The organism is Sphaerimonospora mesophila (assembly GCF_001417795.1).
Taxonomy (GTDB): Bacteria; Actinomycetota; Actinomycetes; order Streptosporangiales; family Streptosporangiaceae; genus Sphaerimonospora; species Sphaerimonospora mesophila.
In genome coordinates this window covers 57672-114446 of record NZ_BCBX01000046.1, presented here as the reverse complement: position 1 = coordinate 114446, position 56775 = coordinate 57672, and the positions used below count along the sequence as shown (strand labels likewise).

Sequence of the window (56775 nt, the reverse complement as noted above, 5' to 3'; positions counted from 1 at the left end):
ACGTGCTCGCCGCGCGCGGATGCCGGGCGGTCGTGTGGGACGAGGCGTTCGTCAGCGGGATGCTCAGGCAGGACACGGTGGTGATGCCGTGGCGCGGCCCCGATGTGGGACGGCGAGCGGCGGCGGCCGGCCACGAGGTCGTCGCGACGCCGGTGTTCCCCCTGTACTTCGACTACGCGGAGGCGGCCTCGCCGGAGGAACCCCTGGCCATCGGTGAGACGATCACGCTGGCCGACGTGGCGGCCTTCACGCCCGTGCCGGCCGAGTGGTCGGGCGCGGAGCGGGACCGGGTGATCGGCATGCAGTTCCAGCTCTGGAGCGAGCGCATTCCCGACGGGCGGACGCTCGACTATCGGGCCTGGCCGCGTGGCTGCGCGGCGGCCGAGATCGCCTGGACCGGCACGCCCGCGGCGGACTGCTTCACCCGCCGTCTCGACGCCCATCTCGTCCGGATGGACGCCTTCGGGGTGGAATATCGCCCGCCGGCGGGACCACGGCCCTGGCAGCGGGGCGGCACCGGGTGGCGGCGTCACCGCCCCGGTGTCATCGACGTGCACGAGGTGATGCGGCGCCTGTACGACCTGACCCAGTCGGCGGACTCCACCCGTCCCAGCATGTGACACTGCAAGATCACGAAGGGTGACCGGCCTGGCCAGCCGGGCCGGGCGCCAGAAACTCCAAGATCACGGATGGTGTTTCCCCAGGTCGCAGGCATGGCCTGCGAGAAAATGTAAGATCACGGGTGGGGAGTGGGGGCGACCTGGCCGATCGAGGTGTGGCCGTGCCGGCGCAGACGGCGGGACAGCTCCCGGTTGATGTGCCACGCCCACAGTGGTCCGTTGTAGATCATGCCGGTGTACCCCTGCACGAGCGTCGCACCGGCGCGCAGCCGCTCCCACACGTCGTCGGCGTCCTCCACCCCGCCGACCGAGACGATGGTGAGGCGGTCGCCCGTCTTCTGGTGCAGTCTGCGCAGCACCTCCAGCGACCTGGCCTTCAGCGGCCGGCCCGACAGGCCCCCGGCCTCGGTGCTGGACACCCCGGCGCGGCTGATCGTGGTGTTCGTGGCGATGATCCCGGCCAGCCCCAGGTCGACGGCGAGTTCGGCGACCGCGTCGACGTCCTCGTCCGCGAGGTCCGGGGCGATCTTCACGAGCAGCGGCGTCCGGCCCGCCGCCTCCCGTACGGCCGTCAGCAGCGGCCGCAGCAGCTCGACCGCCTGGAGGTCGCGCAGCCCCGGCGTGTTGGGCGAGCTCACGTTCACCACGAGGTAGTCGGCGAAGGGGGCGAGCAGCCGGGCGCTCGTCACGTAGTCGGCCACCGCCTCGCTCTCGGGCACCACCTTGGTCTTGCCGATGTTCACGCCGACCACGACGGGGACGCCCCTGGTCCTGCGCAGCCGTCTGGCCGCCGCCCGGGCTCCCGCGTTGTTGAAGCCCATCCGATTGATGATCGCCCGGCTCTCCGGGAGGCGGAACAGCCGGGGGCGTGGGTTGCCGGGCTGGGGCCGCGCCGTGATCGTGCCGACCTCGACATGGCCGAAGCCGAAGGCCGCCAGCGCCTCGAAGCACCCGGCGTCCTTGTCGAAGCCGGCGGCGAGTCCGAAGGGCGACGGGAAGTGCACGCCGAACGCCCGGACGCGCAGCGCCTCGTCGCGCGGCGCGAGCCGTCCGTACAGCAGCCGCTTGGCCACGGGAAACACCGAGAGCAGGCGGAGCAGCCTGATCGTGAGGTGGTGCACGGCCTCCGCGTCGAACCGGCTCAGGACCTGCGTGAAGACGAGTCGATACATCGCGGCAAGCCTATCGCCCGCGCACATGCGACCGCCCCGGCCCCGTAGCGTGGCGCGGGAGAGCGGTGCTCCCTCACGTCCGCGGCGGGGCCGGGGCGGTCGAGGCGGGTCGATTCCGGTCCGGCGTCGTCAGTGCTTCGCCTTCTTGCCCTCCGGGGTCACCGCGTACCACTCGCCGCTGAAGTCCTTGACGTTCTGACCGGCCGTGTCGCCGGCCTTCTGGTCCTTGGCGTAGTAGTACAGCGGGTGCTTGTTGTAGGTGATCTGGGTGGCGCCGTCCTCGCGCTTGAGCGTGCCGAGCAGGCTCGCGTTGACGCCGGTTCCCGCCTGGGGCTTCCCGAGCGTGAGCGCGGGCGGCCAGGCGGCCGCACAGGCCGCCGAGCAGGTCGACTTGTCCTTCTTGTCCTCCGTGAACAGGTAGAGGGTGCGACCTTCCGTCCCGACCAGGATCGTGCCGAGGCTGGTCTGGGCGACGTCGACCTTCGCCGGGCCCGTCGGGGTCGCCATGACCGGAGAGGTCGGCGAAGCGGGGGTGCCGGGCTCGGGCGTCGCCGATCCGGACTCGTACGGCGTCTCGCTCGGCTCGGTGAGGTGCTCATCGGCGGCGGCGGGTTTGGCCGCGTTGGGCTCCTCGGCGCTGCCACATCCTGACGCCAGCAAGCCAACCATGATCATGCCGGCGTACAGCAGTTTCCTCATCTTCGGCCTCCAGGGAAGTTTCTGAGCACGGCTCCAAGGAGACACGCGGCGACATGGGGCGTGCCGCCAAGACACGAAGATCTGGGACATCCCTTTACCGTCTAATGAAAGTCGCGTGATCCGTGTCGGCGTCAGATGGACGCCTGCTCGGACGCCGCCTGCTCGAATTCGGCGGGGAGCTGTGCCATCGCGTGACCGAACGCGTCGCCGCCCACCGCCTCGCGCAGCGTCAGCAGAACGGCCCGCACTCCGCCGCGCGCCTCCTCCATCGTCAGCCCCGTGCGGCGGCTCACCCGGCGCACCAGATCACGCAGGCCGAACCGCTCGATCCTCCCGCCGACGTGCAGCGACTCCTGCAACTGCGCCGGTAGTTCGGCCGCCAGACAGCGAGCCTCCCCCGCGCTGAGCCGGTCCCCCAGCGTCTCGACCGTCGCGCGGGCGAGGTCAGCGGATTCCTCACGCGACAGCCCAGAGCGCTCCTCCACCGTCCGAATGAACTCTTTGTACTCCACTTCTGCTCCATTCCCCAAAGAAGCGGATAAACGAGCAGTTTTAGGGAAATTGCCTGCGGCACGCGAGGCCGTACGGCGGAGCGGTCGGCACGAAATCGGTCCGAAGGCCGACACGGGTTCGGTCCGAAGGCCGACACGTGACCGCGGTCGATGACTCCTGCCCGCCGCGACCTCGCGGCTGATGCCATGCTGACCATCGAACGCCGCCGGGCAGGTTCAGCTGGGCGGCGTCTTCGGCGCGGAACGCCCCCCATCCGCCTGGTCGTGCAGATCGTGCGAGAGACAAGGAGCACCCGGATGGCTGAGCGTACGCCGCTCACCCCGCCCGATCCCTCGGGTCTCGAGGCGTGGATCCGGCAGGTCCTCCGCCTGGCAGGTCCGCGGGCGTCCGCCCACATGCCCCCGCTCCCGGCCGCCGTGCCCGCCGACGACCCGGGTGTGGATGCCGCCGACGTGGAATGCACGCCGCCGCGGCGGGACCGGCCGGGAGATCTCCAGCGGAGCTGAGCCGCCCGGGAGGCGCGTCATTCCGGCCACCCGTCGGCCAGATGGATCCACCGGATGTGCACCTGCGACTCGGGCTTGGCGGGTGTGCCGCGCACCGCCCGCTCCACCGGAGCCGACGGAGGCAGTTCTCTCCTGCGCGCGGCCAGCAGCGGGAGCCGGAGCAAGAAGCAGGCCCCGCCGTTCCAGGAATCCTCCACGTGCAGAGTGCCGTCGTGCGCCTTGGCGATCTCGCGGGAGATGGCCAGGCCGAGCCCCGTGCCGCCGGGGTCGAGCCGGCGGGATTCCTCCAGCCGGGTGAAGCGCTCGAAGATGCGTTCCCTGTCCGCTATCGGCACCCCGTGACCGTCGTCGGCCACGGCCAGCTCCGCCGACCCTCCGTTCCTGCCGACCGCGACCTTGATCGTGCTGATGGCGTGCCGCTGAGCGTTGTCGAGCAGGTTGCGCAGCACCCGCTGGAGCTGGGTCCGCACGCCCAGCACCCAGACGTCGCTTTCGACGTCGAGCTGGACCGGGATCCGGCCGGCCCGCAGTCCGGCCTCCTCCCTGGCCAGTTCTCCGAGGTCCACCGGGGCGTGCCGTACGGTGCCCGGCCCCTCCTTCAGCCGGGCGAGCAGCAGCAGATCGCTGATGATCCCCTCCAGCCGCTCGATGTCGCGCAGCTCCTGGCGCAGCAGCTCGTCGAGGTCGACCCGCTCCCGGCTGAGCTGCAACTCCTCGACATGGAGGCGTAGGGCGGTGAGCGGCGTTCGCAACTCGTGGGAGACATCGGAGGTGAACTTCCGCATCTGCCGGATCTGATCCAGCGTGGCGTTGATGCATCCGGCGAGCCTGGTGATGTCGTCCTTTCCCCGCGGCTCCTCGATCCGGCCCTCGCCGCAGTGGTTGATCCGCTCCAGCGCGGCACAGATCTCGCGTACCGGACGCAGCGTGCGCCTGACCACCTTGCGGACCGCCCAGATGGACAGCGTCACGAGCACGACCGCCTGCAACACGAGAAGGAGGTCGAGCATGCCGACGGCGGCGCCGACGACACGTTGCACCAGCTGGCGGACCGGGGGGACCGACTCAGGCCACGCCCGCACCATCGCGGGGAGCAGGCAACCCCCTCCCGGATCCGAGCAGGCCTGGGTCAGCTGGACCTGCTCGCCGCCGGGTGGGCCCACCACGCCCAGCGGGGCCAGACTCCGGGCCACGCTCGGCGCGCCGGCCGTCTCATCGGTCGGTCCGACGACCGGTTCCGGCCCGGCATTCGGGCCCCGGGCCTCTGCCGCTCCCGTCTCAGCCGTGCCGCCGAGCCGGCCCGTCCGTACGCGCTGCGCGGCGGTGGGAGCGGCCTCGCGACCGGATTCCCACCACGACGCGGCGTCGCGGTCCCGGACGATCTTCGCCATCAACAGGCCTCCCGGCAGCAGCACCAGGACCGCCAGGACCAGGCAGAGGAGGGTGAACCGGGCGTACAGTGACCGGACGCCCGGGATCACGCGCAGACCCCACATATTGAGTGCGATTACCCCACACCCGACAGGGTGCCCCCTCACCTGCGCAAACGTGTGCCGACTCTTTACCGATCCGGCCTTAGAACGGGTATGAGATTCAGCCGTTCACCCGGTGGGCCAGCCGTTCGAGGCTCTCGTCGAGGGCGCCGTCGACGAAATCCGCCGCGGGGGCGTGCTCCTCGTCGAAGAAGGACAGGTGGACCGTCACGTCGCTGCTGGCGTCGTCGATCCCGGCCACCTGCAGCCACCCGGCGTACCGGTCGTCGTCCCGGGTGCCCCACTCCATGCGGAGCTGGTCGCGCTCGGTCCGCAGCAGCGCACGCTCGTCCCGTCCGCCGGCGTCCTCGTGGACCGTCACGGCGGGCGGCTCCTCGGGCCGCACGTGCAGGTCGCGCGGCAGCCAGTCGTCGAGCTCGTCGATGTCACACGCGCTCTCGAAAACCTGCTCGGCGGGGGCCGCGATCCTGCGGGAGCGTTCGAACTCGCTCATTTCTCCTCCCTCGTTCCTTCTCAGCCTCACGCCCTACCCGGGCTCGCCGGGGAAACGCCGGTGGCAGGAAACGCGGACCGGCCGGATCAGTCGGCGTCGGCCAGCCAGAGGTCGGGGCCGAACACCTCGTAGTGGATCCGTGAAGCGGGCACGCCGCGCGCGATCAGGTCGGTGCGCACGCTCCGCATGAACGGCAGCGGCCCGCACAGGTAGGCGACCACACCCTCCGGCAGGTCGACGCCGGCGAGGTCCATCAGGCCGGTCCGGGGCTCGGGACCGGCGGGAGCGCCGCCGGAGGCGGCGTCCACCCGCTCGTACCAGAGATGCAGTGCGGCCCCGGGCAGCGTCTCGACCAGTCGGATGAGCTCCTCGCGGTGGGCGTGGTCGGCCGCGGCGCCGTCGGCATGGGCGACGGTCACCCGGCGGGTGGATCCGATCGCGGCGAGGTGGTCGACCATCGAGAGGATCGGGGTGACGCCGATGCCGGCCGAGGCCAGCAGCAGCGGGGCGTCGCCGTCGGCGAGGGTCATCTCGCCGAACGGGGCCGAGACCATCAGCTCGTCGCCGACCTCGACGTTGGCGTGCAGCCAGTTGGACACCTCGCCGTCCGGCCCGGCGTCGCCGTACACGCGCTTGATCGTGATACGCCAGTCGTCCCGGGCGGGGGCGGACGACAGGCTGTACTGGCGGATCTGCCGGGCCCCGTCCGACAGGGGGGCGGCCACGCTGACGTACTGCCCCGGCCGGAAGGGCAGCCGGGCCTCGGGCCGCAGCGTGAGGGAGATCACGTCGCGCGTCTCGCGCCGCCGTTCGAGCACCCGCGCCCGCAGCCAGACCTGTCCGATCCCGCGGCGCGTCTCGCGGTAGAGGCCGGTCTCCAGATTGATCAGCGCCTCGGCCATGAGCCAGTAGACCTCGTCCCAGCCCGCGGCGACGTCAGGGGTGACGGCATCGCCGAGCACCTCGGCGATGGCGCCGAACAGATACTTGTGGACGATGTTGTACTGCTCGGGGGTGACGCCCAGCGAGACGTGCTTGTGCGCGATCCTGGCGAGCATGACGTCTGGCCGCTCGCCGGGGTGGTTCACCAGCATGGCGGCGAAGGCGACGATCGAGCCGGCCAGGGCCTTGCGCTGCTCACCGTTGGCCTGGTTGCCCCGGTTGAACAGGTCACGCAGCAACTCCGGATTGTCGGCGAACATGTCGTCGTAGAAGGTGGCGGTGATCTTCTCGATGGCGTCGCCGACGACCGGCAGGGTTGCGCGGACGACCGCGGCCGAGTCCGGGGAGAGCATGCGTCCTCCGTAGGGCTAGTAGGTGATCTTCCCTTGCTTTGACAGACGTGGGATCCCGTACGGCGTGGAGGGTTCGCCATGGCTCGACCGCCGCAGTTATGAAAACTAACAAGGCGACGCTTTGGTCTCGTTTTCGGGTAGTTTAACCGGGGCGAGGGGGTGCCTTGGTAAGATGCCCCGCCGCCTGCGGAATCCCGGGGCGGTCGCCGCCTCCCGGATGTGGAGGGCCGAGACCGGTCCACGTAGGGTCCGATATATGAGCGATCACTACGATGTCGTTGTCCTCGGCGCGGGCCCCGGCGGATACGTCGCGGCGATCCGGGCGGCCCAGCTCGGGCTCAGCACGGCGATCGTCGAAGAGCGCTACTGGGGCGGGGTCTGCCTCAACGTGGGCTGCATTCCCTCGAAAGCGCTGCTGCGCAACGCCGAGCTCGTCCATCTGCTCACCCACGATGCCAAGACGTTCGGCATCGGCGTCGAGGGCAGCCTGACCTTCGACTACGGCGAGGCGTTCCGGCGCAGTCGCAAGGTCGCGGACGGGCGCGTCAAGGGCGTGCACTACCTGATGAAGAAGAACGGGATCACCGAATATCAGGGCCGCGGCGTCTTCACCGATCCGCACACCCTGCGGGTGGCGGACTCCGACGGGGGCGAACGCACCGTCACCTTCGACCACTGCATCATCGCCGCCGGGGCGACGACCCGCCTCCTGCCCGGCACCTCGGTGACCGAGCGGATCGTGACGTACGAGGAGCAGATCCTCACCGAGAAGCTGCCGGAGAGCATCGTCATCGCCGGGGCGGGCGCCGTCGGGGTCGAGTTCGCGTACGTGCTGAACAGCTACGGCGTCAAGGTGACGATCGTGGAGTTCCTCGACCGCATGGTGCCGCTCGAGGACGCGGAGGTGTCGGCCGAGCTGGCCCGGCGCTACAAGCGGCTCGGCATCGAGGTGCTGACGTCGACCCGGGTCGAGTCCATCGACGACTCGGGCGAGAAGGTGCGGGTGACGGTGTCACGTGACGGCGCCACCTCGGTCCTGGAGGCGGACAAGGTCATGCAGGCCATCGGGTTCCAGCCGCGGGTGGCGGGCTACGGCCTCGAGCGGACCGGCGTACGGCTCACCGACCGGGGCGCCATCGACGTCGACGCGCGGTGCCGTACGAGCGTGCCGCACATCTTCGCGATCGGGGACGTGACGGCCAAGCTCATGCTCGCCCACGCGGCCGAGGCCATGGGCATCGTCGCGGCCGAGACGATCGCGGACGCGGAGACGATGGAGCTCGACTACGTGATGATCCCTCGGGCGACCTTCTGCCAGCCGCAGATCGCGAGCTTCGGATTCACCGAGGCGCAGGCGCGCGAGCGCGGCTTCGACGTCAAGGTCGCCAAGTTCCCGTTCAGCGCGAACGGCAAGGCGCACGGCCTGGGCGACACGGCGGGATTCGTCAAGATCCTCAGCGATGCCGAGCACGGCGAGCTGCTCGGCGCCCATCTGATCGGTCCCGACGTCACCGAGCTGCTGCCCGAGCTGACCCTGGCCCAGCAGTGGGATCTGACCGTCCACGAGGTGGCGCGCAACGTCCACGCCCACCCCACGCTGAGCGAGGCGGTCAAGGAGGCCGTCCACGGTCTCGCGGGCCACATGATCAACATGTGAGCGGTGGTCTCACTTGGAGGATCTCACCGGAACCTCGCCGGGAACTTCCCAGGGGAGCTCAGCGGGAGACCTCACCAGGGGACCGACGGGCTCTCCACGCTCTTGAGGGAGGACTCGCCGCTCTTCCGCCATCGCTGCCGGGCATTGTGCAGGTTCCCTCCGGTGCGGGGAGCCGTGGCGGTCACCGGCCCGCATGTGACGATCGAGCCGTCGCCCGGAGGCGCGACACCGGCGCAGACGTGCGGCGGGGAGACGGCGACGTCCCTGGTCGAGTCGAAGAGCTCGATGTGGATGTCGGAGCGGACCGAGCTGCTGCCGCGTACCCGCCCGAGCAGGTGGAAGACGTCACCCACCATGGCCATGCAGGGCGAGATCTCGACACCGGGAGCGGGGGAGAACCACGCCCGGCAGCGCCACTCGAGCTCCGGTTCCCGCCGGATCGTGTCGGGCGCTTGGGAGTCACCGCCGGTCGGCTCGGCCTTCGGCCTCGTCGTGCTGCGCACCGGTGAGCGCGTCGGGGTGGACCGCGCCTTCGGCTTTTCCTGCTCCTTCGGCGCGGCCGTCGTGCGAACCGGCCTGGGGCGGGCGCTGCTCACGGGGTCCGCGACCGGCGGCTCCATGGTCCGGGTCCGCTTCGGCCGGGCCTCGCCCGAGGGCGTCGGCAGGGTCGTCAGCGGAACGGACGGCGTAGGCGCCGTGGTGATCTCACCGCCGGCGGGCCTGGCCGAGGTGTCCGCCGCGACGGCCCGATTCTCCGTCGGCCCGATGTCGGTACGCCACGGGGCCACGAGGGCCACCGCCACCGCGCTGAGCGCCAGGGCCATGGCGGACGCACCGGTGACGACCATGCGCCGCCGGGACCGCTCACGTCGCGCCGGCGCCGGGCCGCCCGGGGCATCGGTGTCCGCCGCCGGCGGCTCTCCCCCGCCGGACGTGCTCCCGCCGCCTGGGGCCGTACCGGCGCCGGCGGACGGATGCGCCGCGGCGGCGTACCCGCCCACGCCCGGCTCGGTGGTGGCGGACGGCGGGTCTTCCCAGGAGACCCGGGGCAGCGCGGGCAGCCCCGCGAGCGACGGCGCCGCCTCGCGCAGTGCCGCCGCCACCTGTCCGATGACGGGACGCTCGGCCGGATCTTTGGCGGTGCAGACCGAGATGACCGACCACAGTGAGTCGGGCATCCCGGGCAGCCGCCGGGGAGCGGCCGTCGCATGCTGTTGGAGCACGGCGATCGGATGGTGGCCGACGAAGGGCGGGCGGCCGGCCAGCAGTTCGTACAGGATCAGTCCGAAGGCGTAGACGTCCACCGCCGGCGTGGGCGCGCCGCCGCCCGCCACCTCGGGGGCCAGGTACGTCGGCGTGCCGATGATCGAGGTGGTCTGGGTGAGGCCCGGCCCGTGCACGATGCGGGCGACGCCGAAGTCCGTGAGCCGGGCCTGCCCGGTGGCCGCTTCGATCAGGATGTTGCCCGGTTTGACGTCCCGGTGCACCACCCCGTTCGCGTGGGCGGCCGTCAGCGCGTCGGCGACCTGGGCCATCAGGCGTACGGCCTCCGCCGGCGGCAGCGTGCCGTACCGCCGCAGCAGCGTACGGAGGTTTCCGCCCTCGACCAGGTCCATCACGAGGGCGAGGCGCTCCCCCTCGATGACGAAGTCGCGTACCGTGACGATGTTGGGATGCCGTAAGGCCCGCATCACGTTGCGTTCCTGGACGAATCGCAGGACGAGATCCTGGTCGCCGGTGAGGCCGTCCCGCAGTAGTTTCACCGCGACGATCTCCCCGGTGGCCCGATGCCGCGCCCGCCAGACGCTCCCCATCGCCCCGGCGCCGATCTCGTCCAGGAGCACGTATCCGCTCCCGAGAGACGCCTCCGACCCACCCGTGGTCATCGCCCCCGCCTTCCCCCTCGACCAGGTCGAGATCACATTAACCAACGATCTCGTCGCGGGAAGATCGACTCGGTCAAACAGTTATCTAACGGTTCTCTAGCTACAAATCCCGCCAGAACGGCATTTTGTATTTTTGCCCGATCGAGCGTCGGCGGATCGGAGGCGGCGTGCCGTGCTCGGGCCGGAATGTCGGAGCCCCCGCCCCCGTCCACCCCGGCCCGTGGCCGCCGTGATCGTCAGATAGCGGGCAGGGCCTGCATGCCGTTCGGGTCCAGGTTGCCCTCGAACCGGATGCCGCCGATGGTCGTCGCCCGCTCGCTGCCCGAGTTCTGCTCCGCCCACTTCTGTGCCTGCTTACGCAGCTTGGGCTGGGCGGCCAGCACCGCGTCGGCCATCGTGGCCGCGAGGCTCTTGCACGCCTTGGTGTGGACGCCGAGCCAGCAGCTCGCCTCCACCACCTTGATCTTGTCGTCGGCGTCGTACTCGATGTCGACGTACATGTCGCCGCGGTCGTCCGGGGGTTCGCACTTGATCTGCGCCTTGGCCCGGCTGTAGAGATCCTCCACGTTGGGGTCCTTGGTGCACTTCCACTTGTTGGCGGTCTTCATCCAGTCGTCGACGATCATGGAGAGGGTCACGCCGGGCAGATACTGCGCATCGGCGTCGGGAAACTTCTCCGCGAACGCGGGCACGACGTTCTCACCCTTGGGCTTGGTCGTCGTCAATCCGACGACACCGCCGATGATGCCGCCCAGCACCAGGGCCGCGATCGCCGTACCGATGGTCAGCAGCACGAATCCCGACCTTGACCTGGGCGGGCGGGGAGTGCCGCCCCCCGGCGGGACGGGATATCCGGGCGGCGCCTGGAATCCGTGCTGCTGGAACCCCTGCCGCTGAAAACCGGACTGCTGAAACCCGGGCTGCCCGGGAGGGCCGTACTGCGGCTGCGGCGGAGGCGGCTGGTACGGCGCGGCGGGCTGCTGCTGTTGCTGAGGATGAGACTGAGGCTGTCCCGTGGCGGGGTCGGGAGGCGGCGGCTGCACCGGCTGCCAGGCCGTGCCGTCCCACCAGAACCTACCGTCGGGTGAGTAAGGTCCGGGTCGCGCGGCCATCGTCATTTCTCCTGGATGCTGAACTCGACGCTTTCCGCCTCAGGGCGTTGTAAGACGTACTCGTAGTCGCCGATGGTGGCCTTGGTGTCCTTGTCGTTCTCGATCTGCTGGGCTATCCAGCCCTTGATCTCCTTCGTCAACACGGGATCGTCCCGGAACGGCAGGGCGCCGAACCACGACAGGTAGGAGAGCCCGGTGCCGGCCAGCGCCTTGTCGTCCATCCGGTGGAGCCTGATGGAAATCGAATAGACATAGCCCCCGGAGGACTGCAACCAGAGGTCGAAATACACCCGGCCGATCACCATGTCGCAGTGCCACGACGAGGTCTCCTCCACACACCTGTGTCCCCGGTCCTTCAACGCCTCCGTCAGGGTGGCGACCTTGAGCCCGGGAATGCAGGCATGGGAACTGCCGCAGTCCTGCGTCATCTGATTGGCGCGATAGTTGCGCGCGAGCGCGTACGCGCCGCCGCCGGCGGCCAGGAAGACGACCAGGCCGACCAGGAGGACCACGAGCCCGCGCCGGGAACGGCCCCCGCCTGGCGCCGGATCGGGTGTCGTGCCGGGAAGCGAGGGGCCCGCCGCCGAAGGCGCTTGACCGGGCGGCGGACCGGATGGTCGTCCGGGGGGCGGGCCTTCCGGCTGTCCCGCGGGCGGCCCGGGAGGCGTCATGGACATCTCACCCTCCATTCCGGACGAAGCCGTTCCATCGACTCCGGAAGGAGGCGCTGCTCATCCCGAGGACGTCCCTGCTGATCCCGTCGAAGACCGGGAGCCGCATGAACGGCATGTCGAGGGAGTCGGGGTGGTTGATGATCCTGGCGTAGAGCTCCACCGCGGCGTCCCGCCCCTTGAGCCGCTCGGCCAGGCTGAACACCGTCGAGCCCAGGCAGTAGTTGAAGTCGATGTCGCGGCCGTAGAACGTCTTCGACGCGGGAGTGACCCCGCGGAACCTGCCGGCCCGGACTCCGGCGGCCACGGCGGAGCGGATCCTGGCCGCCGACGCCGTGTTCCCGATGGTCTCGGTGTAGCGGGCGAAGCCCTCGATGGCCCAGGTCGGAGGGTTGTAGTCTCCCCCGATGGTCAGCGTCGCGCGTGCGGTGACCGCGTGGGTCAGCTCATGCCGGATCGTGAGCGCGGGGTCGCTGCCGAACGCCTGATGGCCTCGCAGATTGACCACGACCCTGGAGGCGGCGTACTCATTGCCGTAGACCATGCCGTTCTTCTGGACGCCCAGTTCCCGGGCCTGGAAGCCGAGGATGTCCGGAAGGAAGTTCTCGGCCGCGCCGAAATCGAACCACTGCTTGACGTTGGCCAGATCCCGGGTGAAGAAGAGGACGTGACCGGGGTAGCTGAGGCGGTCGCCCCACATCCCCTCGACCAGGCGCAGTTCCTTCTCCGTGACGGCGGCGTAGCGGTCCAGATCGGTGACGCTCTCATCGCCGACCAGCCAGACCTTCTTCCCCACCTTCACGACGTGCAGTTTGTCGGTGTTCCACGGCGCATAGGCCAGCGGACCGTCCAGGTGCAGTTTCTTGTAGTTCTTCCGAGTCGCCCCGATGATGTCCGTCACCACGAACCTGCCGCTCTTCTCGCGCAGGGTGTAGAGAAACGTCTCGGCCGGGGCGACGTCACCGGGGCCGGCGTCAGCGGTGAGCTTGGTGATCCGGATCACCGGCCGGAACTGGATGTCCCCGCCTTCGCCCTCGGACCGCTCCGTGGCCCGATCGGTGATGAAGCGGATCTCCGCGAGATCGAACTGGCGCAGGTTGTCGAAGATGAACTTCTCGCGCTGGACCAGCTTTGTGTTGGCCTGGTCCAGGTCGGCGAGATAGCCCTTCTCGTCCTTGTCCATCAGCGCCTTCGCGCGGCGTTCGAGGATCTCCCGCAGGTGCTTCTTGTTGGACCCGTAGGAGTCGTAGTCCTCGCTTTGGATGGTGGGTCGGCGGGAGTCGCTGCAGCCGGTGACCAGAAGCCCCCCGGCCAGCAGCACGGCCCGTCTCGACCAGCGGGCATGGGTCATATCGCGCAGATTGTTTGGCTCTGGCACCTTTCCCCCGGGCAGCGAAGATTCATGGTCAACCGGGCTGACACGACGACCCCCCGCCGCATCGGCGACGCGCCGGGACACACCCGGCAAGAGAGCAGCATGAGAGAGCGGACCCACAGGGACCACCCACTCGTGGACGAACTCCGCCTCTCGGCGATCGATTATCGCAAGGATCTTCCCGAAGCGTGGGCAGATCCCCCAAAAAGCGCATGATCGCCCAAGTTGTACCGTTCCAGAACCTTCCGCGCCCGCATCCGCGTGGCACCGGCTGTGCGGTGAACCTCGAAGTGAGGTCGGGCCTGCACCGGGTGACGGGCACCCGGCCATGGCATTTGTCGCGTCGATTCCCTTTTGTCCAGCGACCGCCTGCCAGTCCCCGCAATACCGTACGGAGAGGGTCGGGGACTGGCGCGGTCTCACGGATCGCTCGGGGGCACCTATCTCAGGCGGGGACCTTGTCGAGGAAGCCGTACACCCTCTGGATCCGGCCGTCTTCGGCGAGCACGGCGACGTCGAACCCGACCACGACCGGCTCCGTCGCCCCCTCGGGTCCGAGGTGCCAGGTGAACCGCATCGTGTCATGGTGACCGTCCACGGCGCCCCCCAGTGTGAACACGTAGCCGGGGAACATCTGCTGAGCCCCGGCGATCACCGCGGCGATGTCCTCGTGGCCGGTGACGGTGGCCAACGGGTCGGTGTAGCCGCCGTCCTCGGTCCACGCCCCGGCGACGGCTTTGGCCCTCGCCTCGGTGTCCGTTTCGTTCCACGCGGCGATGTACCTTGCGGCCGCTGCGGCGTAATCACTCATCTCGCACTCCTGTGGTCCGTCTCGTCCTACGACGTGAGAACCGTGTCACGAGACCCGGAGGTCAGGCGATTACGTGCCAGGTAATCGCCCGGCGTCCGGGACGCCGGATAGCGTCGGGGCGTGACCACAGCCCAGCTCTACCGGCGGCCCTTCGGCGAGTTGCTCAGGCGATGGCGCGAGCACCGGCGAATGAGCCAGCTGGAGCTCTCGCTCCAGGCCGAGATCTCAACCCGGCATGTCAGTTTTCTGGAGACCGGCCGGGCCCAGCCGAGCCGAGACATGGTGCTCCACCTCGCCGAGCAGCTCGATCTCCCGCTTCGGGAACGCAACGATCTGCTGCTGGCCGGCGGGTACGCCCCCATCTACACGGAGTCGACCCTCGACTCACCTGAGATGGCGGCGGTGTGCGACGCGATCCGCCGGCTGCTGACGGCCCACGACCCCTACCCGGCCGTGGTCGTGGACCGGAACTGGGACATGGTCGACGCCAACGCCGGGATCGGAGTGCTCAGCGAGGGCATCGATCCCGACCTGCTGACCAACGTGCTGCGGGCCAGCCTCCACCCCGAAGGGCTCGCCCCGCACATCGTCAACCTCGGCGAGTGGCGTGCGCATCTGCTCGGCCGGCTCAAGCGGCAGATTTCGGTCACGGCCGACCCCCGGCTCGGCGAACTGTACGCGGAGCTGCGCGACTATCCCTGTGACCAGCCGGAACCCGAGGTGGACCTGCCCGGCACCGGCGCCATCTTCGTCCCAATGCGAGTCGTGCGTGCGGGACGGGAGCTGTCGTTCTTCAGCATGATGGCGACCTTCGGCACGCCGCTCGACATCACGGTCTCCGAGCTGGCCATCGAATCTTTCTACCCCGCCGACTCCGCGACGGCGGCCTTCCTGCGCGGCGGTCACGACGGTGCAGAGCCGGCCCATCGGTGAGCACCTCCGTGGCCGCCGGATGCCCGCTGTGCCGGCGTTTGCCTCACCGGCAGCGGCTCGGAAGGCCCGGTGGGCGTGTAGCGGCCGGCCTGCCCTCGCCTGTCCGGGTCTAGCCGTTCTCCAGGGTGAGCAGGCCGCGTCGGAATGCGGCGGCGACGGCGGCCGCCCGGTCGTTGACGCCGAGCTTGGCGTAGATGTGCAGCACGTGGCTCTTCACCGTGGCCTCGCTGATGAACAGGCGCGCGGCGGCTTCGCGGTTGGTGGCGCCCTCGGCGATGAGGTGGAGGACCTCCAGTTCCCGGGCGCTCAGCGGGTCGGCGGGCGCGCGGACCTGGCCGAGGAGGCGGGTGGCGACCGACGGGGACAGCACGGCTTCGCCCCGCGCCGCCGTACGGACGGCGCGGATGAGCTCATCCCGACCGGTGTCCTTGAGGAGATAGCCGGTGGCCCCGGCCTCGATGGCGGGCAGGACGTCCCGGTCGGTGTCGTAGGTGGTGAGGACGAGGATGCGGGCCGCGATGCCCAGCCTGGCAAGTTCCTTGATGGCCGCGACGCCGTCCATCCTGGGCATGCGGAGGTCCATGAGGATCACGTCGGGGTTCAGCGCCCGCGCGAGTTCGACGGCCTGGGCGCCGTCTCCGGCCTCGCCGAGCACCTCGAAGCCCGGGTCACCGGCGAACATGCCGCGGATGCCGTCGCGGACGATGGGATGGTCGTCGGCGATCAGCAGCCGGATCAGGGGCTCAGCCACGTGCCACCGCCGGGACGCTCGCGGAGATCGCGGTGCCGCCGCCGGGTTCCGACTCGATCTCCAGCCTGCCCGCCAGGCGGCTCACCCGCTTGCGCATCGAGGTCAGGCCGAAGCCGCCGCCGTCGCGGACCCGCTCGAGGTCGAATCCGGTGCCGTCGTCGCGCACGTCCAGGGTGACCACGTCCTCCATGTACGACAGGGTCAGCCCGACCCGGGACGCGCCGGCGTGCTTGGCCGCGTTGGCCAGCGCCTCCTGTGCGGTGCGGAGCAGCGTCTCCTCGACCTCCGGATGCATGGGACGGACCGTACCAGTGATGGTGAAATCCGCACGTACCCCGTTGATCTCGCCCCATTGGGTGACGACGTCCCTCAGTGCCTCGGGTAGTGGCGCCACCTCCAACTGGCCGGGTCCCACCGCGTGCACGGAGCGCCGGGCCTCGGCCAGGCTTTCCCGCGCCAGCCGTACCGCGTTGTCCACGTGACGCCGCCAGTCCTCGGCACGCTGCGCCGCCTGGAGCTGGGTGATGATGCCGGTCAGGCCCTGGGCGAGGGTGTCGTGGATCTCCGCTGCCATGCGCTGTCGCTCGTCGAGCACGCCCGCCTCGCGGGCCTGGACCAACAGCTGGGCGTGCAATCCCGCGTTCTCCCGCAGCGCCTCCTCGAGCCGCTCCACCATCCGCTTGCGCTCGGCGCTCCGCTCGGCCGTGATCTCCCCGGCGAAGCTGAACAGGCTGACCAGGACCACGATGGCGCCGGTGAAGAACAGGTAGGTGAGGATTCCGGACGGCGTGGGATCAGGCAACCCACCGCCGTAGGTCGCGACGCTGATCGCCGCCGTGGCGGTCACCGCGACGAACCGCCACTTCCCCTTCAGGTACTGCCAGGAGTGGAGATGTCCGGTGAAGCTGAAGAAGCTCGCGAACCATATCCCCTGTGTGCAGAGCGCTCCGATCAGCACCACCAGCCCGGCCACGTAGACCACGCCTCGCGGCACCAGCCAGATCCAGGCGGCGGCGAGCGCGGCCAGACCGAGCATGACCCACGACCTGCCATCGATGAGCAGGGAGAGCATCGTGGAGGTCGCCAGCAAGACGTACGGCGCAGCCGCCATCTGGCGCTCCAGCAGCCGCTCCCATCGGTCGAGCCGCCCGGTCATGCCTCACTCCCAGCGGAAGAACTTGGCCGCTGCGATGCTGATGGCCACGGCGTACGCCGCCATCACACCGAGCAGCAGAGCGCTGGGAGAGCCGCCCGTCCAGACGTCCCGCAGGCTCTGCCGGAATGCCCCCAGCGGGGTGTATTCCCCAATACGAGCCAAAATATCGGGCATCTGATCCGTCGGCTGCATGAGCCCGGCGAGGTAGGCCATCGGGAAGTACAGCAGGACACCGATCCCGTTGGCGGCCCGGCCGTTCGGAGCGAGGGCCGCGATGAGCAGGCCGACGGCGAACATGGCCGCCGTACCGAGCAGGAAGGTCAGCGCGCCGGGCAGGACCCGGGTGGGCAGATGAGCACCGAGGACGGTGCCCGCGACGACAAGCAGCAGGGCGCATGCGGTCAGCGCGAGGACGAACTGCAGCAGCAGCTGCACCACCAGCAGGTTTCCTGGGCGTACCGGCGTGGTGGAGAGCCTGCGCAGGATGCCCCGCTCGCGATAGGTGGCCATGGTGGTGGGCAGCAGGTACAGACCCACGAGCCCCACGGCGATCGCCAGCGCCATCGGCAGGAGCATGGTGTCGCCCGGCTCGATCGAGCTTCCGAAGACCACCAGGATGAACAGCGGGATGAGCAGCGAGAAAATCGCCCCGGGTTCCCGGGTCAGCAGCTTCAGTTCGACGATGGTGAGCTTGGTCATGGTCTTCCTCAGTCAGTGGGTGGAGCCGAACGAATGGCCGGTCAGGGCGACGAACGCGTCGTCGAGGGTGCGCTTGTCGATGCGCAGATCGCTGACCAGGACGTGGTGGCGGGCGAGCTGAGCGGTGACCGCCGTGGCGAAATCACCCCTGCCCGTGACGACCACCTGGTTTCCTGTCCTGGTCACGCCGGTCACCCCGGGCAGCCCGCCCAGCTCGACCAGGTCACCGGCCATTAACGTGAACCGCATCTGGTGATCGGCGTCGATCCCGTCGACCAGCCCGGCCGGGGTGTCGATCGCGACGACCTTGCCGCGGTCGAAGACGGCGACCCGGTCGCAGAGCTCCTCCACCTCGTCCATGAAATGGCTGACCAACACCACCGTCACGCCGCTCGCCCGGACCTGCTTGATCAGCTCCCAGGTGGTACGGCGAGCCTGCGGGTCGAGCCCCGTGGTCAATTCGTCGAGAAACGCCACCCGCGGGTTGCCCACCAGCGCCAGCGCGATGAACAGCCGTTGCTTCTGGCCACCGGACAACTTCCCGAAGCGGGCATTGCGCTTGTCCGCCAGCCCCCACTCCTCCAGCAGCCCACGCCAATCGCGCGGGTTCGCATAGAAGGAGGCATACAGGTCGAGCGCCTCCCACACCTTGATGTTCTCCGGCAACTGCGTCTGCTGGAGCTGCACCCCGATCTGCTCGCGTACCCTTCGCCCGTCCTTGACCGGGTCGAGCCCGAGCACGCTGACCGACCCGCCGTCGGGCCGCCTCAGCCCCTCCACACACTCCACGGTGGTGGTCTTGCCGGCGCCGTTCGGCCCGAGGATGCCGAAGATCTCACCCTCCTCAACGGAGAACGACACCCCGGCCAGAACTGTCAGGTCCGCATATCTCTTGCGGAGGTCTGTGACTTCGATGACTGCCATGGCTCAAGCATCTTTCGCCTGCCCCCGACGCGAATCGATCTCCCGGTCATACTCGTACGCGAATGCTGCTGACCGGAAAATCCACCGATCGGTTGATGCCGCCGAGGGGCTGTGCCGTACTTCCATGACCTCGATCGGCACTTCGCTGTGATTCCCGTCGACGACCTGTGGAAGTTCCGTGGCTCGGAGAAGCTCGCCACCACGACTGACAGAGAGAGGCTTTTCTGAGGGATATCCACCTGGACCGGGCCGTCCTCACCGGACGAGGAATGACCGTCAACGCTCGGCTCGCCAGGAAGAGCGCGGGCCGAGGCGCGTCGGCAAGCGATCGGCCCACTTACCTACGCTAGCGTAGGTTACATCCTGGTAGGTTGTGCATCCGGAGGCTTTAGATGCCGATCACGTCTCGCCCGCTCACCCAGACGGAGCTTCTCATGGAGCTCGAACCCGTGGTCGGGCGAGAGCTGGACCGCCACCTCGCAGTGGCCAAGGAGTGGTTCCCACACGAGTTCATCCCCTGGAGCGAGGGCCGGACGTTCGACGGGGTCCTGCAAGGCGAGGCCTGGGCGCCGGAGGATTCCTCGATTCCCGAACCCGCCCGTGTTTCGCTCATCGTCAACCTCTTGACCGAGGACAACCTGCCGAGCTACCACCACGAGATCGCCACGACGTTCGGCAGGGACGGCGCTTGGGGCACCTGGGTGCACCGGTGGACAGCGGAGGAGGGCCGACACGGGATCGCCATCCGCGACTACCTCACCGTCTCCCGGGCCGTCGACCCCGTCGCTCTGGAGCGGGCCAGGATGACGCACATGCAAAACGGCTTCGCCACGGAGTACGACGGCATGCTCCAGCAGTTGGCATACGTCTCATTCCAGGAGCTGGCCACCCGGGTCGCCCACCGCAACACCGGGAAGGTGTCGGGAGACCCGATATGCGAGAGGTTGCTCTCGAAGGTCGCCGCTGACGAGAACCTCCACATGCTTTTCTACCGGAACCTCCTCGCCGCCGCGTTCGAGCTGGCCCCGTCGCAGACCATGCGAGCCGTCACCGATGTCGTGACCTCGTTCCAGATGCCGGGCCAGGGTATGGAGGGCTTCGCCCGCAAGTCCGTGACGATCGCCATGGCGGGCATCTACGACCTGCGTCAGCATTGTGATGAGGTTCTGACGCCGGTGCTACGAGCGTGGAAGACCTTCGACATCGAAGGTCTCAACGCGGAGGGGGAGCAGGCCCGCGAGGAGTTGGCGGCCTTCCTCGCCAAGCTCGACGTGGCCGCGACCCGCTTCGAGGAGCGACGTGACGCCCGGCGGGCGAGGGCCGAATCAGTCTCGTAGCGAATGGGAACGCCTGTCGGCACACGGCCGGGACAGGCCGTCCAATACCTCCGGCCGACAGTGGACGAGATACGACGTGCGCTGGCGGTACCGGTAGGTGTGAGCCTCACCTGCGCTGCCGAGGTCAGAATCAGTTTCCTCTAGACCTTGACACCGCGTCCGCCCTCTGGGCGGACGCGGTGGGAACGGGGTGTCTAAGCGATGGAGCCGGTCCAGAGGCGGATGGCGTTCCGGTAGACCGTGTACAACTCACCATCGAAGTACGGCGAGACGCCGGTGTCGTACCGATTGTCGCCATCGGTGTCGGAAACGCTGATCGTGATGCCGTTGAGATAGCCGGTACGGCTGTCGCTCGTGTAACGGGTCAGCCACGGGGATCCGAGAGAGCCTTCACCGGTGAACGGGGAGTCCACGCCGATGGGCTGGTCCGCGCGGAGGCCCGTGACCTTCATCGCGAACGTCGATCCGGTCGACCGTCCGAGGGTCTCGCCCGTGTAGGGCTGAGTGCCGTCGGGGTTGGGGCCGGCGGGATAACCGAAGACGTCGGCCGTGGGCGCGAGCGGCTGGTTGAACGCGAGCCCCTGGCCGCCGACGTTGTCGGCCAGCTTCCCGACATTGGTCAGCATGTCCGGAGCAGAGGAGACGACACCGTTGTACACGTTGACGAAGGCGTAGTCTCGGTCAAAATCCCGGATGTCGTCGAAGTCATAGTGAGCGACGCCCTGCTTCCCGACATACAGGCCGAACGGGGTCATGCCCTCGGAGTAGTCGGGGACGAAAACCCACTTGGCGAGTGGGCCGGCCGGGGCTTCGATGTCCAACAGGCAGTGACCTGCTGTCGCTACGACGTTCCGGTAGGTCGAATGCACAGCCGTGCCGGTGCACCAGTGCGGCTGGAGGTCGCTGCCGATGAAGAACACCTTGCCCAAGGTTGTGGGCATCCTCCCCTCCGGCGAGGTCGGCCCCTCCAGCGGCGGGATAGAACCCGAGGGGCCGTCCGGAACGATGTCCGCGGGCAGGCGTTCCCCGCCGACCGCGGTCTGCACGGCGTACGGCGTGGCGTTCCTCAGGTTGGCGGCGCCGTCGGCGAGCCAGAACCTCGCGACCTGCTGGGCCGCCGTCACCGTGGGAGCCAACGGGACGACCACCGCACTCACGGCGTGTGCCGGCTCGGTGATGACAGCGGAACCCAACACGCTCAGGCCGAGACCTAACGCGATCAGTGCACGCCTCAAGGTCGATCTCCCGTCCAGTCGTGGGGCCTCTTCGCGCCCTGTCAGCGTGGAGAACCGGCCGATCAACACGGCCGGCGAACGGCAAGATCGTAACCTTGACGGGGACTCTGGCTCCAGAAGATTTAGATCACATGTTCGATACAAGGGAGGTTCGATGGGCCATCAGCCCCTGACTTCGAAGACCGCTGTCAACGGACGCCAGATGCCGGCCCCGGCACTAATTTCGTGATCTTCCGGCGGAGGGCTGCCGGTGTTGGTGATCATGTCGGATGTCGATCTCGGAGTTGCTCGCGGTTCTCTTCCCCCACCTGGCCGGCCTGCAGATCGACCAGTTGCACCGGTCCGGCAGATCGATACGGATCCAGGCCAGAACCCACACCACGCAGGCGGCGTGCCCACAATGCGGGATGAGCTCCCAACGTGGCACAGCCGCTACGAGCGACGGGTGTGCGACACCGCGATCAGCGGCCAGGAGACCATGCTTCACCTGCGCGTACGACGGTTTCGGTGCGGCGATGACAACTGCGCCGCGAAAACCTTCGCCGAGCAGGTGCCCGGGCTGACCGTCCACTACGGTAGTTACAGCGTCCCGCTCCGCACGCTGCTGCAGACGATCGCGCTGGCCTTGGGCGGCCGGGTCGGCGCCCGGCTCACCCAACGCCTGGCCGCCGCGGTCAGCCGGATGACGCTGATCCGGCTGATCCGATCCCTGCCCGACCCTGAACCCGACAGCGGCCCCCAGGTGCTGGGCGTGGACGACTTCGCCCTGCGCCGCGGTCACACCCACGGCACGATCCTGATCGACATCGCCACCAGCCGACAGGTCGACGTGCTACCCGAGAGGTCAGCCGATGCGCTGGCCGCCGGGCTGTCGGCCGTCTGCTGCCCTGGATCGCTCGAACATGGAGTGAGCAGAGCTGTGCGGGTAAGGGGTTATGGGCAGACGTTTTGATAGGGCTTGTCGCGCAGGTACTGCACCCAATTGTCTTTACTCATGCGGCTTCCTGTGAGAGCACAGATAGCGGAGAACGGATCAGACGAGCCAATCACGCGTCCAAACGGGGCCCTTAAGGTCAGGATCATGAAACTCAGCAGCCCATACCTCATCAGCCGGAACCGCGGGGCTCTTGGTGAGATGCACCTCAGCCCTCATCGAATTCACGCTGTCCCGGAGTGGAGCCTCCCTCTGAGACAAAGAAGCAACATCGATCTCACTCATGGAGGGAGAGTAGCGCCAGGTGGGGACAGTTCGGAGAGCGTTGCCGTCACTGGAGATCAAAAACACCCCGGAGCTTGGATGCTCGGGGCGTTTTGGCTGTTCAAAGATTGTGGTCAGGGGCAGGGTCGAACTGCCGACCTTCCGCTTTTCAGGCGGAACAATCACCCTGCTCCCCCGGCTCCTCCTGAGGTCAGCGGTGCTCCTCGGATGTCGACGCGCGCTCATGGTGGCCCACGTTGTCGTCAGCGTTGTCGTCACACCCGGCGTGCCGCTCAAGAATCTCGATGGCTTGGAGTACGTCGGCGACGACGTGGTCGGCCTGGTGGTCGACACCGGGCCAGGTTCCACGGTCGACCCAGATCGTCCGGAGACCGGTGGCGCGCCCGCCGGCTATGTCGGCGGTGGGGTTGTCGCCGATCATCCATCCGCCCTCGGCGAGCATCACGCCGCAACGCTTGGCCGCGATCTCGAACAGACCGGCCTCGGGCTTGCGGATGCCCTCGGCTCCCGACAGCGCGTAGGCGTCGACGGCATTGGCCAACCCGGTCTGCTGGATCTTGCCGAGTTGGTTATCCGCCATACCGTTCGTGACGATCGCGACTCGCCACCCGGAAGTGCGTAGCCGGGCCAGGCCGCCCAGTACCTCGGGCCGACAGCGCACGATGTACGGCATGCGTCTTCGGTAGCGGCCCCACAGCTCCTCGACGGGGTCAGGCAGGGCGAAACGCTCACGGACCTTGGTGAAGAACACTTCTCGGTGCGGGTAGCCGGTCTGGTCGAGCTCGCTCAGCCAATCAACCGCCTCGGGTCCCAAGCCATGTTGGTCGGTGAACTCCCCGATCCACACCCGGAATGCCTCGTCGAGGTCTACGAGGGTGTTGTCCAGGTCGAAGAGTGCGAGCCGTTGCACGACGTCACCGTATAACCAGTGCCGCGGTGCTGTGCAGCCCACCGGCAGAAAGCCGCCTGGTTGTCCGTCGGCAAGCAGACCCGAACCGCATAGGCGCCAGGCCTGGGGGCGGAAAACATGCGGCAGCGAACCGTGCCATCCGTTAAACGGAACTAATGTGGCGACCGTCCTGACTTGAGTAGTTCATCCCGTAATAGCGCATTCAATCGTCACTAAGAGTGACGGTGATCGTCTAATTGGGCTATGACGCTCTGATAGCTGTCTGGAACGTGTGAAACTGACGAGCCGGATTATGCGATACATCAGTAACCGGCACTGCGGAACAACTTCACATCGGACGGATATCCATGGTCGCGACGAATCCCCCTAAGCCGCTGCTCGACAAGGCCGCCGAGGCTGTGGCGCGTTTCGGCAAGACGGCTACCGTCAAGCTGAACGGTGGCGGTCAGCCGGAAGATCAGCTTCGTGCGCCGATGGAGAGACTCTTCGCGGACATGGCCGAAGCTCTGGGCGTCTCTCTCGTGATGATCGGAGAGACCTCGCTGGCCTCGCTCGGGGTACGTCCTGACTACGCTGTCAATGTCGCCGGCGCGAGGGTGGGCTATGTCGAACTCAAGGCTCCTGGCCGGGGGGTTCCGTCCACCTGGACGCCGAACAAGCACGAAAGGACCCAGTGGGAGAAGCTACGGCTGCTGCCGAACGTGCTCTACACCGACGGCGGCCTGTGGGCGTTATACCGCGATGGGGAACTGATCGGTCAGGTCGCCAGGCTCAACGGGGATGTCCGTACGGCGGGTAGCAAGCTCACACCGTTCGACGGGGAGTTCGCCCGGGTCATCTCCGATTTCCTGCTGTGGAAGCCGAACCCTCCGCGCAACATTCGCCAGCTCGTGCGCGCGGTGGCCGGGTTGTGCAAGCTCCTGCGTAGCGAGGTCATGGAGACCATCGACCGTGAACAGCGGGGCGAGGAGACCCAGAAGGTCTTCACCGAGCTTAAGAGGGATTGGCGTAAGTTGCTGTTCCCCGATCTAAAGCATGGGGAGTTCGCCGACGCCTACGCCCAGACGGTCACGTTCGCGCTGCTGCTCGCCCGTGTCGATGGGATCGCCTTCGAGGGCCGCGGCCTGGGGCAGATCGCCGCGCAGCTCGGCAAGAACCACTCGCTGATGGGCAAGGCGCTGGCCGTGCTCACGCATGATGCGGTGGAGGGCCGGAGCGTCGTAGTGGAGACCCTCAAGCGGGTGATCGGTGCCGTGGACTGGGACCAGGTCAGCGACGGCTCGGCGGACTCCTACCTTCACCTCTACGAACACTTCCTGGAGATCTACGACTCTGACCTTCGCAAACAGAGCGGGTCGTACTACACCCCCAACGAGGTCGTCTCGTTCATGGTCCGCTTCGTCGACGACATCTTGCGCGACAAGTTCGGGCGTGAGGGCGGTTTCGCCGCTGACGACGTCGTCGTTGTCGACCCTGCTATGGGTACGGGAACCTTCCTGTTGAACATCGTCGACAACGTCGCCCAGACCGTGGAAGACGAGGAAGGTAAGGGTGCCGTCCCCGGCCAGCTTAAGAAGCTGTTCGGTCGGCTCATCGGCATGGAGCGGCAGGCCGGGCCGTACGCGGTGGCCGAGCTCCGGCTGAACCAAGCGCTGAAGTCCAAGCATGGCGCCGAGATCGCCGAAACGGACCAGAAGCTCTACGTTGCCGACACCCTGGACAGTCCGTTCGAGAACACACATCTCGATCTCGGCTCGATGTATGCGCCGATCGTGCGCTCCCGCCGGGAGGCGAACCGGGTCAAGCGGGAGACTCCGGTCAAGGTGGTGATCGGCAACCCGCCATACCGGGAGCAGGCCAAGGGGATGGGCGGCTGGATCGAGCAAGGCGCGGAAAACTCCGGGCACGGTATCCCGTTACGGGACTTTAAAGCCGAGGGGCTCGGCAGGTACGAGTATGTGCTGTCCAACCTGTATGTGTACTTCTGGCGGTGGGCGACGTGGAAAGTTTTCGACGCTCATCCCGATCAGCCGGCCGGGATCGTGGCGTTCATCACCACCTCGGGTTTCACGACCGGTCCAGGGTTCGCCGGTATGCGGGAGTATCTGCGCCGGACGTCTGACGAGGGATGGATCATCAATCTCTCGCCAGAAGGGCACCAACCTGATGTGTCGACGCGGGTCTTTCCCGGTGTTCAGCAGCCGCTCTGCATCGGCGTGTTCGTCCGGTACGGCGCGGGTAGCCGGGAGACGCCCGCACTGATCCACTACGTGAGCGTGTCAGGGCACCGCTCTGAAAAGTTCGCCCGACTGGCGCGACTCGCTCTCGATGGGCCGGACTGGGAAAACTGCGCGACCGGCTGGCAAGACCGGCTCCAGCCCGCCGGAACAGACGACTGGCTGAGCTATCCGTCCCTCGGGGATCTCATGCCCTGGCGCGCACCGGGCGTCAAGCCGAACCGTACCTGGGTCTATGACCCGAACCCGGAAATCCTTCGTGACCGCTGGGATCGGCTGATTAAGGCCCCTGCCGATGACAAGAAGGTCTTGTTCAAGGAGAGCGACGCTCGCAAAATCGACAGTGTGATACAGCCGATCTTCGGCTTCGTTGACCACCGTGGGCTGATCAAGGATGAGACCGGCCCCCTGCCTGCCCCGATCCGGATCGCCTATCGGTCCTTCGATCGGCAATGGGTAATCCCGGATACACGTGTCCAGGAGCGCCCTCGTCCTGAGCTGTGGCAAGTGGCGGGCCACGAACAGATATTCACCATCGAGCAGCACGCTCAACCACTGGGAGACGGTCCGGGGTTGGTCTTTTCTGCCTTCGTCCCCGACATGGACCATTTCAAGGGTAGTGCTGGCGGTCGTGTGTTACCGCTCTATCGGGACCGCGCGGCCGGAACAGCGAACCTCGCACCCGGCCTGGTTCGCCTGCTGTCTCAGCGCCTCGGCCTGCCCATCACGGCTCCGGATGTGCTGGCCTACATCGCGGCGGTGACCTCGCATGGTGGCTATACGGCGCGCTTCGTCGAGGACCTGCGGACTCCCGGTGTGCGTGTGCCTCTCACCGCTGATCCGGAACTGTGGGCGAATGCCGTACGGCTCGGGAAGCGGGTGCTCTGGCTGCACACCTATGGTGAACGCTTCGCCGATCCTGCTAAGGGCCGCCCTACGGGTCCGCCCCGCCCGGCCGCTGATCAGCGCGCAAAAGTTCACGTGGCGATTCCGGGGACGGTAGAGGAGATGCCCGATGACATCTCCTACGATGCCGCGACGGCAACCCTCAATGTCGGCGCCGGTCGCATCTCGCCTGTCCGTCCTGAAGTCTGGGCGTACGAAGTTTCCGGGATGAAGGTCGTCAAGAAATGGTTCGGCTACCGGAAGAAGAACCCGGCCGGGCGGAAGTCCTCGCCCCTCGACGACATCCACACCAAGGAATGGCCCGCCGTGTTCACCACGGAACTCCTTCAACTCCTCCACGTCCTCACGCTCTGTGTGGAGCTGGAGCCCGAGCAGGCCGGCCTACTAGAGCGGATCTGTGACGGCCCCCTCGTCACGGTGGCCGATCTGGAGCAAGCGAACGTCTTCCCGGTTCCCGCCAGTGCTCGTAAAGCTCCTGCTGCCGAGTCACCCGAGGCACCGACCTTGCTGTGAACGGACGCGAGCGGTCATCTCCTCGTCGGGCAGGCGTAGCCATGTCGGGCCGGACGCTCGGGGTCAAGCCGTTGTTCGCGTGTACATGGTCCCGGTGACCTTCCTCGCCTGCTGGTTGGCCTGCCCGCACTCGACGGCTTGACCTCGGGCGGCTGGTCTGGCATCCCTCGGGATGGCCGGCGAGGGGATGACCGCTCGCTCACCCGTACCTTTCCGGCTCATCTCTGAGGAGGGCCGGGGGTGCAGGGGGCGGAGCCCCTTGCGGTTCTTCCCCTGCTCCTCGGTGGAAGGGTCTGCGCCGTCCTGGTCCTGCTGCTGGGCCGGGACTCTTCCTTCGTCCGGGGTGCTCGTCTTGGTGGCTGGGGAGCGCGCGGGCGGCGTCGGCCGGGACCGGCCGAAGAGCCGCAGCCCGGCCGGCTGGCCGACCGGCGCGCGACGCGGGCCGCCGTAGGCGGACCGCCTTGAAGACGTAGAGAAAGTTCTCATCCGTCACTCCAGCACAGTAAATGATCTTGTTGAATCTCTGGTTGCCGGCGTTCGTTCCTGGAGTGATTGCGCCCCCGCAGACGGTCACTCGGGGGAAGTGGTCTGCGAGGGCGCCGGGGACCCGCTGGCGAGGGAGGGTTCCGTCAGCGGGGGTTGTGGGGATCGGTTCGCCGTTGGTCTGGAGTCTGTGTTGCTGATGAGGTCCGATAGTTCGTGATGATGCGTGTGTCGAGTTCTTTGGCGGTGTGGGCGGTGAGGGTGATGGTGCGGCCGTGGAGGGCGAACCATCGGTGTGTGAACGGGTCGTGGAGGAATGCCCAGGTGGGGTAGCGCTGGCGGAGGGTGTGGAGCGCCTGTTCGGGGCGGGGGGTGCTCATGCGTCAGCGGCTGGGGGTAGTTCGGCCCAGACGGTTCGGCCGGTGGCGTCGCCTTTGACGCCCCAAGTGAGGGTGAGGGCGGTGACGAGGTGGAGTCCTCGGCCGCCTTCACGGTCGTGGTGGGGGTTGGGTTCGCCGAAGGTGGCGGGTCCGCCTTGGTCTTCTATTTCCATGTAGATGGTGCCATCGGGGCGTTGGTCGATGGTGGCGGTGAAGGTGCCGCCGGTGTTGCCGGTGCGGGTGTGTGTGACGGCGTTGGTGGCGAGTTCGCTGACGATGAGTTCGGCGTCGGGGTGGTTCGGTAGGTGTGCCCTGACGAAGTGGCGGGCCTGGCGCACCTGGCTTGTGTGTCCGGGGAAAGTTCGGTGCCATCGGGCAGCGCTTGGGGGGCTGCTGTGGTGCGGAGTCATGGCGGTTCACCTCGCGTTCGGGCAGGTCAGAACGGTGACCCTTGCGGATGATACTCAAAGTACTAGTATAAGATTTGAAGTACAAGTTACTTGAAGTACTTGCGTCGCATAATGAGTACTGATCTCGTAGGAGCTGCGATGAAGGAGGCTGCCCATGTTCGGGCTGATGGTCCGATTCACCTGTAAAGACCCGGAAAGCGCCCAGGCGTTCGACCGGCTCACCGAGACCACGATCAACAAGATCCGAGATGGCGAACCAGGAACGCTGGTCTACGCGGCCCATTGCGTCGACGGCCATCCGCTTCAACGAATCTTCTACGAGCTGTACCACGACCGGGCAGCCTTCGACGCTCACGAGGAACAGCCACACACCCGGCACTTCCTCTCAGCACGTGAAGAACTGCTGACCTCGGTCGAGGTTGATTGGCTGGAACTGCACGCCGGCAAGGGAACGACAGCGTGAGCACGGAGTATCAACGGGCGCTGGGGCGGCGCATCGCCCAGGAACGCAAACGGCGCGGCCTGTCCCAACCGGAGCTGGCCCGCCTGATCGACCGGTCGGTTGCGTGGGTGTCCCAGGTGGAACGCGGGGTCCGGAAAATCGACCGCATGTCGGTGCTGGAAAAGGTCGCCGAAGCTCTGGACGTGCCTTTGTCGGAGCTGGCCGCAGAGGCGCCGGTGGTCGCCGCGACCGTCGAGGAGATCCCCGGGACGGCCGGTCTGCGGCTGGTGCTGTCAGGCGCTCACTCGTTGCGGGCGATGCTGCACGCGGCGCCCGTGCCGCCCACCGCGGAGGTCAGGCCACGAGTTGACCGTGCGTGGGAGCTGACGCACGAAAGCCGGTACGTCGAGCTGGCCGACCTGTTGCGCGGGTTGGTGCCCGCGCTGGAGACCGCCGTGCGCTCCGCCCCGCCAGAACGTAGGGCGGAGCTGTTCGAGCTGCTCGCGATGACCTATCAGGCGTGCTCGGCCGCGCTCGCCAAACTCGGCGAGCCTGAGGCCGCGTGGATCGCCGCTGATCGGGCGATCGTCGCCGCGGAACGTGCGGGCGACCCGCTGATGATGGCGGCCGGCGCTTTCCGGCTCGGTCTGGTCTTCCTGGGAGCACGGCACTTCGACCAGGTAGAGGAGACCGCGCGGACCGCATGCGAGGCGTTGTGGTTCCTTGCCGACCAGGGCAAGCCTGAAGCGATGTCGCTGTGGGGCGGGCTGACCCTGCAGCGGGCGGTGGCCGCCTCTCGCCTGAACGCGGCGGACACGGCGTATCAGCACCTGGCGCGCGCCCGGGAGATCGCTGAACGGCTCGGCGACGGTCGCAACGACTACAACACCGAGTTCGGGCCGGTCAACGTCCTGCTTCATGAGGTGGCGGTGGCGGTCGAGCTGGGGGATGCCGGTCATGCGCTGCGGGTCGGGGCGGCAGCCGACACCTCGACGTTGTCACCGGAGCGGCGTGCTCGTCTCCATGTCGATCTGGCTCGGGCGCATGCCCAGCGTCGACAGGTGTCTGAGGCCGTTGCCGCGCTGCTGGAGGCTGAGGAGATCACTCCGGAGCAGATACGGAACCACCGAATCCCCCGTCAGCTTGTGTCCGATTTGCTGACGATGCAAGACCCACCCTCGCCCGAGCTGCGAGAACTCGCCGACCGCGTCGGGGCGTAGAAAAAGTACGTGTCCTAATACTGAAAGTACTAGGCGAAACTCTTAGTGCGATGTAGCGTCTGTGGTGTGCCGGCGTTCTCCCTCTGCAAGAGGAGATCGACAGCACAGCTCAGACGCTTTTCGCGTTCCAGAGGCGGAAACGAACCAACCGCTCCTTGGAAGGCGGCAACACAGGCCACAAACAAAAGTGGCCTGAGCGGGAGACCCGCCCAGGCCCGGATGCGATCAGCACCCTAGTTGGCGCTTCGATGCTATCGCGCCCGGTTCTGAAGGCGTGCGTTCTCCCTCGTCACCACCGCCTGCACAGCAGGCACGACGAGAGGTGTGTTCAGCATGCGTACCATCCCGATCCCTGTGGACGTGGCCAAGCTCCACATCACCTGCGCCAAGGCCGCCCGGCCCCGCCTGGTCAACAAGGAGACCGGCGAGATCAAGCGCGACCGCGACGGCAACACGATGTACGAGATCACGCTGTTGATCGAGGACGCCCACGGCCGCATGGAGCTGGTCAAGGTCACCACCACGCCCGAGCCGCCGGTCTCACCCGGAGACGAGATCATCCCGGTCGGCATGGTCGGCTACGTCTGGGAACAGAACGGCCGGTGGGGCATCTCCTACCGCGCACAGTCCTTCATCCCGGCCAACGCCACGGCACCGGCGGGGGTGAACTGATGCCCGACATCCCCCGCCCGCTGCTCCTGCTTCTGGCCGCGCTGGTCGCACTGCTGGCCTGGCGGCGGTGGGCGCCGGTCTCGTACTGGTACCTGCTGGTCTTCCCCCGCAAAGCCGTGTGGCTGCGCTGGACCTGGCGGCACGTGGCCTCCGGCTGCGGCCTCACCAAAAAGCGGCACCGTTGGTGGTTCACCACCGTTCCCGGCCTGGTCGCCTCGACCGGCGTCGTCCGCGTCAAACGGCGCTTCCAACGGGTCGCCGTCGACACCAAACCCTGGATGAGCCTGCCCCGCCCGGTACGGCACGGCTTCCGCATCACCTTCCACCTCCTCGACGGTCAGATTCCCGACGACTACGCCAAGGTGTGCGATCGGCTCGCGCACGCCTGGAGGATCGAAGCCGTGCGCGTGGTCGGCTGTCGGCCCGGCCGCGTCACCCTCCAGGGAATCAACCGCGACCCTTTGGCCCACGCCACCCCCGCCCTGCCACCCGTTGAGCCGGCCGAGGGGTGGCAGGCGGCAGACCTGCTCCGCCCGGTGGTCGGGGTGCTGGAGACCGGCGCGGCCTGGCGCATGGACCTTCGGCTGATCCCGCATTGGATGAACGCGGGCGCGACCCAATCGGGCAAGTCCAACCTGATCAACGCGCTCATCGTCGGCCTGGCCCCGCAACCGGTCGCCCTGGTCGGTGTCGATCTCAAAGGCGGCGTCGAGCTGTCACCGTACGCACCACGGTTGACCACGCTGGCCACCACGCGGGGTGAGTGCGTGCGCCTGCTGGCCGACCTGATCGCGGTCATGGGCGCCCGCATGCTGGCCTGCCGCTACGCCGGTGTCCGCGACATCTGGCACCTGCCCGACGCCTGTCGGCCCATCCCGGTCGTGGTCGTGGTCGATGAGCTGGCCGAGCTGTACCTGACCGCCGACAAGGCCGAAAAGGACGAGGTCACCCGCACGGCTACCGCCCTTTTGCGGATCGCCCAGCTCGGGCGCGCGTTCGGGATCCACCTGGTCCTGTCCGGTCAGCGGATCGGCTCCGACCTCGGCCCCGGCGTGACCGCGCTCCGTGCTCAGATCGGTGGCCGGATCTGCCACCGGGTCAACGACCCCGAAACCGCCATGATGACCCTCGGCGACCTCGACCCTGACGCCCTGGTCGCCGCCCGGTCGATCCCGCCGGAGTTGCCCGGCGTGGCCGTGGTCACCGGAAGCGACGGCCGCTGGTCTCGCGCCCGCTCCGGCTACGTCTCCACCACCGCTGCCGAGCAGGCCGCCGACGCCTTCGCCCACCTGACCCCCTCCTGGGCGCAGGTCGCCAGTTCCGGCCTCGGTCACGAACTCCCGCACGCGGGAAACCCGCAACTCGCCGCCTGATCACCATGCCCGCATGCAGAAGGGAGGAACCTCTATGGGCGCGATCGTGTCCCGCCTGGCCGTACGGCTCGCCGACTCCGGGCCGGTCGTCGTCCTGGCCGCCATCGCCGGAGCGGGCAGCTTCACCCACATCCGCGACACGGCCGCCGCCAGCGGCCAAACCGGCTGGATGTCCTGGGCCGTGGCCGTGTGCGTCGACCTCACCTGTGTCATGGCCGCACGGGAACGCCAGCGGGACAAGAAGGCCGGACGGGTACGGCGGGGCCTGATCTCCTGGCCAACCCTCGTCCTCGTCGCCGGCATCGTCCTGTCCCTGGCCGCCAACCTCCACCAAGCCGAACCGACCATCTGGGGCTGGCTGTCCGCTGCCACACCAGCCGGGGCGTTCCTGGTCGCGGTGTCGATGCTCGAACGCCGCGCATCCGGCCCCCGCCTCGACCCCACCCCGGCCTCGGACCTGGTCCCGTCTTCGACCACCGTCCCGGCGTCCTCGACCGTCCCCGCCTCGTCCCCGGCACCGGCCCTGCCATTTTCGGCGGGCGGTGGCTCGTCCTCCGTCCCGGCGGCCGTCCCCACCGATGAGGACGGCAAGGACGACGCTCCGGGACCGTCCCCGGCGCTGGTCGACTACGCCCGGCGCGTGGCCGACGAACACCACGCCAAGCACGGCAAGCCGATCACCCGTGACCTGTTGCGCGCCCGGCTGGGCGTGTCCAACCAACTCGCCTCCGACCTGCTGCGCACCCTGCGCACCGCACCCGACGCCCTGTGAGAGGAGAACCACCCATGCCCAGTGACAAGCAACACACCGCCGAGCACCGCGCGGCCGTCATCGCCGGCTTGCGCGCCCTGGCCGACTACCTGACCGCCAACCCGGCCATCCCACTACCGATCAACCCGATCACGGTCGCCTACTTCCCCGGGCGCGGGGCCGACACCCAGATGTGCGCCGAGATCGACCGCATCGCCTCACTCCTCGGCGCACCCGTCGACTCCACGCACCTCGACGACTGGGGCCAGTACATGACCGGCCTGGAGTTCGGACCCGTCCACTACGAGGCCACCGCCGTCCTGGCCGACGCCCGCGCCCGGCATGAGGCCCTGACCACCTACACCGACTGCGTCATCCCCGATACCGACACCACCAACGGCCCGGCCCACGCCGCCTGACAGACGAGGAGACAACAGATCATGCGTATCCGCATCGAGGGCACCAACGCCGAAGTCGCCTACACGATCAGCAAGCTCCGCGCGATCCTCCCGATCGGCCAGATCTCACCGATCACGCCGGTCGGCCGCAGGCCGCACACCTGGCGCGTGTTCGTCCGTACCGCGCCCAAGCGCGCACGCAGGTGGACCGCATGACCACGGGCGACGACCAGCACGAGCAGCAGGGCCAGGCCGCCAAACCCGTCGACATCCCGGCCGAGATCCCGGTCACGCGCTGGCGGTGCTGTCACTGCGGCGGGGCCGGAGTCGACAGCCACGGCGAGACCTGCCGCCACTGCGAGGGCCTCGGCTTCTACTGACCGCCAGATCGCAGCGCCCCCGGCGTGACCACACATCCGCCAAGACGTCCGTCACGTCGGGGGCCATCCCGAACCGAACCTCACCAGCCCGGAAGGGACACACCCCATCATGCCAACCACTCACGCCATGGCCGGACTCATCACCCGGCTCAACGACCCGCACTACGCCCGATGGGCCGCCCAGATCCGCCGTACCGGCGGCTGCCGACAGCCGATCCACCTACACGGCAAGGTCGAGCACTACGACCGCGCCACCGGGGACCTCCTGCACCGCTACACCACCAACAGCGAGCCTGACGGCCTGCTGCGCGTGCCCTGCAAGACCCGCCGCGCCTCCCGCTGCCCCTCCTGCGCCGAGACCTACCGCGCCGACACCTACCACCTCGTGCGCGCGGGCCTCATCGGTGGCAAGGGCGTCCCGGAGAGCGTGACGGCGCACCCGTGCCTGTTCGTCACGCTCACCGCACCGTCCTTCGGCCCGGTTCACACCCGGCGAGAGAAGAACGGCACGGTCCTGCCCTGCCACGCGCGCCGCGACGCTCCCACCTGCCCGCACGGCCGCGCCCTGTCCTGCACCACCCGGCACGGCTCCGACGATGCGTGCCTGGGTGAGCCGCTGTGCCCGGACTGCTACGACTACTCCGGCTCGGTGCTGTTCAACGCCACCGCCCCCGAACTGTGGCGCCGCTTCACCATGGCGCTTCGCCGACACCTGGCCAAGCTCGCCGGGCTCACCCAAAAGGACCTCGCCGCCCACCTCGTCGTCTCCTTCGCCAAGGTCGCCGAGTACCAGCGGCGTGGTGTCGTCCACTTCCACGCCGTGATCCGCCTCGACGGCCCGGACGGTCCCACCTCCCCGCCCCCGGCCTGGGCAACGGCGGACCTGCTCGCCGCCGCCGTACGGCACGCCGCCTCGGCCGTCACAGTCACCATCCCCGCACTCGACGGCGAACCGGCCCGTGTCCTGCGCTGGGGGGATCAGCTCGACGTCCGGCGGATCACCATGGACGGCGAGCTGACCGATCAGGCCGTGGCCGGCTACATCTCCAAGTACGCCACCAAGGCGGCCGAATGCGTCGGCACCCTGGACCGGCGCATCCAACCCCTCGACGATCTCGCCGCGCTGCCCATCCGCGACCACGCCCGACGCCTGATCGCCGAATGCCTGCGCCTCGGCTCATTCGAAGAGTTGGCCGACCTCCGGCTGACCCACTGGGCACACATGCTCGGCTTCCGCGGCCACTTCTCCACCAAATCCCGCCGCTACTCCACGACCCTCGGCGCGCTCCGCGAGGCACGGGCCGCACACAAGCGCGAGGAACAGATCAACACGGGACGACTCCCGCTCTTCGACGAGGACACCGTCCTCGTGATCGCCCACTGGCAATACGCCGGACAGGGCCTCTCCGCCGGTGACGCCCTCCTCGCCGCCGCCCTGACCGGCACACGCCTGCCGTCTGCCCACTCAACCCGTTCGGAGGACTCGCATGGATGACCTCGTGCTCACCGTCGACGAGGCCGCGGAACGGCTTCGTGTCAGCCGGTGGACCCTCTACACCCTGATCCGCTCCAACCAGCTCAAGACCATCAAGATCGGCCGTCGTCGCCTCGTCCCCGTCGACTCCCTTGCCGAATGCATCGACTACCTGAAGGCGGTGGCGTAATGGCCAAGACCATGCTCGGCACTCCTGACGAGGAGCCGAAGAGCCGCAAGCCGCGCAAGACGCGGAAGCGCTCCAACGGTGAAGGAACCATCGTCCAGCGCAAGGATGGACGCTACGAGGCGAAGGTCTTCGTCCCAACCACAGCGGGCACGATCAAGCGCGTCAGCGTGTACGGCAAGACCCGTGAGGAGTGCCACGCCAAGTTCGTTGCCCTCAAGTCACAGGCCGACCAGGGCATCCCCGTTGCCGCAGAGAGCTGGACCGTTGGCGACTACCTGGCCTACTGGCTGGAGCACGTCGTCAAGGCCGAGCGACGTCCCAAGACCGTGCAGGGGTACGAGGGAGTTATCCGGCGGTACCTCGTGCCGACCCTCGGCCGGAAGCGTCTGGACAAGCTCAACGCGGCTGAGGTCCGCCAGTTCGTGACCTCGCTCCGTACCGGCTGCCAGTGCTGCCAGCGGGGATGGGACAAGCTCCGGAAGCCGTCGGAGTGCTGCGCCAAGAAGGGCGGCGAGTGCTGCGAATACAAGATCGAGGCTCGGATGGTCCAGTTCATCCATGCGGTCCTGCGGAACGCTCTGGAGAGCGCGGTTCGGGAAGAGATCATTGCGCGCAACGTCGCGAAGCTCGTCAAGGTCTCGCCGCCCAAGTACAAGGTCAATCGGGGTCTGACCGTTCCGCAGGCTCGTGCGCTGCTGAAGGCCACGCAGGGTCACCGCCTCGGCGCGCTCTACGTCCTGGCGGTCTGCCTCGGACTGCGGCGCGGCGAGCTCCTCGGACTCCGCTGGGAAGATGTCGACCTGGAAGCGGGAACGCTCGAAGTCGTTCAGACCCTCCAGCGGGTCGGCGGCCGGCTCCAGTTCGTCAAGCCCAAGACTGAAGACTCGGAGCGCACCGTCCCGCTTCCGCCCATCTGCATCGAGGCACTCAAGAAGCACCGCAAGCGGCAGTTCGCCGAGCGTGCCGACCATTGGCTCGACTGGGAGGATCACGGCCTCGTCTTCCCTTCACGGCGCGGAACTCCGATGGAGCCGGACAACCTACGGCGAAGCTGGGGCGAGATCCGCAAGGCGGCCGGGCTCGGAAGCGTGCGGCTTCACGACCTCCGCCACACCTGTGTGAGCCTCCTGCTTGACCTGGGCATACCGCCTCATATCGTCCGTGAGATCGTCGGGCACTCCGACATCGAGGTCACGATGACGATCTACGCGCATACCTCCCTCGACGAGAAGCGCGCGGCCCTCGGCAAGCTAGGTGACGCCCTACACCGGTAAGCCGCCTTCGCAGAGGCGCCCTGGACTACCTCCAGGGCGCCTCTTGCTATCTCAGCCCATCAAATTCTCAGGTCCATGGGGCCGACGAACAATGCGGCTAGTCAAGGGCAGGCCATCGACTATTCCCAATGTGACTTCATATTCCGTCTCTGCCTTGTCGACAAGCGCGATAACCCAGGTCTCTTGCTCTACATCGTGATCTTCTGACACCAGTCGAAGGGTCTCGAGATCCAGGCCGTAAGCCTTCGAGATCGCCCACTGCGCACGAAAGATCGCTTCATCTCGGCCCAACGGAGAGTCATTACACGGCAGCCCTGTGGTGTGCATCCGAGATCTCATGAGCCGAACGAGGTTCTTGAACGCGTCATAGGCCGTAGAACCAGCGACACCAGAACCAACCCACTCAGCCACCTGGAGAATTACCGAGTAGCCAGAGCTGCTGGTTCCCCAATTGAAAGAATCCTGCCGAAACTCCAGATCATGGGACACACGCTCATCGCCCTGCCACGCGAGGCGATCGACCTCACGAAGGAGCCAATCACGGGTCCAGGCCGGCCCCTCAAGGTCAGGATCATCAAACTCGACAGCCCACACCTCGCGAGCAGGAACCGAAGGGTGCGCAGTGAGGTGCACCTCGACCCTCATCGAAACCACGCTGTCTTGGAGCGGAGCTTCGGCCCCGGAGAGAGAAGCGTCACTTGTTGTCTCACTCATGGAGCGAGGGTAGCGCCAGGAGAGGACAGTTCTGGGCGCGTTGTCGTCAGGGTTGTCGTCAAAGCCCAACGAGAACGCCCCGTCCGTGATCGGATCGGGGCGTTTTGGCTGTTCAAAGATAGTGGTCAGGGGCAGGGTCGAACTGCCGACCTTCCGCTTTTCAGGCGGACGCTCGTACCAACTGAGCTACCTGACCTCGGCGGTTCCGCCGTGCGCGGTCCTGACGGGACTTGAACCCGCGACCTCCACCTTGACAGGGTGGCGAGCACTCCAAACTGCTCTACAGGACCTCTGTGTCCGGAAGATTTCGCTTCCGTGTTGTTCGGCTTGCCTAGCTTACCAGTTCCCCGGAGGTCTTCGACCTCTCGTTTTCCCGGTGAGCCGGAACCCGCACGTGCCCCCAACGGGATTCGAACCCGTGCCGCCGCCTTGAAAGGGCGGTGTCCTAGGCCGCTAGACGATGGGGGCTCAGGGACGTTGCCCTGTTCCGTGACGCCTTCCGTCGGAGACCTCTGAAGCATAGGGGACGTTTGCCCCTGATGCCAAAGCGGACGGCGACGGCGAGCCGGTGATCGTTCCCGCTGGCGACGGGATCTCTTTCGACTCCGGGAAAATTGTACGGCCAGGCTCCGACTCCAGGTGACGCTCCACCTGGATCGACTGTTCGCCCAGGCCGCCGACGGTGATGTCGTCCCAGGCCTCCAGCCTGTGGGTGGTCTTGCTGAAGTAGAGCACCGAGGCCGTGAGCGGGGTCGGCTCGTCGTGTTCGAGGCCGCGCAGGCCGGCGCCTCCGGTGGAGCCCTGGACCATCAGTCGGGTCTCCGTGGGCAGCACCTCGGTCGAGCGCTGGTGGGCGTGACCGGACAGCACGAGCGGGACGACCCCCGAGAACCCGCGGCCCACATTCGGGTCGTGCACCGCCACGACATCGGCGACGATCTTCTCTGGCGCCGGGGCCGAGGGCGACGGTGACGGAGATGGCGACAAAGACGGTGACGGTGAAGACGACGATGAAGACGACGGCGTTGGCGATGGTGATGGTGAGATCGGCTCCGGAGGCGCGAACCGGGCGGCGTGTCCACGACCGAGCGCGTAGAGCGCCTCGTTGGAACCCCCCTCCACCTGTACGGACTTGTCCGGAGTGAACCGCGGATCGCCGAGGCCGTAGATGCGCAGCCCCTTGACCGTTGCCGCCTTGTCGTCCAGCACGATCGCGTTCTTCTGCTTGGCCACCGCCCGCTGGGTCTTCTTCGAGTCGTGGTTGCCGCGCACGAAGACGTACGGCACGCCGAGACGGCCGATCTCGTTGACGTACTCGTTCTCGGCCTTGGTGCCGTGGTCGCTGATGTCGCCCGTGTCGATGATCAGATCTGCCTTGAACTGATCCTTCAGTGATCTGATCACGTTCCAGCCGATCGGATTGATGTGCAGATCGGAGACGTGCAGCACCCGGATCATCTCGGGGTCGGGATCGAAGATCGGCAGCGTGGACCCGGCCTCGTAGAGCTGCGACACGTTGGTGACCAGCTTGGCGAGCTGCCCGCGATACTCAGAGAACCGGCTCACGATCGACTCGGCGCTGCCGATCAGGGACGGAACACCCGTCAGCAGGCCCGTGTAACGCGGCTCGGCGACGGAACGGGGATTGAACGTCAGCGCCGACAGCCCGCCGAGGACGACGACCATGGTCAGCGAGGCGGCCGCGGTCCAGGCGGCCCGGGAGAGGCGGCGGAAGACGACCAGCCCGGTGAGGAAGGCGGCGCCGACAGCGAACAGCACCGCCCGGATGGCGAGTGTGCGCAGCCCTTCGATCGCGTCCCGCTCGATCGTCTCGGGCAGACGGTCGGCCCACCGGGGATCATTGATGATCTCCTGCGCCAACTCCGGATGGACCGCCTCGATCGTGAGGTGGAGCCGTACCGGACTGTTGTGCGTGTCGAAGTTCAGCGTGCCGAGCGGGCGGACGTCCACGATGGTCTCGCCGGTCCAGGAAGGGGCCACCGACATCCCGATGTCCGCCGGTCCGACGGAGGTCTGCGCGGAGGCGCCGAGCGCCAGGCCCAGCCATCCCCCGATGACGGCGGCCAGGACGACAGCCGCGATCTGCGCCGTACGGCCGCCGGCCAGCCGTCGCACGGCCTCCTTCCACGCCAAGATCTTCATTGCCTTTCTCTTTACCCGGATTCACCGACAGCCGCGCTCGCATGCCCGACAAAATCAGCGACAAACCATGCTCGAACGAGGCGTCGCTCTGGGGGGCTCCCCGATCTCCTCGAGGACGGCCCGCAGGTAAGGGTAGGGCGCAAGCTCCTCGCCCATCCGGCCTTCTTCGTCTTTCCGGGCTTCCTCGGTCAGCCCCCGCTCCCGGTCGGCCTGCTCTTCGAGAACGGAGCCACCCAGGGAACACGCAAGCGTACCCAATCCCCACGTCGCATCGGTACTCGTGAAGCCGACGCGGACCAGTGACTCCAGGATCAACTCCACCGTGCCGAGCGTCCTGCTCCCGGGATGAGTCCCGGCGGTGACTCGCGCTCCTTCGCGGTGGGAGTTGAGCGCACGCCGCCGCCCCCTCACCCAGTCCGCCGGCCACTCCTGCCACGCTTGGCGGCGATCCTCGCGCCGTTGGCCGTACGGCGCCACCGTACGGCGACATCCCGATGGCGGGCCCGGCCCGGAGCCAGGATCGCCATGAACGCGGGGACCCAGGCTCGCCATGGCGGGGACGCGATGCCACGATGGGGGCGTGATCGACGTCCCGCTGAAGAGGTTCGAGGAGCTCGTGGCCGACGCGCTGGACACGATCCCGCCGGAGCTGGCCAAGCTGATGGACAACGTCGTGGTCGTCGTGGTGGACGATCCGCCCGAGCCGGGGCTTCTCGGGCTGTACACCGGCATCCCGCTGACAGAGCGCGGCGACTGGTATTCGGGAGTCCTGCCGGACCGCATCGAGATCTACCGCAATCCCACGCTGGAGATCTGCGAGACCGAGGACGAAGTGGTCGAAGAGGTGATGATCACCGTCGTTCATGAGATCGCCCATCATTTCGGCATCGACGATGCGCGGCTCCACGAACTCGGCTGGTGACCCGGCCCGGCTGACGACCCGGCCCGGTTGATGACTCGGCCTGATTGACGATCCGGCCCGATTGACGACCGAACTCGGCTCGGTGACCCGGGCCGACCCGTGACCGAACCCGGTTGGTGACCGGACTCCGTTGGTGACCGGCTTGCAATCCGCCGTACGGCCCGGCACTGTAAGTAACACAATGACCACGGTACGTCAGGCATGGGCGATAGGCGGGTCACAGATGAGCCGATGCCGGCGCCGGTGGTCGTTTCGACGGAGCAGCAGGAGCGCATCGGAGTGAGATGGCGGCCACGAAGCCCGGTACCGGCAGGCTCTCAGGCAGGCATCGCCGTCCGCCCGAGCCTCGCGTCACCTACGGTGAGGTCGTCTCGGTCAGGGAGTTCCGCGCGCTGTGGTTCGGGCAGATCCTGTCGCTGCTCGGCGACCAGCTCGCCCAGGTGGCACTTGCCGTCCTCGTCTACCACCGCACCGAGTCCGCCCTCGCCACGGCCGCCGTCTACGCGCTGACCTATCTGCCGCCCATCGTCGGCGGGCCGCTGCTGGCCGGGCTGGCCGACCGTTACCCGCGCAGGCGGGTCATGCTGTGCTGCGATCTCCTGCGTGCCCTGCTGCTCGCGGTGATGGCGGTGCCCGGGATGCCGTTCGCCGTGCTCTGCGTGCTCGTCTTCTGCGTGGTGCTGCTCGGCGCGCCGTTCTCGGCGGCCCGCGCCGCGTTGCTGCCCGAGGTGCTGGAGGGCGACCGCTACGTGGTGGGATCCGCTCTCCAGAACGTGACCAACCAGGCCGTCCAGATGCTCGGCTTCGCCGTCGGCGGGGCGGTCATCGCGAGCCTGGGGCCGTACCGCGCGCTCGCGCTGGACTGCTCGACGTTCCTCGCCTCCGCGCTGGCGATCGTCGCCGGCGTGCGGCGCCGCCCCGCGCCGCTGCGGGACGACGGCGATGGGCGGCCGTCGGTGTGGGCGATGACGAGGGACGGGGCGCGGCTCGTCTTCGGGGACCGGCGACTGCGCACGCTCGTCGGGTTCGCCTGGCTGTGCGGGTTCTACGTGCTGCCGGAGGGCATCGCGGTGCCGTACGCGACCGAGCTCGACGACGGCACGCTGTCGGTCCCGGTGATCACCGGGCTGCTGATGGCCGCGATGCCGGCGGGAACGGTCGTCGGGGCGTTCCTGTTCGGGCGCTTCGTCACGCCGACGGGGCGGCTGCGCGGGATGGGGTGGCTCGCCATGCTGACCTGCGCGCCCCTCGTGCTGTGCGCGATGGATCCGCCGCTGCCGGCCGTCCTGGCGCTCTGGGCGCTTTCCGGCGTCGGCGGCGCCTACCAGTTGGCGGCGAACGCCGCTTTCGTCCAATGCGTTCCACCGGCCGGGCGTGGCCAGGCGTTCGGACTCGTGCAGTCAGGCCTGCTGGCCGCCCAGGGCATCGGCATTCTCCTCGGCGGCGTGGCCGCCCAGGAACTCGGTCCAGAGCCCGTGATCGCGCTGGCCGGCGTGGCCGGACTCTCCGTCGCGGCCATGCTGACCATGCTCTGGACCGGTTCCCGCAGAGAGATCATCGCCAAGGTCCGGGCCACCACCGGGGCCTGAGGGGGTCAGGACTGCGTCCTGTCCTCGGGCCGGGCGGTGGGGTCGGTCGTCGAGGCCTGGCCGTACGGCGCCTGCTGGCCGTAGGGGTGCTGCCCGTAGTCGCCGTACGGCTGCTGCGAGCCGTACGGGCTCTGGGCGTCGTCCCCAGGCCGGCCAGGACGCGACCAGTTGCTCTGCACGTCGTGCCACTTCGCCTTGGCGTCCTGCCAGACTCGGCCGTCCTTGTTCTTGTCGAGCAGGTCCTGGGCGATGGAGGTGTTCTTGTTCTGCTCGGGCAGGAGGAGCCAGGCCACCGCGTACACGCCGATGCCGAGGCCGCCGAAGAAGCTGGCGACCGCCAGCCCCAGGCGCAGGATGTTGGGGTCGACGCCGATGTACTCCCCGACGCCGGAGCAGACCCCAGCGATGATCTTGCCGTTGTCGGTGCGTTGTAGCCGCTTGACCTGACCGTTGGTGTTCATCTCGTTCATGACTTCAGACTGCCCTTTTCATGCCTCCGTGCACATCGGGATTCCCCCTGGCGAGACCCCGACCCTTCCCGGATACGCTGGCCCTCATGGACGACCTCCTCGAGATCGATGACCAGCTCACACCGGAACATCGCATGGTCAGGGACTCCGCGGCGAGCTTCGTCTCCGACCGGGTCCTCCCGTACGTCGGGGACTGGTTCGAGCAGGGGGTCTTCCCGGCTCGCGAGCTCGCCCCCGAGCTCGGGTCGCTCGGCATGCTCGGCATGCATCTCGACGGGTACGGCTGCGCCGGCCTCGACGCGGTGTCGTACGGCGTGGCCTGCCGCGAGCTGGAGGCGGGCGACTCGGGGCTCCGGTCGTTCGTGTCCGTGCAGGGCTCGCTGGCCATGTTCCCGATCTGGAAGTACGGCTCGGAGGAGCAGAAACAGGAGTGGCTGCCGCGGATGGCGTCCGGGGAGGCCATCGGGTGTTTCGGCCTGACCGAGCCGGACCACGGCTCCGATCCCGCCGGCATGCGCACCACCGCCAAGCAGGACCCGTCGGGCGACTGGATCCTCAACGGCGCCAAGATGTGGATCACCAACGGTTCGATCGCGGACGTCGCCGTGGTGTGGGCCCGCACCGACGAGGGCATCCGCGGCTTCGTCGTTCCCACCTCGACCCCGGGGTTCTCCGCGCCGGAGATCCACCGCAAGATGTCGCTGCGCGCCTCGGTCACGTCGTCCCTCTACTTCGACGACGTACGGCTGCCCGCGTCGGCCGTACTGCCCGGCGTGGTCGGCCTGAAAGGGCCGCTCTCCTGCCTCAGCGAGGCGAGGTTCGGGATCCTGTGGGGGGTCGTGGGCGCGGGCCGTGCCTGCCTTGAGGCGGCGGTCGACTACGCCAAGACCCGCGTGCAGTTCGGCAAGCCGATCGGGGCGTTCCAGCTCACCCAGGAGAAGCTGGCCTGGATGGCGGTGGCCCTCGGCCAGGCCGGGCTCACCGCGCTGCACCTCGGCCGGTTGAAGGACGCCGGCAAGCTCAAGCCGCGGCAGGTGAGCTTCGGCAAGCTGGCCAACGTCCGGGCGGCGCTGGACATCGCCCGCGAGGCCAGGACCGTGCTGGGCGCCAACGGCGTGACACTGGAGTACCCGGTGATCCGGCACATGAACAACCTGGAGTCCGTGCTCACGTACGAGGGCACCCAGGAGGTGCACCTGCTGACCCTGGGCAAGGCCCTGACCGATCTCGATGCCTTCCGCTGACCGAGTATCGTGATCGGACGAAAGCACGTCGCCGGATGGCGGGTACGCTCTGTACCCTGCATCTGGGAAGTGTTTCGCGAAGCACGACCCGGCATGCCGGCAAGGGGTGCTAGCTCAATGGCAGAGCTGCGGACTTTTAATCCGTCGGTTCAGGGTTCGAGTCCCTGGCGCCCCACCCTCCATGAGCTGGGCAGACTCCCGAATGATCAGCCTTCGGGAGCCTGCCCGGTGGCAGTTGCGGGGGTCGTTCAGCCGTCCCACAACGCGCGGCCCATCCTCGCCATCGCGTCGCCGGCCAGGTTCTCCGTGACGTGCGTGTAACGCTTCGTCGTCGTGAGCTGGGAGTGACCGAGGATCACCTGAACGACCCGCACGTCCATCCCTTGCTCCAGGAGCAGCGTTGCCTGCTTGCCTCGCGTCGTGGACCCTGGCGTCCTTCTCGACCCCGGCCGGCTCTCCGGGCTACTGGAAATGACGGGATCTCCTGCGGATCCCGAGACAGTGGAGATCGATTAGGCGGGCCGGGAGACTCGGGTCATGAAGACTACGAAGCCCGGGGCACCTAACGAGGAGATGCGCCGGAAGAACCTTGGGGCGTTGCTGCGCTACGTCCACCTGAACGGGCCGACTTCGCGGGCGGTGCTGGCGGAGAAACTGGGGCTGAACCGCAGCACGATCATGGGGCTGACCGCCGAGCTCACCGCTCTGGGGGTGGTCAAGGAGGAGCTTCCTGACGATACCTGCAGGGCGGGTAGGCCGTCGCTGGTGGTCAGCCCGGAGACCGACCGCGTATTCGTGCTCGCCTTCGACGTCGCGGTGGACCGGCTGCTGGCCGCGCGGGTGGGTCTGGGCGGCGTCATACTCGATCGGCGTGAGGCCGTCCGCCAGCGCAAGTACCCCGACCTAGACGATGTGGTCGGAACCCTCGCCGAATTCGCCAGGCAGTTGCTCCGTAACGTTCCTCGCGATTCTGTATGCGTAAGCGTTGGCGCGTCATACTGTGGCATGATCCGGCCGGCGGACGGCATCGTGCGATTCGGCCCAAACACCGGCTGGGTGGATCAGGCGTTCGGGCCTGAACTGGAGCGCCGCTTGGCTCTGGGCCTGCCGGTCCGCGTCGGAAACGAAGCCCATCTGGGCGCGGTCGCGGAGAACCAGAGAGGGGCTGGGATCGGGTTTCGGAACCTCATCTATCTGCACGGCGATGTCGGTGTGGGTGGTGGCATAGTCGTCGACGGTAAACGCCTGGATGGCAATGACGGCTACGCTGCCGAGGTCGGACACATGATCGTGAACCCGTATGACGGCCGGCCGTGCGGGTGTGGTTCGCGTGGGTGCCTGGAGGCGGAGGTCGGGGAGGCCGCGCTGCTCAGTGCGGCCAACTGGCCTCCTGGGCTGACCGGGCGCGACGCGGTGGCGTCCGTGGTGCATGCCGCCGAGCGGGGCGACGAGTCCGCCAGAGCCGCGCTCAACCGCGTTGGGGATTGGCTGGGTGTCGGGGTGGCCAATCTGATCAACCTGTTCAACCCGGGTGTCGTGGTCTTCGGTGGGATGCTGCGTGATGTCTATCGAGGATCTGCGGCGCAGGTGCGGAATCGTATCGTCGCCGACGTGCTGCCGGTTTCGCGGGAACGAGTACAGCTGCGGATAGCGGCTCTTGGGGATGACACCACCCTGGTCGGTGGCGCGGAGTTGGGGTTCGCCGAGTTGCTGGACAACCCGGTCGAGGTCTTCAGGCGCGGATACCGCCATCGGCTCTAGCGCTTCTTGAGGAACTGACCGCAACACCGGAGATGTCGGTGTCCATGCTTCGGGGACACTGAGGGTCATCCACTGGTGGCTCCGATGATGAAGCACGAGGCCGCCCCCGTCCCTGATGAGGCCGGGGGGTGGGTGCTGGAGTTGCCGGGGCGTCGTCAGCCGGGCATGAGGCAGCGGGTTCATCCCGCCGCCGCGGTCATCGGCCGAGTCGTCTTGTCCGCAGCATCCGAGCGCGGCCAGGCTCGGCGCCGAGTGCGCCGGATGCTGGTCCGAGCTCTACGGAAGTCCAATCCTGTGCTCCCCTCCGGCGGATCAGCCGGTCCCCAACCGGCCTCCGGGGAGGATCGGACCGGGTTTCGATGGTAGGGCCGAAGCGGCGATGATCGGCTTCCTCATCCGATACCGGGCGGCGTGGCGCGTCGCCGAACCAAAGCAGTGACACCATCGCTGGAAGAGGCGGCGCCCTGAGTGAGACGCCACCGCGTTCAACGCCGAGGTGAGGCACGCGGTCACACGCGGGACCGGCATCCGCACGAACAGAAGGCGACCGCCGTACGTCGCGCGGGTACTGTGGTCCTGCCGAGAGACCGGAGACTCCAGTGGCGATCAGGTTGGTCATCGCGGACGATCAGGCGATGATCCGCGCCGGACTGCGCCTCGTCGTCGAGACGGCGCCCGGCATCGAGGTCGTCGGGGAGGCGGCCGACGGCCGTCAGGCTCTCAGCGTGGCCCGTCGGCTGCGGCCGGACGTCCTGCTGATGGACATCGCCATGCCGGTGCTGGACGGGCTGAGCGCCGCCCGGCGGCTCCTCGAAGACCCCGAACCACCCAAGATCATCATGTTGACCACGTTCGACACGGACGACAACCTGCACGCCTCGCTGCGCGCGCGGGTTCACGGTTTCGTCCTCAAGAGCTCACCCGCCGAGCAACTGATCGAGGCCGTACGCGCGGCCGCGGCCGGAGACGCGGTCATCGACCCCGCGGTCGCCCCACGTGTGATCGACTCGTTCGCGGCCCAGCCCCAGCCGACCCCGCCGCCCGAGCTGGCCACGCTCACCCCGCGTGAGCTGGAGGTGCTGCGGCTGATCGCGGACGGGATGTCCAACCCCGAGATAGCACGGGATTTGCGCATCGGCGAGGCGACCGTGCGAACCCATCTCGCCCATATCCTGCACAAGCTCGGCTTGCGCGACCGCATCCACGCGGTCGTGTTCGCCTATGAGGCCGGGATCGTACGGCCCGGGCGACGACGGGAGGGCTCGCGGGACGGCGTGCGGGACGAGTCGTGCTGAAGCGGCTGTTCCGCGACCGGCGGCCCACCTGGCCGGATCTGCTGCTCTCCCTCGCCGTGACCGTGGCCGGGCTGGTGGAGTCCTTCGGCCGCCAGGGGTTCGGCTACGACCAGATCGAGAACCCGGCGCCGAACGCCGCGGGAGCGATCCTCTCCGGGACGCTGCTGCTCTTCCGGCGCAGGTTTCCGATGACCGCTCTGCTGACGCTGACCGCGCTCGGCTTCGCCGTACAGAGGATGACGGACGGGGAGTACTACGCCGCGTGGCATCTCTACTCGACCCTGATCCTGCTGCACAGTGTGGGGAGCGCGGCCGAGTTGCGCAGCCGCCGCGGGATCGCCGGGCTGGGCTGCCTGCTGATCGCGTACGGCAACCTGCAGACGCTGCACCACATCGACATCCCCGAAGTCCTGATCACCGCCATCTTCGTGGGGGTGGCGTACATCAGCGGCATCCTGCTGCGCCGGCAGATGGACCGGACGGCACGGCTGGCCCAGTACAGCACCCGCCTGGAGATGGAACGTGAGGAGCGGGCCCGCTGGGCGGTGGCCGAGGAGCGCGCGCGGATCGCCCGCGAACTGCACGACATCGTCTCCCACAACGTGAGCCTGATGACCCTGCACGTGGGCGGGGTGCGCAGGATGCTCGGCGACGGCCCCGAACGGGAACGCGAACGCGCCTTGCTGCTCGGCGTCGAACAGGCCGGTCGGGAGACCGTCGGCGAGCTGCGGCTCATGCTGGGGATGTTGCGGTCCTTGGGCGACGGTGGCCTTCCCACTCCTCAGCCCGGCCTGGACCGTCTGGACGAGCTGATCGGGCAGGTCCGGGAGGCGGGGCCGCAGATCGAGCTGCGGGTCATCGGCACCCCGATGCCCCTGTCCTCCGGGCTCGACCTGTCCGCCTACCGCCTGATCCAGGAGGCCTTGACGAACGTGCTGAAACATGCGCGTGCCTCCGGGGTCGACATCACCATCGCGTACGGCCCCGCCGAGCTGAGCATCGTGGTGATCAACGACGGAGCGGGACCGGACGACGGCGCGGCCCGCCGCACGTCTGAGGGCGGACACGGCCTGATCGGGATGCGGGAGCGGACCGAGATGCACGGCGGCGAACTGTCCGCCGGTCCCATCGCGGGCGGGGGTTACCGGGTGTTCGCGAGGTTCCCGCTCGGCGACCCGGTAAAGGCCGGCTGAACCGGCTCCCCGGACCACTCGTCGTCGCTCATACGCAGCATCCGGAGCCCGATCACCCCGGCGCCGGCGAGATAGAGCGCCCCGCCCGCGATCGTGCCGTACGGGAAGATCGGCCCGGTCAGGATGCCGGCCAGCATCGCGAAGGGAGCCCACCACGGCCCCCGCCGTGCGTAGGCCAGGGCCAGGCCGAGCAGGAACAGGCCGACCAGCCCGATGAAACCCGGGATCTGGAAGGCGAATCGAGCGCCGGGATCGGCGAACGCCTGGTCCGCGAGCATGGCACCCGCCGCGGCGGGGAGGGCACGCTCGAGTCGGGAGTAGAAGAAGTCGCCGAGCATCAACCCGGAGAAGTTCACGATGCCGAGGAACGCGAGCCCTCCGGCGATGTGCCCGAAGACGACGCCACGCTGCCGGATCAGGTGGATCATGCCGATGATGCCGGGGAGCAGCAACACCCAGCTCCAGTGGAGCATCGAGGCGCTGACCGAGACCTGCTCCGGATACTGGCCGTAGACACCGACGGTGTCGTCGCCCCGTCCCTGTCTGAGCGCCGGGTCGACGACGATGCCCGCCACATAGACGAGCGGCGCGATGATCAGGCAGAGCCCGGCTGCCGATCTGCGAAAGGTGCGTGGATCTGCGAGCACCGACATTGGTCTTTCCCTTCCGTATGGACCGCATGAACAGGGCGGTCGGGTTGGGAAGGTAGGTGTCGGCGTCGCCGCGCGTCGTCCTCCCGAGGACCGATCGGCGCTCCTCGATTGAGCGGAGACGCGCCCACGGCCGGGTCGTCATCGACCGTAGGAGACCTCCACACGACGGCCGGGACGTTGCCGACGAGGACGCCCCTACGGCGCGGAGCGCGAAAGCGGCCGCCGGAGGGGCATCCGTCGTACGGCTTCCCCCGGCGGCACGCGGGGTTCGAGATGCCGATCGAAGCGGCGGGCGGCCCTTCCGCTTTCTTGGATTCTTCTGGCAGTCCGCTTGGAGCCGACGCATCTCGCGGTCCCGTTCCATCGAACCCGAGTGGGTCGATCCCGTCATGACCAGCGATGACGTGTGAATCGACAGGTGCAACACGGCTACTTGCTGCTTGCAAGTAGATCACAAGGATGCCTGTGGACTCTTGCCCTGACGGTGTGATCCCGGCAGACGTCATCGGACGTCGCCTGGGATATGTCGGGGAAGTGATGGGGGTGCGGGGGCGTGGGCGTGCGGAGCGCGGACGAGGGCGACCGTTCCGGTAGGGATGGTGATCTGCTGGAAGACGTCGCCAGGGCGGCTCTGGAACGTGTGACGGGTCTGGCGGCCCGTGCGACGGACTCCGGCGACGGATGGGTCGTCGCCGGCTGGGAGATCCACTCCAGCACGCCGTGGACGTACGTGCAGCCGGCGGATTCGAAGGAGCGCGCCCAGGGCTGGAAGCTCCACGTGTCGGCGACGCCGCTGTCGGCCCCGGTGGTCCTGGCACGGGTGACGGAGGTGCTGGGCCGGCGGGAGTGCCCGTTCAAGTTCGCCGCCACACTCGAAGAGCTGTGCAAGCTGATCTCACGCGAGCAGGACCGTGGATCGGTGGGCAAGTTCATCACGGTCTACCCGCCTGACGACGAGACCGCGGTGTCCATCGCCGAGGAACTGCATCAGGCCACCCTGGGACTGCCGGGTCCGCCGATCCTGTCCGATCGCGTGTACCGACCCGGGAGCCTGGTGCACTACCGGTTCGGGGTGTTCTCCGCTCCGGGTGAGTTGAACAACGACGGCTCCTACGAGTGGCGGCTGACCGCGCCCGACGGTACCCGGGTGACCGATGAGCGCAACGCGTGGTATTCCCCGCCCGCATGGGCGGTGTGTCCGTTCGAGTCCGGTCAGGCGCCGGCCCGGACCACACCACCGCAGGCGGTGTTGCTGGCCGATCGGTTCGTGGTTCGCGAAGCCATCCGGCACGGCGCCAAGGGCGGGGTCTTCGTGGCCGAGGACCGGGTGGCGGGCGGCGAAGTGGTGCTCAAGCGCGCCCGGCCGCACTCCGGTTCCGCACTCGACGGGTCAGACGAGCGGGACCAACTGCGCCATGAGGCGCGCATGCTGGAGCTGTTCGGGCCGCTGGGCGTCACCGCGCGCAAGGTCGCGCTGTTCGAGAAGGACGGCAACCTGTTCCTGGCGCAGGAGCGCCTGCCCGGGATCACCCTCACCCGCTGGGCCGTCGAACGGCGCTCCTCCTGTCCGGCCGCGGACCGGCACGGGGTCGTGGTGGGCCTGGCACGGCGGCTGGCGGCCCTGGTCGCCGTGGTGCACGCGCAGGGGTACGCACTGCGTGACCTGACGCCGAACAACGTCATGGTCACCCCAGACGACGAGTGTCTCCTGATCGATCTGGAGATGGCCGCGGTGCCCGGCACCCACACGTCGCGGATCTTCACCCCAGGGTACGCCCCGCCCGAGCAGGTGGCCGCCGCCGAATACGGGCCCGCCCTCGGTGTGGAAGCCGACCTGTTCGCCCTGGGAGCGACGGTGCTCTTCATGGCCACGGGCTGTGACCCGATGATGGGAGGCGACCTGCCCGCCGGGGCGCGGTCGTGGGACTCGCGAGTGAACACACTGGTGAGCGTGGCGACCGCGGGCGACGCGACGGCCACCGCCCTGACCCCCATGATTCTCGGCCTGATGCGGGAGGATCCCGCGCGGCGCTGGAATCTGCGGCGGGTGCGGGCGTTCCTGGACGAGCAGGCCGCCGGTCCCGGACCGGCACCCGTCACCGACGGCGGCCACCGCCCGGGCACGGCCGAGCAGGACCTGCTGCTGCGTGACGGGCTCGCCTACATCCTCACGTCGATGTCGCCGGCCGTGTCGGCCGACCGTTCGCCGCGAGGTTCCCTGTGGCCGGTGAAGGGGTTCGGCTCCACCGCCGACCCGTGTGCCGTGCAGTACGGCTCGGCCGGAGTGCTGAGCATGCTCGCCTCGGTCGTCGAGCCGGGCTCGGCCGGCGTGGCGCACCTGCCCACCGCGCTGCACGCCGATCTCGTGGCGGGCCTGCGGGGTGCGGCGGGCTGGACGGTGCGCCGCCTGGCCGGGGAGCACCGGCCCTCACCGGGGCTGTACTTCGGGCGGGCGGGCATCGCCTGCGGCCTGTACGAGGCCGGTCGTGCCCTGGATGACGAGGGCCTGCGTACGGCGGGTGCCGACCTGGCCCTGGGCCTGCCGACGAGCTGGCCCAATCCCGATGTGTGCCACGGCCTGGCCGGCGCGGGACTGGCCCTGCTGCGTTTCTGGCAGGCCACCGGCGATGCCCGGTTCGCCGACCGGGCGGACGGGTGCGCCGAGGCGCTTTTGCGGGCCGCCCAGCGCACTTCCACATCGGTGCTGTGGCCCATCCCCAAGGACTTCGACTCCAAGCTGGCGGGCGTGGTGCACTACGGCTTCGCGCACGGAGTCGCCGGGATCGGCGCCTACCTGCTGGCGGCGGGCATCGTTCTGGAGCGCGAGGACTGCCTGCGGACGGCCGAGGAGGCCGGGGAGACCCTGCTCGCCGTGGCCGACCACCGGGGCGACGCCGCCTGGTGGGTGGAGGGCCCGGGGGGCAAGGTCGGGATGGCGCACTGGTGCAGCGGTTCCTCCGGCGTGGGCACGTTCCTGGTCCGCCTGTACGCGGCCACCGGCGATCCGCGGTACCGCGACGCCGCCGCGGCGGCCGCGGTGGCCGTGCACGCCAACCGCCTGAGGGCGGGCTCGTCGGCCTGCCATGGACTGGCCGGTGACGGCCAGTTCCTTCTGGACATGGCCGAGCTGCTGGACGAGCCGGCCTATCGCCGGCAGGCCGAGGAACTGGCCGCCTGCCTGTGGGCGCGCGCCGTCGTCCGCGACGGATCGCTGGTGGTCCCAGACGAGAGCGGCTTCGAGATCAGCCTGGGCTGGAACACCGGGCTGGCCGGTGTGCTGGCCTTTCTGCACCGGTTGCGCCACGGTGGGCCGCGCCCCTGGATGGCCGACCCGCCCGATGGCGGCTCGGTGCGCGGAGCACCCACGGGGGCGGCGCGATGAGCACCCTCGTCACCCCGGCGGCGCGAGCACCCCGTGCCGATGTCCGGCGGATCAACTTCCGTTTCTCCGGGCGCGGGCGGTACGCCACCTGCCTGGCCGGCCACGGTCGCCGCCACCTGGTTCCGGAGGTGTGGGACCTCACCGGGGAGGTTCCCAGGTCCAGGGTGCTGCGCATCCATGACGGCGGAGCCTTCTCGGCCGTACCGGTGGCCACCGACGACGGCCATGTGCTGCTGTGCCGCCCGGGCGCCGACGGCACGAACCACCTGCTGCTGGCCGTCCCCGCCCGGGACGCGGAGGGTGGTGCCGGAGCCGCCGAGGAATACCCGCTGGCCACCGTGCGCGACCGCGGCGTGCGTCTCCTCCCCGGCCCGGCCCCGGGAACGGCGGCGATGGCCTTCGTGACCAGCGCCGATCGGGACACCACGCTGTTGCGCCTGTCCGGCCGGGCCGAAGCGCCCCAATGGATCGCCGGGCTGCCGGGTCTGCTCCGCGGCGGGGTCTGGCTGGACGAGACGGGCGATCGCCTGGCCGTGACCTCCGACCAGGCCGGGACGGCCACCGTGATCCTGGATCTGGTCCGCGGCACCCTGGCTCCCCCGGCCGGATGGGCGAGCGATGAGCATCTGCTGCTGGCTGCGCCCCGCACCGGAGTGCTGGTCACCGCTGTGAGGCACGAGGGCGCCTACCGGCTCGGCGTCCGCCACCGTGACAGCGAGGACCCCAGCGTCTTCCCCGAACGGCTGAACGCGATCGACGGTAGCGTGACGCCGCTGGCTCTGGATCCCACCGGACGGCGCCTGGCCCTGGCGGCCACCCGCGGCGTGCGCTCCCACCTGTTGCTGCATGACCTGACCGACGACGCCACCGACGAGATCGACCTCCCCCCTGGGACGTTGCACCCGTCAGCGCGCTGGACCGACAGCGGCCTGCACCTGGTCCTCAGCACACCGGATCGCCCCCCGGGCGTGGTGACGGTGCACGACTCGTCCCCGCCGCGTGGCCGGCCGACCCGGGAACCGGGCCAGACCGGGTGGGCGGCGGCTCGCCCCCGAACCTACGACGGGCCGGCGGGAAGCATCGAGGCGATCGTGTACGGCGACCCGGCCACCAGCGGCCAGATCGTGCTCGCGCTGCACGGCGGCCCCGAGTCCTCCTGGCAGCTCGGCTTCGACCCGCTGTTCCAGCGACTGGCCGAAGCGGGCATCGCCGTGGTCGCGCCCAACCAGCGCGGCAGCACCGGATACGGTCCGGCCCATCGCGACGCCATCCGTGGCGCGTGGGGCGGCCCCGATCTGGCCGACGTCGTCCACCTGGGCCGCGCCCTGGCCGCCGCACGTGGTCCCGGCCGTGAGCGGCCGATGCTGTACGGCGTGAGCTACGGCGCCTACCTGGCGCTGCTGGCCGCCGCCGCACAGCCGGACCTGTGGGCCCGTGTCGCCGTCGTCGCGCCGTTCCTGTCCGGACGGGAACTGTACGAGGACGGGCCGCCCACGGTGCGTACCATGCTCGACCGGCTCGGCGGCCGTGAGGTGATCGACGACGACCTCGGCCCGCGCGACATGATCCGGCTGGCCGGTCGCGTGCGGTCGCCGCTCCTCATCGTCCATGGAGAACGGGACCCGATCATCCCGGTCACCCACTCCCGGCGGCTGTACGAGCGGCTGCGTGAAATCGGAGACCGCGAAGGCGGAGACCTGACCTACCTGGAAGTCGCCGGCGTCGGTCACGACCCGTTCGTGGAAGGCGACGGGCACATCGTCCTCGACCGCGTCGTCGACTTCCTCCACACCTCACCACCCCCTTCCCGCTAGCGCCGCGGAAGTTCGGCATGCCGCGCATGCCGTCCGCGTCCGCCCGCTACGTACGGGACCCCGGACCCGGCCCCCTACCCTGCCCGCCGGCTCGACCGACGGGAGTGGTCAGGAGGACCGGAACACAGGCCGCCGCCACAGGGGCGAACGGCCGAGACCGTGATGGACAAGAAGAAAGGACCGCGATGGAACTCGACCTCAACGCCCTGGACATGCTCCCCGCCACCGAGGAGTCCCAGCTGCAGATCTGCTCTGAGACCTGCATGATCTCCTGCAAGCGCTGGGCCACCTGCGGGAACACGATCAGCGGCTAGACGGCGGCCGGCGCTTGCCGATGAGTGATCGGTCAAGCGCCCGGTAGCCCCTGCGGTGAGGTCCTGATGTGCTCGTCCGGGCCTCACCGCAGTCGGCACGCCGCTGGTTCGGGCTCGCCGGGCGGACCCGGCCGACTCCCTGTGTGCCCTTTCCTCACCGGCGGGAGGGGCTCGGGGCCATCGGAGCGGCGCCGCGTTCCACGTCCACCTTCCCAGGAGAGAAACGATGTCCGATCCCGTGTCGGGCCTGCCGCAAGAGCGGGTGACGCACAAGCATGGTGATCGGCTACTCGCTTCCCTGGCACGTGGCACGTGGCCGCGGCTGACGGTGGCCGCAGCCGCGGCCGTCGCTTCGGCCGCCGCCGCGCTCGCCCTGCCCGCCGTGCTGGCCGCCGCGGTCGACGCGGTCTTCACCGGCCGGGAAACGCAGAACGCCGCGGTACGTCTGGCCCTCGTCCTGGCCGTCGCCACCGGCGCCGAGATCGTGGGAGGTGTCGCCGGCGCGGCCTCCACCGCGTCCGCCACGGCGGCGCTCCGCCTGCGGTTCATCACTCACCTGCTCGCCCTCGACGTCAGGGAAGCCCGCCGGACGCCGACCGGGGAGCTGATCAACCGCCTGGTGAGCAACGCCTCTGTCACCGGTCGTACACCGGTGACCCTGGTGGACATGGCGGTGGGAACCCTCACTTCCATCGGTGGCGTCGTCGCGCTGTTCATGATCGACTGGCGGGTGGGAGCGGCCTTCCTGATCGGCGTACCTGCCGCGATCGTCGTCATGCGCATGTTCGTCACACAGGTGTCGGGTCTGTACGACGACTACCAGAACGCGCAGGGCCGCCTGGCCGCGCGCCTGACCGATGTGCTCGCGGGCATCCGCACGGTGCGGGCCTCGGGCAGCGCCGATCGTGAGATCACCCGGGTCCTCGGCCCGCTGACGGACATGTCCCGCGCCGGACATGGCCTGTGGCGGGCCCAGGCTCGCGGTGTGTGGCGGATCACGCTGCTGCTGCCGCTCATCGAGGTCGCCGTGCTGGGCGTGACCGGACTCGGCGTCGCCGACGGCCGCCTGGAGCCGGGTCAACTGCTGGCCGCCGCCGGGTACGCCGCACTGGGACTGGGCTTCGTCGAACAGCTCGACGCGCTGATGAACGTCGCCTACGCCCGCTCGGCGGCCCGGCGGATCAGCGACGTGCTGGCGGTCCCGGCCCAGGCCCCCGGCGGCCGCCCGCTGCCCGACGGCCCCGGCGCGCTCTCGTTCCGGAGGGTCACCGTCATGAGGGAGGGCACTCCACTCCTCGACGACGTCGACCTGGACATCCCTCCCGGTGCGCTGGCCGCCGTGGTGGGGCGTTCCGGCGTCGGCAAGAGCACACTGGCCCTGCTGGCCGGACGGTTGACCGACCCCGACCGCGGTCAGGTGCTGCTCGACGGCCACCCTCTGCCGGACATCGACCCCGGCTCGCTGCGAAGCGCCGTCGCCTACGCCTTCGAACGCCCTGCGCTCCTGGGCGGCACCATCGCGTCGGCCATCGCCTACGGTGTTCCCTCGACGAGACCCGGCGCGGACGACGTCCGCGACATCCGTGCGGCGGGCGACGTCCCTGAGACGGGCGACGTCCCTGAGACGGGCGACGTCCCTGAGACGGGCGACGTCCCTGAGACGGGCGACGTCCCTGAGACGGGCGACGTCCCTGAGACGGGCGACGTCCCTGAGACGGGCGACGTCCCTGAGACGGGCGACGTCCCTGAGACGGGCGACGTCCCTGAGACGGGCGACGTCCCTGAGACGGGCGACGTCCTTGAGGCGGCGCGCGGCGCACACATCGATGACGTCGTCCGCCGCCTTCCGCAGGGCTATGACACCCCGGCTGACGGCGCTCCGCTGTCCGGGGGTGAGTTCCAGCGGCTGGGCCTGGCCCGCGCACTGGTCCGGCATGCCCGCCTGACCGTTCTCGACGACGCCACCTCCAGCCTCGACACGGCCACAGAGGCCCAGGTGACCCACACGTTGGTGGAGAGGATGCGCGGGCGCACCCGGCTGCTCATCGCCCACCGCGCCGCGACCGCCGCCCGCGCCGATCTGGTGATCTGGCTCGACGGCGGGCGGATACGAGCCCGCGGCACCCATGAGGAGCTCTGGCGGGACCCGGCATATCGCTCGCTGTTCTGCGCCGAACCGACCGGTGGCGACCCCGGCACGGCCCAGCCCCCCGGCGACTCGACCCAGGAGGAACCGTGCCCGGCCCGTCCCTGACGTCTCCGAAGAGCGGATACGGTGCCGTACCAACCCCGGCCGGTCTCGCCGAGACCTCGATGGACGACGGCCCCTCCGCTCCTGGCGGGCTCCGCCTGCTCCTGGCGTTGCTGCGCCCCCGTCGGCGCGCTCTTGTCGCAGCGGCGGGCTGGTCTCTCGTCGAGGCGCTTCCGACGTTGTCGTCCGGACTCATCCTCGCCGCCGCCACCGACCGAGGCTTCCTGACGGGACGTCCAGGAGTGGGCCTGGCCTGGCTCGGTGTCCTCGTCGTCGCGATGTTCGTCGAGGCCGTGGCCACGCGAATGATGTTCCCCCATCTGGCCACGGTGGCCGAATCCCTGCGCGACGACCTCGTCCGCGCCGTCGTCACCGCCACCGTGACCCGCGCCGCCGGCGGTGCGGACCCGCCCGACACCGCCGCCGTCACCCGCCTCACC

Annotated in this window: 53 protein-coding genes and 4 tRNA genes (2 of these 57 running past the window's edge); 30 read left to right on the top strand and 27 right to left on the bottom strand. The window is 68.6% G+C overall.

The genetic code is table 11. From position 1 onward, the window contains the following. Positions 1-620: the 3' end of a beta-N-acetylhexosaminidase gene (locus tag AP234_RS27145; protein WP_055482574.1), read on the top strand. Its footprint begins 1030 nt before the window's first position; only the last 620 of its 1650 coding nucleotides appear in the window; the start codon falls outside the window, past its left edge; it ends in the stop codon at positions 618-620. A gap of 116 nt (positions 621-736) precedes the next feature. On the opposite strand, the gene AP234_RS27140 is transcribed toward AP234_RS27145, so the two are convergent. The 3 genes from AP234_RS27140 to AP234_RS27130 form a co-directional block, all read right to left on the bottom strand. Then, positions 737-1792, bottom strand: a complete 1056-nt coding sequence (locus AP234_RS27140) for a quinone-dependent dihydroorotate dehydrogenase (protein WP_055482573.1) — start codon at positions 1790-1792, stop codon at positions 737-739. Positions 1793-1921: 129 nt separating this feature from the next. Next, positions 1922-2491, bottom strand: a complete 570-nt coding sequence (locus AP234_RS27135) for a COG4315 family predicted lipoprotein (RefSeq protein WP_063843104.1) — start codon at positions 2489-2491, stop codon at positions 1922-1924. A gap of 131 nt (positions 2492-2622) precedes the next feature. Beyond that, positions 2623-3003: a DUF2267 domain-containing protein gene (locus tag AP234_RS27130; RefSeq protein WP_055482572.1), complete on the bottom strand. Its 381-nt coding sequence runs from the start codon at positions 3001-3003 to the stop codon at positions 2623-2625. 297 nt (positions 3004-3300) lie between these two features. Here AP234_RS27130 and AP234_RS27125 point away from each other — a divergent pair, with 297 nt between their 5' ends. Then, the gene (locus tag AP234_RS27125) at positions 3301-3510 is read left to right on the top strand and encodes a hypothetical protein (RefSeq protein ID WP_055482571.1); all 210 of its coding nucleotides are present in this window, start codon (positions 3301-3303) and stop codon (positions 3508-3510) included. A gap of 17 nt (positions 3511-3527) precedes the next feature. Here the strand turns inward: AP234_RS27125 and AP234_RS27120 are convergent, their stop codons facing one another. From AP234_RS27120 to AP234_RS27110, 3 genes are all read right to left on the bottom strand, one after another. Further along, a complete protein-coding gene (locus AP234_RS27120; protein WP_160330498.1) occupies positions 3528-4991 on the bottom strand; it encodes a sensor histidine kinase in 1464 nt (487 codons plus the stop codon). A gap of 112 nt (positions 4992-5103) precedes the next feature. Continuing rightward, entirely contained in the window at positions 5104-5496 is a 393-nt protein-coding gene (locus AP234_RS27115; RefSeq protein WP_055482569.1) for an SRPBCC family protein, read from the bottom strand. A gap of 86 nt (positions 5497-5582) precedes the next feature. Continuing rightward, complete coding sequence (locus AP234_RS27110; RefSeq protein WP_055482568.1) at positions 5583-6791, bottom strand: globin domain-containing protein; 1209 nt, start codon at positions 6789-6791, stop codon at positions 5583-5585. Between the two features lie 256 nt (positions 6792-7047). Between AP234_RS27110 and lpdA the strand changes: the two genes are divergently transcribed. Further along, positions 7048-8448 carry a dihydrolipoyl dehydrogenase gene (lpdA, locus tag AP234_RS27105; RefSeq protein WP_055482567.1) on the top strand — a complete coding sequence of 467 codons (1401 nt, stop codon included), beginning with the start codon at positions 7048-7050 and terminating at the stop codon, positions 8446-8448. 71 nt (positions 8449-8519) lie between these two features. Here the strand turns inward: lpdA and AP234_RS27100 are convergent, their stop codons facing one another. From AP234_RS27100 to AP234_RS27080, 5 genes are all read right to left on the bottom strand, one after another. Then, positions 8520-10334, bottom strand: a complete 1815-nt coding sequence (locus tag AP234_RS27100) for a serine/threonine-protein kinase (protein WP_055482566.1) — start codon at positions 10332-10334, stop codon at positions 8520-8522. A gap of 236 nt (positions 10335-10570) precedes the next feature. Beyond that, complete coding sequence (locus AP234_RS36665; RefSeq protein ID WP_152990647.1) at positions 10571-11446, bottom strand: hypothetical protein; 876 nt, start codon at positions 11444-11446, stop codon at positions 10571-10573. A 2-nt stretch (positions 11447-11448) separates the two neighbouring features. After that, positions 11449-11958 carry a hypothetical protein gene (locus AP234_RS27090; RefSeq protein WP_055482564.1) on the bottom strand — a complete coding sequence of 170 codons (510 nt, stop codon included), beginning with the start codon at positions 11956-11958 and terminating at the stop codon, positions 11449-11451. Positions 11959-12124: 166 nt separating this feature from the next. Further along, positions 12125-13468: a hypothetical protein gene (locus tag AP234_RS27085; RefSeq protein ID WP_055482563.1), complete on the bottom strand. Its 1344-nt coding sequence runs from the start codon at positions 13466-13468 to the stop codon at positions 12125-12127. 469 nt (positions 13469-13937) lie between these two features. Continuing rightward, on the bottom strand, positions 13938-14303 hold the full coding sequence (locus AP234_RS27080; RefSeq protein ID WP_055482562.1) for a nuclear transport factor 2 family protein: 366 nt from the start codon (positions 14301-14303) through the stop codon (positions 13938-13940). A 120-nt stretch (positions 14304-14423) separates the two neighbouring features. On the opposite strand from AP234_RS27080, the gene AP234_RS27075 reads away from it, so the two are divergent. Beyond that, positions 14424-15236 (top strand): helix-turn-helix domain-containing protein, encoded by an 813-nt coding sequence (locus tag AP234_RS27075; RefSeq protein WP_055482561.1) that lies wholly within the window; start codon positions 14424-14426, stop codon positions 15234-15236. A 109-nt stretch (positions 15237-15345) separates the two neighbouring features. On the opposite strand, the gene AP234_RS27070 is transcribed toward AP234_RS27075, so the two are convergent. Genes AP234_RS27070 through AP234_RS27055 form a run of 4 tightly spaced genes read right to left on the bottom strand, consistent with a single transcriptional unit; the run spans position 15346 to position 18766 of the window. Then, positions 15346-15987 (bottom strand): response regulator transcription factor, encoded by a 642-nt coding sequence (locus tag AP234_RS27070; protein WP_055482560.1) that lies wholly within the window; start codon positions 15985-15987, stop codon positions 15346-15348. After that, the gene (locus AP234_RS27065) at positions 15980-17143 is read right to left on the bottom strand and encodes a sensor histidine kinase (protein ID WP_055482559.1); all 1164 of its coding nucleotides are present in this window, start codon (positions 17141-17143) and stop codon (positions 15980-15982) included. Before AP234_RS27065 ends, AP234_RS27070 begins: the two co-directional genes overlap by 8 nt. A 3-nt stretch (positions 17144-17146) precedes the next feature. Next, on the bottom strand, positions 17147-17842 hold the full coding sequence (locus AP234_RS27060) for an ABC transporter permease (protein ID WP_055482558.1): 696 nt from the start codon (positions 17840-17842) through the stop codon (positions 17147-17149). Positions 17843-17854: 12 nt separating this feature from the next. After that, a complete protein-coding gene (locus tag AP234_RS27055; RefSeq protein WP_055482557.1) occupies positions 17855-18766 on the bottom strand; it encodes an ABC transporter ATP-binding protein in 912 nt (303 codons plus the stop codon). 392 nt (positions 18767-19158) lie between these two features. On the opposite strand from AP234_RS27055, the gene AP234_RS27050 reads away from it, so the two are divergent. Further along, the gene (locus AP234_RS27050; RefSeq protein WP_055482556.1) at positions 19159-20103 is read left to right on the top strand and encodes an acyl-ACP desaturase; all 945 of its coding nucleotides are present in this window, start codon (positions 19159-19161) and stop codon (positions 20101-20103) included. 194 nt (positions 20104-20297) lie between these two features. On the opposite strand, the gene AP234_RS27045 is transcribed toward AP234_RS27050, so the two are convergent. Next, complete coding sequence (locus AP234_RS27045) at positions 20298-21338, bottom strand: trypsin-like serine peptidase (protein WP_063843103.1); 1041 nt, start codon at positions 21336-21338, stop codon at positions 20298-20300. Between the two features lie 391 nt (positions 21339-21729). Here AP234_RS27045 and AP234_RS27040 point away from each other — a divergent pair, with 391 nt between their 5' ends. Beyond that, positions 21730-22290: a hypothetical protein gene (locus AP234_RS27040; protein ID WP_152990646.1), complete on the top strand. Its 561-nt coding sequence runs from the start codon at positions 21730-21732 to the stop codon at positions 22288-22290. Positions 22291-22747: 457 nt separating this feature from the next. Here AP234_RS27040 and AP234_RS27035 read toward each other — a convergent pair whose 3' ends face one another. Beyond that, a complete protein-coding gene (locus tag AP234_RS27035) occupies positions 22748-23467 on the bottom strand; it encodes an HAD family hydrolase (protein WP_083502481.1) in 720 nt (239 codons plus the stop codon). A gap of 347 nt (positions 23468-23814) precedes the next feature. On the opposite strand from AP234_RS27035, the gene AP234_RS27030 reads away from it, so the two are divergent. Continuing rightward, a complete protein-coding gene (locus AP234_RS27030; RefSeq protein ID WP_055482553.1) occupies positions 23815-27123 on the top strand; it encodes a type ISP restriction/modification enzyme in 3309 nt (1102 codons plus the stop codon). An 859-nt stretch (positions 27124-27982) separates the two neighbouring features. Here AP234_RS27030 and AP234_RS27025 read toward each other — a convergent pair. Further along, entirely contained in the window at positions 27983-28324 is a 342-nt protein-coding gene (locus AP234_RS27025; protein ID WP_055482552.1) for an ATP-binding protein, read from the bottom strand. A 226-nt stretch (positions 28325-28550) separates the two neighbouring features. On the opposite strand from AP234_RS27025, the gene AP234_RS27020 reads away from it, so the two are divergent. The 11 genes from AP234_RS27020 (at position 28551) to AP234_RS26985 (ending at position 36570) form a co-directional block, all read left to right on the top strand. After that, positions 28551-28859 carry an antibiotic biosynthesis monooxygenase gene (locus AP234_RS27020; protein WP_055482551.1) on the top strand — a complete coding sequence of 103 codons (309 nt, stop codon included), beginning with the start codon at positions 28551-28553 and terminating at the stop codon, positions 28857-28859. Further along, positions 28856-30058, top strand: a complete 1203-nt coding sequence (locus AP234_RS27015; RefSeq protein ID WP_055482550.1) for a helix-turn-helix domain-containing protein — start codon at positions 28856-28858, stop codon at positions 30056-30058. The genes AP234_RS27020 and AP234_RS27015 overlap by 4 nt, the downstream gene beginning before the upstream one ends. A gap of 333 nt (positions 30059-30391) precedes the next feature. Then, the gene (locus tag AP234_RS27010) at positions 30392-30730 is read left to right on the top strand and encodes a hypothetical protein (RefSeq protein WP_055482620.1); all 339 of its coding nucleotides are present in this window, start codon (positions 30392-30394) and stop codon (positions 30728-30730) included. Then, positions 30730-32103 carry an FtsK/SpoIIIE domain-containing protein gene (locus tag AP234_RS27005; protein ID WP_055482549.1) on the top strand — a complete coding sequence of 458 codons (1374 nt, stop codon included), beginning with the start codon at positions 30730-30732 and terminating at the stop codon, positions 32101-32103. Before AP234_RS27010 ends, AP234_RS27005 begins: the two co-directional genes overlap by 1 nt. Before the next feature lie 13 nt (positions 32104-32116). Then, positions 32117-32875 (top strand): DUF2637 domain-containing protein, encoded by a 759-nt coding sequence (locus AP234_RS27000; protein WP_235558399.1) that lies wholly within the window; start codon positions 32117-32119, stop codon positions 32873-32875. Positions 32876-32889: 14 nt separating this feature from the next. Continuing rightward, entirely contained in the window at positions 32890-33273 is a 384-nt protein-coding gene (locus AP234_RS26995; protein ID WP_055482548.1) for a hypothetical protein, read from the top strand. Positions 33274-33294: 21 nt separating this feature from the next. Beyond that, entirely contained in the window at positions 33295-33468 is a 174-nt protein-coding gene (locus tag AP234_RS37410) for a hypothetical protein (protein WP_160330496.1), read from the top strand. Beyond that, the gene (locus AP234_RS37405) at positions 33465-33632 is read left to right on the top strand and encodes a hypothetical protein (RefSeq protein WP_160330495.1); all 168 of its coding nucleotides are present in this window, start codon (positions 33465-33467) and stop codon (positions 33630-33632) included. The genes AP234_RS37410 and AP234_RS37405 overlap by 4 nt, the downstream gene beginning before the upstream one ends. A gap of 109 nt (positions 33633-33741) precedes the next feature. Then, a complete protein-coding gene (locus AP234_RS26990; protein WP_055482547.1) occupies positions 33742-35127 on the top strand; it encodes a replication initiator in 1386 nt (461 codons plus the stop codon). Beyond that, on the top strand, positions 35120-35296 hold the full coding sequence (locus AP234_RS35365) for a helix-turn-helix domain-containing protein (protein ID WP_083502479.1): 177 nt from the start codon (positions 35120-35122) through the stop codon (positions 35294-35296). The genes AP234_RS26990 and AP234_RS35365 overlap by 8 nt, the downstream gene beginning before the upstream one ends. Continuing rightward, on the top strand, positions 35296-36570 hold the full coding sequence (locus AP234_RS26985; RefSeq protein ID WP_083502478.1) for a tyrosine-type recombinase/integrase: 1275 nt from the start codon (positions 35296-35298) through the stop codon (positions 36568-36570). Before AP234_RS35365 ends, AP234_RS26985 begins: the two co-directional genes overlap by 1 nt. A 51-nt stretch (positions 36571-36621) precedes the next feature. Here AP234_RS26985 and AP234_RS36660 read toward each other — a convergent pair whose 3' ends face one another. From AP234_RS36660 to AP234_RS35360, 6 genes are all read right to left on the bottom strand, one after another. Beyond that, positions 36622-37284 carry a hypothetical protein gene (locus AP234_RS36660; protein ID WP_152990645.1) on the bottom strand — a complete coding sequence of 221 codons (663 nt, stop codon included), beginning with the start codon at positions 37282-37284 and terminating at the stop codon, positions 36622-36624. A gap of 122 nt (positions 37285-37406) precedes the next feature. After that, positions 37407-37480: transfer RNA gene (locus tag AP234_RS26980), tRNA-Phe, on the bottom strand. A 19-nt stretch (positions 37481-37499) separates the two neighbouring features. Beyond that, positions 37500-37574: transfer RNA gene (locus AP234_RS26975), tRNA-Asp, on the bottom strand. A 105-nt stretch (positions 37575-37679) separates the two neighbouring features. Further along, positions 37680-37752: transfer RNA gene (locus AP234_RS26970), tRNA-Glu, on the bottom strand. Continuing rightward, complete coding sequence (locus AP234_RS26965; protein WP_083502477.1) at positions 37753-39447, bottom strand: metallophosphoesterase family protein; 1695 nt, start codon at positions 39445-39447, stop codon at positions 37753-37755. 54 nt (positions 39448-39501) lie between these two features. Next, positions 39502-39999, bottom strand: coding sequence for a TetR/AcrR family transcriptional regulator C-terminal domain-containing protein (locus AP234_RS35360; protein WP_083502476.1), 498 nt, complete (start codon positions 39997-39999; stop codon positions 39502-39504). Between AP234_RS35360 and AP234_RS26955 the strand changes: the two genes are divergently transcribed. Further along, a complete protein-coding gene (locus AP234_RS26955; RefSeq protein ID WP_431999116.1) occupies positions 39998-40369 on the top strand; it encodes a metallopeptidase family protein in 372 nt (123 codons plus the stop codon). The two genes, AP234_RS35360 and AP234_RS26955, sit on opposite strands and share 2 nt — an antisense overlap. A gap of 284 nt (positions 40370-40653) precedes the next feature. Then, the gene (locus AP234_RS26950) at positions 40654-41958 is read left to right on the top strand and encodes an MFS transporter (RefSeq protein ID WP_055482544.1); all 1305 of its coding nucleotides are present in this window, start codon (positions 40654-40656) and stop codon (positions 41956-41958) included. 5 nt (positions 41959-41963) lie between these two features. On the opposite strand, the gene AP234_RS34370 is transcribed toward AP234_RS26950, so the two are convergent. Then, a complete protein-coding gene (locus tag AP234_RS34370; RefSeq protein WP_063843101.1) occupies positions 41964-42428 on the bottom strand; it encodes a PspC domain-containing protein in 465 nt (154 codons plus the stop codon). An 86-nt stretch (positions 42429-42514) separates the two neighbouring features. On the opposite strand from AP234_RS34370, the gene AP234_RS26940 reads away from it, so the two are divergent. Further along, on the top strand, positions 42515-43672 hold the full coding sequence (locus AP234_RS26940; RefSeq protein WP_055482543.1) for an acyl-CoA dehydrogenase family protein: 1158 nt from the start codon (positions 42515-42517) through the stop codon (positions 43670-43672). 103 nt (positions 43673-43775) lie between these two features. Next, a tRNA-Lys gene (locus tag AP234_RS26935) sits at positions 43776-43847 on the top strand. A gap of 73 nt (positions 43848-43920) precedes the next feature. Here AP234_RS26935 and AP234_RS35355 read toward each other — a convergent pair. Further along, positions 43921-44145, bottom strand: a complete 225-nt coding sequence (locus tag AP234_RS35355; protein WP_268778087.1) for a tyrosine-type recombinase/integrase — start codon at positions 44143-44145, stop codon at positions 43921-43923. Between the two features lie 64 nt (positions 44146-44209). Here AP234_RS35355 and AP234_RS26930 point away from each other — a divergent pair, with 64 nt between their 5' ends. From AP234_RS26930 to AP234_RS26920, 3 genes are all read left to right on the top strand, one after another. After that, entirely contained in the window at positions 44210-45433 is a 1224-nt protein-coding gene (locus AP234_RS26930; RefSeq protein ID WP_055482542.1) for an ROK family protein, read from the top strand. Positions 45434-46032: 599 nt separating this feature from the next. After that, a complete protein-coding gene (locus AP234_RS26925; protein WP_083502474.1) occupies positions 46033-46728 on the top strand; it encodes a response regulator in 696 nt (231 codons plus the stop codon). Next, complete coding sequence (locus AP234_RS26920) at positions 46722-47921, top strand: histidine kinase (protein WP_055482541.1); 1200 nt, start codon at positions 46722-46724, stop codon at positions 47919-47921. The genes AP234_RS26925 and AP234_RS26920 overlap by 7 nt, the downstream gene beginning before the upstream one ends. On the opposite strand, the gene AP234_RS26915 is transcribed toward AP234_RS26920, so the two are convergent. Then, positions 47870-48574: a hypothetical protein gene (locus AP234_RS26915; RefSeq protein ID WP_055482540.1), complete on the bottom strand. Its 705-nt coding sequence runs from the start codon at positions 48572-48574 to the stop codon at positions 47870-47872. The genes AP234_RS26920 and AP234_RS26915 overlap by 52 nt on opposite strands. A gap of 553 nt (positions 48575-49127) precedes the next feature. Here AP234_RS26915 and lanL point away from each other — a divergent pair. The 5 genes from lanL to AP234_RS26895 all read left to right on the top strand — a co-directional run. After that, on the top strand, positions 49128-51956 hold the full coding sequence (lanL, locus tag AP234_RS26910) for a class IV lanthionine synthetase LanL (RefSeq protein WP_055482539.1): 2829 nt from the start codon (positions 49128-49130) through the stop codon (positions 51954-51956). Next, positions 51953-53770 (top strand): alpha/beta fold hydrolase, encoded by a 1818-nt coding sequence (locus AP234_RS26905; protein ID WP_055482538.1) that lies wholly within the window; start codon positions 51953-51955, stop codon positions 53768-53770. The genes lanL and AP234_RS26905 overlap by 4 nt, the downstream gene beginning before the upstream one ends. A 185-nt stretch (positions 53771-53955) precedes the next feature. After that, positions 53956-54084 (top strand): ALQxL family class IV lanthipeptide, encoded by a 129-nt coding sequence (locus tag AP234_RS38185; RefSeq protein ID WP_200926737.1) that lies wholly within the window; start codon positions 53956-53958, stop codon positions 54082-54084. Between the two features lie 226 nt (positions 54085-54310). After that, positions 54311-56338: an ABC transporter transmembrane domain-containing protein gene (locus tag AP234_RS26900; protein ID WP_055482537.1), complete on the top strand. Its 2028-nt coding sequence runs from the start codon at positions 54311-54313 to the stop codon at positions 56336-56338. Then, positions 56320-56775: the 5' portion of an ATP-binding cassette domain-containing protein gene (locus tag AP234_RS26895; RefSeq protein ID WP_152990644.1), read on the top strand. The gene runs 1440 nt beyond the window's last position; only the first 456 of its 1896 coding nucleotides appear in the window; its start codon is at positions 56320-56322; its stop codon lies off the right edge, out of view. The genes AP234_RS26900 and AP234_RS26895 overlap by 19 nt, the downstream gene beginning before the upstream one ends.

Excerpts from the sequence above, each read along its gene's own strand:
- AP234_RS27110 (WP_055482568.1), bottom strand. The coding sequence starts at position 6,791 with ATGCTCTCCCCGGACTCGGCCGCGGTCGTCCGCGCAACCCTGCCGGTC.
- AP234_RS26955 (WP_431999116.1), top strand. The coding sequence starts at position 39,998 with ATGGCGGGGACGCGATGCCACGATGGGGGCGTGATCGACGTCCCGCTG.
- AP234_RS27005 (WP_055482549.1), top strand. The coding sequence starts at position 30,730 with ATGCCCGACATCCCCCGCCCGCTGCTCCTGCTTCTGGCCGCGCTGGTC.
- AP234_RS27080 (WP_055482562.1), bottom strand. The coding sequence starts at position 14,303 with ATGAGTGATTACGCCGCAGCGGCCGCAAGGTACATCGCCGCGTGGAAC.
- AP234_RS27050 (WP_055482556.1), top strand. The coding sequence starts at position 19,159 with ATGCCGATCACGTCTCGCCCGCTCACCCAGACGGAGCTTCTCATGGAG.
- AP234_RS26905 (WP_055482538.1), top strand. The coding sequence starts at position 51,953 with ATGAGCACCCTCGTCACCCCGGCGGCGCGAGCACCCCGTGCCGATGTC.
- AP234_RS26995 (WP_055482548.1), top strand. The coding sequence starts at position 32,890 with ATGCCCAGTGACAAGCAACACACCGCCGAGCACCGCGCGGCCGTCATC.
- AP234_RS26900 (WP_055482537.1), top strand. The coding sequence starts at position 54,311 with ATGTCCGATCCCGTGTCGGGCCTGCCGCAAGAGCGGGTGACGCACAAG.
- AP234_RS27030 (WP_055482553.1), top strand. The coding sequence starts at position 23,815 with ATGGTCGCGACGAATCCCCCTAAGCCGCTGCTCGACAAGGCCGCCGAG.
- AP234_RS27000 (WP_235558399.1), top strand. The coding sequence starts at position 32,117 with ATGCAGAAGGGAGGAACCTCTATGGGCGCGATCGTGTCCCGCCTGGCC.
- AP234_RS26990 (WP_055482547.1), top strand. The coding sequence starts at position 33,742 with ATGCCAACCACTCACGCCATGGCCGGACTCATCACCCGGCTCAACGAC.
- AP234_RS36660 (WP_152990645.1), bottom strand. The coding sequence starts at position 37,284 with ATGAGTGAGACAACAAGTGACGCTTCTCTCTCCGGGGCCGAAGCTCCG.
- AP234_RS27060 (WP_055482558.1), bottom strand. The coding sequence starts at position 17,842 with ATGACCAAGCTCACCATCGTCGAACTGAAGCTGCTGACCCGGGAACCC.
- AP234_RS37405 (WP_160330495.1), top strand. The coding sequence starts at position 33,465 with ATGACCACGGGCGACGACCAGCACGAGCAGCAGGGCCAGGCCGCCAAA.
- AP234_RS26985 (WP_083502478.1), top strand. The coding sequence starts at position 35,296 with ATGGCCAAGACCATGCTCGGCACTCCTGACGAGGAGCCGAAGAGCCGC.
- AP234_RS37410 (WP_160330496.1), top strand. The coding sequence starts at position 33,295 with ATGCGTATCCGCATCGAGGGCACCAACGCCGAAGTCGCCTACACGATC.
- AP234_RS27100 (WP_055482566.1), bottom strand. The coding sequence starts at position 10,334 with ATGACCACGGGTGGGTCGGAGGCGTCTCTCGGGAGCGGATACGTGCTC.
- AP234_RS26915 (WP_055482540.1), bottom strand. The coding sequence starts at position 48,574 with ATGTCGGTGCTCGCAGATCCACGCACCTTTCGCAGATCGGCAGCCGGG.
- AP234_RS38185 (WP_200926737.1), top strand. The coding sequence starts at position 53,956 with ATGGAACTCGACCTCAACGCCCTGGACATGCTCCCCGCCACCGAGGAG.
- AP234_RS35360 (WP_083502476.1), bottom strand. The coding sequence starts at position 39,999 with ATGGCGAGCCTGGGTCCCCGCGTTCATGGCGATCCTGGCTCCGGGCCG.
- AP234_RS27115 (WP_055482569.1), bottom strand. The coding sequence starts at position 5,496 with ATGAGCGAGTTCGAACGCTCCCGCAGGATCGCGGCCCCCGCCGAGCAG.
- AP234_RS26930 (WP_055482542.1), top strand. The coding sequence starts at position 44,210 with ATGAAGACTACGAAGCCCGGGGCACCTAACGAGGAGATGCGCCGGAAG.
- AP234_RS26940 (WP_055482543.1), top strand. The coding sequence starts at position 42,515 with ATGGACGACCTCCTCGAGATCGATGACCAGCTCACACCGGAACATCGC.
- lpdA (WP_055482567.1), top strand. The coding sequence starts at position 7,048 with ATGAGCGATCACTACGATGTCGTTGTCCTCGGCGCGGGCCCCGGCGGA.
- AP234_RS34370 (WP_063843101.1), bottom strand. The coding sequence starts at position 42,428 with ATGAACGAGATGAACACCAACGGTCAGGTCAAGCGGCTACAACGCACC.
- AP234_RS27085 (WP_055482563.1), bottom strand. The coding sequence starts at position 13,468 with ATGACCCATGCCCGCTGGTCGAGACGGGCCGTGCTGCTGGCCGGGGGG.
- AP234_RS27020 (WP_055482551.1), top strand. The coding sequence starts at position 28,551 with ATGTTCGGGCTGATGGTCCGATTCACCTGTAAAGACCCGGAAAGCGCC.
- AP234_RS27010 (WP_055482620.1), top strand. The coding sequence starts at position 30,392 with ATGCGTACCATCCCGATCCCTGTGGACGTGGCCAAGCTCCACATCACC.
- AP234_RS27140 (WP_055482573.1), bottom strand. The coding sequence starts at position 1,792 with ATGTATCGACTCGTCTTCACGCAGGTCCTGAGCCGGTTCGACGCGGAG.
- AP234_RS27065 (WP_055482559.1), bottom strand. The coding sequence starts at position 17,143 with ATGACCGGGCGGCTCGACCGATGGGAGCGGCTGCTGGAGCGCCAGATG.
- AP234_RS27125 (WP_055482571.1), top strand. The coding sequence starts at position 3,301 with ATGGCTGAGCGTACGCCGCTCACCCCGCCCGATCCCTCGGGTCTCGAG.
- AP234_RS27055 (WP_055482557.1), bottom strand. The coding sequence starts at position 18,766 with ATGGCAGTCATCGAAGTCACAGACCTCCGCAAGAGATATGCGGACCTG.
- AP234_RS35365 (WP_083502479.1), top strand. The coding sequence starts at position 35,120 with ATGGATGACCTCGTGCTCACCGTCGACGAGGCCGCGGAACGGCTTCGT.
- AP234_RS27135 (WP_063843104.1), bottom strand. The coding sequence starts at position 2,491 with ATGAGGAAACTGCTGTACGCCGGCATGATCATGGTTGGCTTGCTGGCG.
- AP234_RS26965 (WP_083502477.1), bottom strand. The coding sequence starts at position 39,447 with ATGAAGATCTTGGCGTGGAAGGAGGCCGTGCGACGGCTGGCCGGCGGC.
- AP234_RS36665 (WP_152990647.1), bottom strand. The coding sequence starts at position 11,446 with ATGGCCGCGCGACCCGGACCTTACTCACCCGACGGTAGGTTCTGGTGG.
- AP234_RS26950 (WP_055482544.1), top strand. The coding sequence starts at position 40,654 with ATGGCGGCCACGAAGCCCGGTACCGGCAGGCTCTCAGGCAGGCATCGC.